Annotated in this window: 51 protein-coding genes, 1 tRNA gene and 1 pseudogene (1 of these 53 only partly in view); 27 read left to right on the forward strand and 26 right to left on the reverse strand. The window is 35.1% G+C overall.

All coding sequences use genetic code 11. The features are described from left to right. Both ACFIMU_RS05030 and ACFIMU_RS05035 read left to right on the forward strand, forming a co-directional pair. Positions 1 to 2,654: pseudogene (locus ACFIMU_RS05030) on the forward strand (DEAD/DEAH box helicase) (it extends 98 nt beyond the left edge of the window). Positions 2,655 to 3,078: 424 nt separating this feature from the next. Further along, a complete protein-coding gene (locus ACFIMU_RS05035) occupies positions 3,079 to 4,011 on the forward strand; it encodes a COG2958 family protein (RefSeq protein ID WP_375696868.1) in 933 nt (310 codons plus the stop codon). A gap of 549 nt (positions 4,012 to 4,560) precedes the next feature. Here the strand turns inward: ACFIMU_RS05035 and sodC are convergent. The 4 genes from sodC to ACFIMU_RS05055 all read right to left on the reverse strand — a co-directional run bounded on the left by sodC (position 4,561) and on the right by ACFIMU_RS05055 (position 7,860). Beyond that, positions 4,561 to 5,088, reverse strand: a complete 528-nt coding sequence (gene sodC / locus ACFIMU_RS05040) for a superoxide dismutase [Cu-Zn] SodC (protein ID WP_375606864.1) — start codon at positions 5,086 to 5,088, stop codon at positions 4,561 to 4,563. A gap of 406 nt (positions 5,089 to 5,494) precedes the next feature. Then, entirely contained in the window at positions 5,495 to 5,851 is a 357-nt protein-coding gene (locus ACFIMU_RS05045; protein ID WP_375696869.1) for a hypothetical protein, read from the reverse strand. Continuing rightward, positions 5,829 to 6,173, reverse strand: coding sequence for a hypothetical protein (locus ACFIMU_RS05050; protein WP_375606866.1), 345 nt, complete (start codon positions 6,171 to 6,173; stop codon positions 5,829 to 5,831). Before ACFIMU_RS05050 ends, ACFIMU_RS05045 begins: the two co-directional genes overlap by 23 nt. A 460-nt stretch (positions 6,174 to 6,633) precedes the next feature. After that, positions 6,634 to 7,860: a UbiH/UbiF family hydroxylase gene (locus ACFIMU_RS05055; protein WP_375610362.1), complete on the reverse strand. Its 1,227-nt coding sequence runs from the start codon at positions 7,858 to 7,860 to the stop codon at positions 6,634 to 6,636. A gap of 185 nt (positions 7,861 to 8,045) precedes the next feature. Here ACFIMU_RS05055 and pcsA point away from each other — a divergent pair, with 185 nt between their 5' ends. Genes pcsA through ACFIMU_RS05070 form a run of 3 tightly spaced genes read left to right on the forward strand, consistent with a single transcriptional unit; the run spans position 8,046 to position 10,341 of the window. After that, entirely contained in the window at positions 8,046 to 8,858 is an 813-nt protein-coding gene (pcsA, locus tag ACFIMU_RS05060; protein ID WP_375609478.1) for a phosphatidylcholine synthase, read from the forward strand. 26 nt (positions 8,859 to 8,884) lie between these two features. Next, a complete protein-coding gene (locus tag ACFIMU_RS05065) occupies positions 8,885 to 9,931 on the forward strand; it encodes an enoyl-CoA hydratase/isomerase family protein (protein ID WP_375687184.1) in 1,047 nt (348 codons plus the stop codon). After that, positions 9,928 to 10,341 carry a DUF6163 family protein gene (locus ACFIMU_RS05070; RefSeq protein ID WP_375695744.1) on the forward strand — a complete coding sequence of 138 codons (414 nt, stop codon included), beginning with the start codon at positions 9,928 to 9,930 and terminating at the stop codon, positions 10,339 to 10,341. Before ACFIMU_RS05065 ends, ACFIMU_RS05070 begins: the two co-directional genes overlap by 4 nt. 346 nt (positions 10,342 to 10,687) lie before the next feature. Here ACFIMU_RS05070 and ACFIMU_RS05075 read toward each other — a convergent pair whose 3' ends face one another. The 9 genes from ACFIMU_RS05075 to ACFIMU_RS05115 form a co-directional block, all read right to left on the reverse strand. Further along, complete coding sequence (locus ACFIMU_RS05075; RefSeq protein ID WP_375606871.1) at positions 10,688 to 11,047, reverse strand: hypothetical protein; 360 nt, start codon at positions 11,045 to 11,047, stop codon at positions 10,688 to 10,690. A 109-nt stretch (positions 11,048 to 11,156) separates the two neighbouring features. Next, positions 11,157 to 11,966 (reverse strand): MBL fold metallo-hydrolase, encoded by an 810-nt coding sequence (locus ACFIMU_RS05080; RefSeq protein WP_375609481.1) that lies wholly within the window; start codon positions 11,964 to 11,966, stop codon positions 11,157 to 11,159. Between the two features lie 10 nt (positions 11,967 to 11,976). After that, positions 11,977 to 12,750 carry a TatD family hydrolase gene (locus ACFIMU_RS05085; protein ID WP_375696870.1) on the reverse strand — a complete coding sequence of 258 codons (774 nt, stop codon included), beginning with the start codon at positions 12,748 to 12,750 and terminating at the stop codon, positions 11,977 to 11,979. After that, positions 12,740 to 14,299 carry a methionine--tRNA ligase gene (gene metG / locus ACFIMU_RS05090; RefSeq protein WP_375696871.1) on the reverse strand — a complete coding sequence of 520 codons (1,560 nt, stop codon included), beginning with the start codon at positions 14,297 to 14,299 and terminating at the stop codon, positions 12,740 to 12,742. The genes ACFIMU_RS05085 and metG overlap by 11 nt, the downstream gene beginning before the upstream one ends. Before the next feature lie 76 nt (positions 14,300 to 14,375). Further along, the gene (locus ACFIMU_RS05095; RefSeq protein WP_375686522.1) at positions 14,376 to 15,419 is read right to left on the reverse strand and encodes a DNA polymerase III subunit delta'; all 1,044 of its coding nucleotides are present in this window, start codon (positions 15,417 to 15,419) and stop codon (positions 14,376 to 14,378) included. Further along, entirely contained in the window at positions 15,416 to 16,060 is a 645-nt protein-coding gene (gene tmk, locus ACFIMU_RS05100; protein ID WP_375606876.1) for a dTMP kinase, read from the reverse strand. The genes ACFIMU_RS05095 and tmk overlap by 4 nt, the downstream gene beginning before the upstream one ends. Before the next feature lie 28 nt (positions 16,061 to 16,088). Next, positions 16,089 to 17,252, reverse strand: a complete 1,164-nt coding sequence (locus tag ACFIMU_RS05105) for a D-alanyl-D-alanine carboxypeptidase family protein (RefSeq protein WP_375609484.1) — start codon at positions 17,250 to 17,252, stop codon at positions 16,089 to 16,091. A 1,085-nt stretch (positions 17,253 to 18,337) separates the two neighbouring features. Beyond that, positions 18,338 to 19,237 carry a septal ring lytic transglycosylase RlpA family protein gene (locus ACFIMU_RS05110; protein ID WP_375606878.1) on the reverse strand — a complete coding sequence of 300 codons (900 nt, stop codon included), beginning with the start codon at positions 19,235 to 19,237 and terminating at the stop codon, positions 18,338 to 18,340. 530 nt (positions 19,238 to 19,767) lie between these two features. After that, positions 19,768 to 19,843: transfer RNA gene (locus ACFIMU_RS05115), tRNA-Lys, on the reverse strand. 1,235 nt (positions 19,844 to 21,078) lie between these two features. On the opposite strand from ACFIMU_RS05115, the gene lexA reads away from it, so the two are divergent. Together lexA and rimO are read left to right on the forward strand one after the other, a co-directional pair. Then, positions 21,079 to 21,783 carry a transcriptional repressor LexA gene (gene lexA / locus ACFIMU_RS05120; RefSeq protein WP_375609539.1) on the forward strand — a complete coding sequence of 235 codons (705 nt, stop codon included), beginning with the start codon at positions 21,079 to 21,081 and terminating at the stop codon, positions 21,781 to 21,783. 497 nt (positions 21,784 to 22,280) lie between these two features. After that, positions 22,281 to 23,594, forward strand: a complete 1,314-nt coding sequence (gene rimO, locus ACFIMU_RS05125; RefSeq protein WP_375606880.1) for a 30S ribosomal protein S12 methylthiotransferase RimO — start codon at positions 22,281 to 22,283, stop codon at positions 23,592 to 23,594. A gap of 954 nt (positions 23,595 to 24,548) precedes the next feature. Here the strand turns inward: rimO and ttcA are convergent. The 4 genes from ttcA to ACFIMU_RS05145 all read right to left on the reverse strand — a co-directional run bounded on the left by ttcA (position 24,549) and on the right by ACFIMU_RS05145 (position 28,134). Then, a complete protein-coding gene (ttcA, locus tag ACFIMU_RS05130) occupies positions 24,549 to 25,424 on the reverse strand; it encodes a tRNA 2-thiocytidine(32) synthetase TtcA (RefSeq protein ID WP_375696872.1) in 876 nt (291 codons plus the stop codon). Between the two features lie 265 nt (positions 25,425 to 25,689). After that, on the reverse strand, positions 25,690 to 26,307 hold the full coding sequence (rpsD, locus tag ACFIMU_RS05135; RefSeq protein ID WP_375606882.1) for a 30S ribosomal protein S4: 618 nt from the start codon (positions 26,305 to 26,307) through the stop codon (positions 25,690 to 25,692). A gap of 170 nt (positions 26,308 to 26,477) precedes the next feature. Beyond that, positions 26,478 to 27,305, reverse strand: a complete 828-nt coding sequence (gene murI / locus ACFIMU_RS05140; protein ID WP_375606883.1) for a glutamate racemase — start codon at positions 27,303 to 27,305, stop codon at positions 26,478 to 26,480. Continuing rightward, complete coding sequence (locus ACFIMU_RS05145) at positions 27,298 to 28,134, reverse strand: RNA methyltransferase (RefSeq protein ID WP_375606884.1); 837 nt, start codon at positions 28,132 to 28,134, stop codon at positions 27,298 to 27,300. Before ACFIMU_RS05145 ends, murI begins: the two co-directional genes overlap by 8 nt. Before the next feature lie 248 nt (positions 28,135 to 28,382). On the opposite strand from ACFIMU_RS05145, the gene sfsA reads away from it, so the two are divergent. Genes sfsA through radC form a run of 3 tightly spaced genes read left to right on the forward strand, consistent with a single transcriptional unit; the run spans position 28,383 to position 30,734 of the window. Further along, positions 28,383 to 29,099, forward strand: a complete 717-nt coding sequence (sfsA, locus tag ACFIMU_RS05150) for a DNA/RNA nuclease SfsA (RefSeq protein ID WP_375610373.1) — start codon at positions 28,383 to 28,385, stop codon at positions 29,097 to 29,099. After that, positions 29,092 to 29,922, forward strand: a complete 831-nt coding sequence (gene map, locus ACFIMU_RS05155) for a type I methionyl aminopeptidase (RefSeq protein ID WP_375606886.1) — start codon at positions 29,092 to 29,094, stop codon at positions 29,920 to 29,922. Before sfsA ends, map begins: the two co-directional genes overlap by 8 nt. Before the next feature lie 17 nt (positions 29,923 to 29,939). Then, a complete protein-coding gene (gene radC / locus ACFIMU_RS05160; protein ID WP_375606887.1) occupies positions 29,940 to 30,734 on the forward strand; it encodes a DNA repair protein RadC in 795 nt (264 codons plus the stop codon). Positions 30,735 to 30,779: 45 nt separating this feature from the next. Here radC and ACFIMU_RS05165 read toward each other — a convergent pair whose 3' ends face one another. From ACFIMU_RS05165 to ACFIMU_RS05180, 4 genes are all read right to left on the reverse strand, one after another. Next, entirely contained in the window at positions 30,780 to 30,992 is a 213-nt protein-coding gene (locus tag ACFIMU_RS05165; RefSeq protein WP_375606888.1) for a DUF3126 family protein, read from the reverse strand. Between the two features lie 608 nt (positions 30,993 to 31,600). Continuing rightward, positions 31,601 to 32,374 carry an alpha/beta fold hydrolase gene (locus ACFIMU_RS05170; RefSeq protein ID WP_375606889.1) on the reverse strand — a complete coding sequence of 258 codons (774 nt, stop codon included), beginning with the start codon at positions 32,372 to 32,374 and terminating at the stop codon, positions 31,601 to 31,603. Then, positions 32,371 to 32,883, reverse strand: coding sequence for a DUF192 domain-containing protein (locus ACFIMU_RS05175; RefSeq protein ID WP_375606890.1), 513 nt, complete (start codon positions 32,881 to 32,883; stop codon positions 32,371 to 32,373). Before ACFIMU_RS05175 ends, ACFIMU_RS05170 begins: the two co-directional genes overlap by 4 nt. A gap of 260 nt (positions 32,884 to 33,143) precedes the next feature. Continuing rightward, positions 33,144 to 33,719, reverse strand: coding sequence for a cold-shock protein (locus tag ACFIMU_RS05180; protein ID WP_375606891.1), 576 nt, complete (start codon positions 33,717 to 33,719; stop codon positions 33,144 to 33,146). 325 nt (positions 33,720 to 34,044) lie between these two features. Between ACFIMU_RS05180 and ACFIMU_RS05185 the strand changes: the two genes are divergently transcribed. The 5 genes from ACFIMU_RS05185 (at position 34,045) to ACFIMU_RS05205 (ending at position 38,902) form a co-directional block, all read left to right on the forward strand. After that, entirely contained in the window at positions 34,045 to 35,178 is a 1,134-nt protein-coding gene (locus tag ACFIMU_RS05185; RefSeq protein WP_375606892.1) for an ABC transporter substrate-binding protein, read from the forward strand. A 113-nt stretch (positions 35,179 to 35,291) separates the two neighbouring features. Next, complete coding sequence (locus tag ACFIMU_RS05190; protein WP_375606893.1) at positions 35,292 to 36,368, forward strand: branched-chain amino acid ABC transporter permease; 1,077 nt, start codon at positions 35,292 to 35,294, stop codon at positions 36,366 to 36,368. Beyond that, complete coding sequence (locus tag ACFIMU_RS05195) at positions 36,368 to 37,426, forward strand: branched-chain amino acid ABC transporter permease (protein WP_375606894.1); 1,059 nt, start codon at positions 36,368 to 36,370, stop codon at positions 37,424 to 37,426. Before ACFIMU_RS05190 ends, ACFIMU_RS05195 begins: the two co-directional genes overlap by 1 nt. Continuing rightward, positions 37,423 to 38,205 (forward strand): ABC transporter ATP-binding protein, encoded by a 783-nt coding sequence (locus ACFIMU_RS05200; protein ID WP_375606895.1) that lies wholly within the window; start codon positions 37,423 to 37,425, stop codon positions 38,203 to 38,205. The genes ACFIMU_RS05195 and ACFIMU_RS05200 overlap by 4 nt, the downstream gene beginning before the upstream one ends. Further along, entirely contained in the window at positions 38,192 to 38,902 is a 711-nt protein-coding gene (locus tag ACFIMU_RS05205) for an ABC transporter ATP-binding protein (RefSeq protein WP_375606896.1), read from the forward strand. The genes ACFIMU_RS05200 and ACFIMU_RS05205 overlap by 14 nt, the downstream gene beginning before the upstream one ends. 88 nt (positions 38,903 to 38,990) lie before the next feature. Here the strand turns inward: ACFIMU_RS05205 and gatA are convergent, their stop codons facing one another. Next, positions 38,991 to 40,478, reverse strand: coding sequence for an Asp-tRNA(Asn)/Glu-tRNA(Gln) amidotransferase subunit GatA (gatA, locus tag ACFIMU_RS05210; RefSeq protein ID WP_375696873.1), 1,488 nt, complete (start codon positions 40,476 to 40,478; stop codon positions 38,991 to 38,993). A 31-nt stretch (positions 40,479 to 40,509) separates the two neighbouring features. Then, positions 40,510 to 40,797, reverse strand: coding sequence for an Asp-tRNA(Asn)/Glu-tRNA(Gln) amidotransferase subunit GatC (gene gatC / locus ACFIMU_RS05215; protein WP_375606898.1), 288 nt, complete (start codon positions 40,795 to 40,797; stop codon positions 40,510 to 40,512). Between the two features lie 147 nt (positions 40,798 to 40,944). Between gatC and ruvX the strand changes: the two genes are divergently transcribed. Further along, positions 40,945 to 41,424, forward strand: a complete 480-nt coding sequence (gene ruvX / locus ACFIMU_RS05220; RefSeq protein WP_375606899.1) for a Holliday junction resolvase RuvX — start codon at positions 40,945 to 40,947, stop codon at positions 41,422 to 41,424. On the opposite strand, the gene ACFIMU_RS05225 is transcribed toward ruvX, so the two are convergent. After that, the gene (locus ACFIMU_RS05225; RefSeq protein WP_375606900.1) at positions 41,409 to 43,028 is read right to left on the reverse strand and encodes an acyl-CoA dehydrogenase family protein; all 1,620 of its coding nucleotides are present in this window, start codon (positions 43,026 to 43,028) and stop codon (positions 41,409 to 41,411) included. The two genes, ruvX and ACFIMU_RS05225, sit on opposite strands and share 16 nt — an antisense overlap. Before the next feature lie 125 nt (positions 43,029 to 43,153). Here ACFIMU_RS05225 and ACFIMU_RS05230 point away from each other — a divergent pair, with 125 nt between their 5' ends. Genes ACFIMU_RS05230 through dprA form a run of 4 tightly spaced genes read left to right on the forward strand, consistent with a single transcriptional unit; the run spans position 43,154 to position 47,250 of the window. Continuing rightward, a complete protein-coding gene (locus ACFIMU_RS05230; RefSeq protein ID WP_375608348.1) occupies positions 43,154 to 44,119 on the forward strand; it encodes an aspartate carbamoyltransferase catalytic subunit in 966 nt (321 codons plus the stop codon). Beyond that, positions 44,116 to 45,417 carry a dihydroorotase gene (locus ACFIMU_RS05235; protein WP_375606902.1) on the forward strand — a complete coding sequence of 434 codons (1,302 nt, stop codon included), beginning with the start codon at positions 44,116 to 44,118 and terminating at the stop codon, positions 45,415 to 45,417. Before ACFIMU_RS05230 ends, ACFIMU_RS05235 begins: the two co-directional genes overlap by 4 nt. 11 nt (positions 45,418 to 45,428) lie before the next feature. Beyond that, the gene (plsY, locus tag ACFIMU_RS05240; RefSeq protein ID WP_375614115.1) at positions 45,429 to 46,061 is read left to right on the forward strand and encodes a glycerol-3-phosphate 1-O-acyltransferase PlsY; all 633 of its coding nucleotides are present in this window, start codon (positions 45,429 to 45,431) and stop codon (positions 46,059 to 46,061) included. Beyond that, positions 46,018 to 47,250 carry a DNA-processing protein DprA gene (gene dprA, locus ACFIMU_RS05245; protein WP_375608347.1) on the forward strand — a complete coding sequence of 411 codons (1,233 nt, stop codon included), beginning with the start codon at positions 46,018 to 46,020 and terminating at the stop codon, positions 47,248 to 47,250. Before plsY ends, dprA begins: the two co-directional genes overlap by 44 nt. On the opposite strand, the gene ACFIMU_RS05250 is transcribed toward dprA, so the two are convergent. Next, complete coding sequence (locus ACFIMU_RS05250; protein WP_005773510.1) at positions 47,180 to 47,386, reverse strand: hypothetical protein; 207 nt, start codon at positions 47,384 to 47,386, stop codon at positions 47,180 to 47,182. The two genes, dprA and ACFIMU_RS05250, sit on opposite strands and share 71 nt — an antisense overlap. Positions 47,387 to 47,650: 264 nt before the next feature. Here ACFIMU_RS05250 and topA point away from each other — a divergent pair, with 264 nt between their 5' ends. The 7 genes from topA to ACFIMU_RS05285 all read left to right on the forward strand — a co-directional run bounded on the left by topA (position 47,651) and on the right by ACFIMU_RS05285 (position 56,372). Next, the gene (topA, locus tag ACFIMU_RS05255; protein WP_375695736.1) at positions 47,651 to 50,224 is read left to right on the forward strand and encodes a type I DNA topoisomerase; all 2,574 of its coding nucleotides are present in this window, start codon (positions 47,651 to 47,653) and stop codon (positions 50,222 to 50,224) included. A gap of 3 nt (positions 50,225 to 50,227) precedes the next feature. Beyond that, a complete protein-coding gene (gene rnr / locus ACFIMU_RS05260; protein ID WP_375695735.1) occupies positions 50,228 to 52,504 on the forward strand; it encodes a ribonuclease R in 2,277 nt (758 codons plus the stop codon). 358 nt (positions 52,505 to 52,862) lie between these two features. After that, positions 52,863 to 54,035 (forward strand): MFS transporter, encoded by a 1,173-nt coding sequence (locus ACFIMU_RS05265; RefSeq protein WP_375606907.1) that lies wholly within the window; start codon positions 52,863 to 52,865, stop codon positions 54,033 to 54,035. A gap of 102 nt (positions 54,036 to 54,137) precedes the next feature. Then, positions 54,138 to 54,305, forward strand: a complete 168-nt coding sequence (rpmG, locus tag ACFIMU_RS05270; RefSeq protein ID WP_004864083.1) for a 50S ribosomal protein L33 — start codon at positions 54,138 to 54,140, stop codon at positions 54,303 to 54,305. Positions 54,306 to 54,637: 332 nt separating this feature from the next. Further along, positions 54,638 to 55,201 carry a thermonuclease family protein gene (locus tag ACFIMU_RS05275; RefSeq protein ID WP_375606908.1) on the forward strand — a complete coding sequence of 188 codons (564 nt, stop codon included), beginning with the start codon at positions 54,638 to 54,640 and terminating at the stop codon, positions 55,199 to 55,201. A 28-nt stretch (positions 55,202 to 55,229) separates the two neighbouring features. Beyond that, positions 55,230 to 55,859, forward strand: a complete 630-nt coding sequence (locus ACFIMU_RS05280; protein WP_375610386.1) for a uracil-DNA glycosylase family protein — start codon at positions 55,230 to 55,232, stop codon at positions 55,857 to 55,859. Between the two features lie 21 nt (positions 55,860 to 55,880). Next, on the forward strand, positions 55,881 to 56,372 hold the full coding sequence (locus ACFIMU_RS05285; protein ID WP_375606910.1) for an Lrp/AsnC family transcriptional regulator: 492 nt from the start codon (positions 55,881 to 55,883) through the stop codon (positions 56,370 to 56,372). A gap of 28 nt (positions 56,373 to 56,400) precedes the next feature. Here the strand turns inward: ACFIMU_RS05285 and cobT are convergent, their stop codons facing one another. Continuing rightward, entirely contained in the window at positions 56,401 to 57,408 is a 1,008-nt protein-coding gene (gene cobT, locus ACFIMU_RS05290) for a nicotinate-nucleotide--dimethylbenzimidazole phosphoribosyltransferase (protein ID WP_375696874.1), read from the reverse strand. Between the last annotated feature and the right edge of the window lie 263 nt (positions 57,409 to 57,671).

Below are 57,671 nucleotides of genomic sequence, written 5' to 3' on the forward strand. Positions count from 1 at the left end.
GCTTTCTAAAAATGCTGATTTAGTTTCGAAATTAGAAATAATAAAAAGTCTCTATCCTTCTGTACAAGATTTTGAACGAAGCTTTCCCTCTTTTTGTTTTGCCTTAGCAACGGGAGTTGGAAAAACGCGACTTATGGGAGCTTTTATTAGCTATCTTTATTTTAACAGGTCGTAGCCGACATTTTTTTGTTTTAGCGCCAAACTTGACTATTTATGAAAAATTAAAACAGGATTTTAGTCCTCAAAGTCCGAAGTATGTTTTCAGTGGAATAAGTGAATTCATTGCAAATAGACCCATTATTATTACAGGTGAAGATTATGAAAGTGGTAAAGGTATTCGCGCTGATGAACACCACTATTACGGACAAAAACGTTTGTTTGAAAATCGGGATACGGCCTTTATCAATATTTTTAATATTTCTAAAATTAATACAACGGATAATAAAAAAGGCGCACTAAAATCTAGTATTCCGCGAATTAAACGCTTACAAGAAACGATTGGTGAAAGTTATTTTGATTATCTCGTAAATCTTCCTGATTTAGTTTTGTTAATGGATGAAGCGCATCGTTATCGAGCGTCTGCTGGTGCAGCAGCAATTAATGAGTTAAAACCTGTTTTAGGAATAGAACTTACAGCGACACCGAAAACAATAGGTGCAAAACCTGTAGATTTTAAAAATGTTGTTTACAGTTATTCACTTGCAGAGGCTATGAGAGATGGTTTTGTAAAAGAGCCTGCTGTTGCTACACGTAAAGACTTTCATCCTCAAAATTATACATCTGAACAATTAGAACATATTAAATTACAAGATGCAATTCATACCCATGAAAACGTGAAAGCAGATTTAATTGCCTATGCCAAAGATTATAACAAAAAATTTGTTAAGCCTTTTATTTTAGTTGTCGCTCAAGATACAAATCATGCACAGAAATTGCGTGATTTATTGGAATCAGATGATTTTTTTGCAGGAGCTTATAAGGGAAAAGTTATAGAGATTCATACAAAACAGTCAAATATAGAGGAAGATCAAAATATTCAAAAACTCATTGTGATTGAGAATCCTCATGAGCCAACAGAAATTGTTATTCACGTTAATAAATTAAAGGAGGGATGGGATGTTAGCAATCTTTATACTATCGTACCGTTGCGTGCATCGGCTTCAGAAATTTTAACAGAACAAACAATTGGGCGTGGATTGCGTTTGCCTTATGGGCATAGAACAGGCATAGAATCTATTGATCGTTTAACAATCATTGCGCATGATCGTTTTCAAGATATTATTGATCGTGCGAACGATCCGAATTCAATTATAAAAAAGCATATTGAGATTGGAACAGGGGGTGATATATCCTCTGAAAAATCGGATATAGTGGCAGTTCCAAGTCAAGCAGAAGCTTTATTTATAAAAACGATAGTAACACGTCATTCCGATATAAATGGAACATCTGATTTACACGGTATCATGTTACGTAATACAGATTCACCCACATTAACCTCTGAAGAACAAGAAATTGCTGCTATCGCATGGGATATTATTAAAGAGAATGATAATTTACCAAGTTCTCAAATGCTTTGTTCTGCACCGATACAAGAAAAAATGAATAATAAAATTATGAGTATTATACCGCTAGCACAAAAGTCTCTTGTGTCAAAAGTGGTTACAATTCTGACAAAACAATTACCAGAACTGATCATAGATATTCCTAATATTGTACTCATTCCTTCGCGTGAGGTTACTTATGGTTTTTCTGATTTTGATTTGGAGAATCTAGAAAGTTTAAATTTGCAACCTGTTAGTAAAGAACTTTTAATTCGAGAATTGCGTACCCATAAAAGCATTTTTCTCACTTCTAAAGATAAATATATTAAAGAACCTCATCTTGAAAATTACATCATTCGTGGTTTTATTGATAATGATTTTATCGATTATGATAGCCATACGCCATTATTACGAAAATTGGCTTGTCAGATGGTAGAGCATTTCCAATCTTATTTACCCAATGATATAGCTGTTGAGAACGTATTAATTCACTATCAGCATAAGATTAATACTTTTATTGTTGCGCAATTAAGAAAACATCAATGGGAAACACAAAAAGATTATGAGATTAAAGTTACACGAGGTTTTACAACTTTAACACCTATCCATTATGTTTTGCCGCAAGGAACATCTCCTATTGATTTTCGTAATATTCCTGCCATTAAAAGAGACATTAAGAAACTTATATTCAGCGGCTTTAGGAAATGTTGTTATCCTTTGCAAAAGTTTGACTCAGTAGAAGGGGAATTACGATTTGCTCAAATATTAGAAGACGATGCAAAAGTATTGAAATGGATGAAACCCGCTCGAGGTTTTTTCAAGATAGAATATGATAAAGGATCAGCCTATGAACCAGATTTTGTTGTAGAAACGAAGGATGCCAAATATCTTTGTGAACCTAAAAAAGCTTCTGAAATACAAAACGCTATTGTTTTAAAAAAGAAACAAGCTGCAGTTCAATGGTGTTGTCATGCAACGCATTATGCAGCTACTTACGGTGGTAAAAAATGGTATTATGTTCTTATTCCCCATGATGCTATTAAAGCAAATAGTAGTTTTGAAGGTTTGTGTGCAGAATTTACCATTTCAGAATCTATACTTGAGAGCACATAACTTTTTGCTTTAAAAAAACATAAGTTTTTTAACTGGTCGATGCGAGAAATAATCAAATGTTTGAATATTATTTTTAATTTTGTTCCCTGTTGCACCATTAATTTAAGAATATGAGCTAATTCTTAAATCATGAAATTATTATTTTTTTCTAACTAACTTAAAGTAAAAGGAAAAATTTATAGGGAAATTATACAATATTATGCTTTTTTATGGGGATTTTCAGCCCATTTATGATTTTTGATAAAATAGAAGCTTACTTTCTTTATATGAAACAAAACCTTGAATTTGTAGTCACAAATTCAGAAAAAATATTTTAATTTTATAGACAGCTTTTTTCAAAAAAAATAGACAGTTTGTTGTGTTCTCTTTTGAAATATCTGAATATAATGGAATATCCAGAAGATAAAAGTAGGCTACTTTACATATGACTTTGAATTTAACAAACACTGTTTTTAATTTTTTAAAGAAAAACCCGACAAAAAAATTTACAGCTCGAGAAATTGCTCAATGGATATTTGAGAATTATCCAGAAAAATGCCACCAAAAACAAAAGCGTTCAACCGCAATAATCACTCCCCTTAACAGTGATGCAGCTCTTATTCAGCAAATTGTCGCTGAAATAGGGTCTCTGCGCTCTCAATTACAAAAGCGTTATCCAGAAATTAAAACCACTGAAGGACGACCACGGCAGTATTATTTTACTAAACAAACAGATAGCGCTGAAATTGATGCGGTAGAGGACAATGAAGAAAGTAGAGATTCTTCTGTTAAAGAGCGTGATCTTTATCCATTAGTATCTAAATTTTTATGGTCAGAGCTTGCAGTTTACAGCAAGCGCATTAATGAGAAATGTTCTCGTAATAAACATGGTGCAGGCGGCAATAAATGGCTTTATCCGGATCTCGTAGGGATACAAGATTTAAGCAGGGAATGGAATCGTGAAATCAAAGACTGTGTTTTGCAATATTTTGATAAAAAGACGAAACTTTGGTCTTTTGAAGTTAAAATTCTCATTAATCGTTCAAATTTACGGAAAGCATTTTTTCAAACAGTTAGCAATTCTTCATGGGCTAATTTGAGCTATTTAGTTGCGAGTGAAATTGAAGGTATTGATACATTAAAAGAACTTCGGATGCTTTCAAGCTTGCATGGAATTGGATTTATAAGACTTGATAAAGAAAATTCTTCCGAGAGTGAGATCATAATTCCAGCGAAAGAACGTAGTGATATTGATTGGGATACTGCTAATAGATTAGTGGTAGAAAATAAAGACTTTCTTGATTATATTAAACTCATTCGTCAATTTTATCAAACTGGTGAAATGCGTCCATTGGATTGGGATCATATGGACCCATGAGGGGTATTTTAAAAAAGGTTTTATTGTTTAAAAGCTCTTTTGTTCAGAGTGACAAAAAATTACTCTAACTATTTTATTTGACTGATTATATTGATATTGTATCAATTAAAATTTTTCTCACGTACCTCATGAGTAGGGTTGAATAGGGGAAGAGTAAAAATTCTGTTTTAGGTCTGTTCTATTTTGTGCATTGAGCGTGATTCCATTAGATACTAGACTTAATAATTATAATTTATTATAAACTTGCTATTATAGAGGGTGAAATTCGACTTTTTTGCTTTGTTTACATCAAGCATGGAAAATATTACTTCCTCATATTGAAGTCTTCTTACGGAGAATTTACACTACTATTTCTTTAATGTCCATCACTGTTCGTTTTGATGATTATTAAGCTTTTTGTTATCCGAAGTAAACATTCAAAAAAACATTAATTTTATAAAATATTCACACAGTTTACTCAATTTCTTGAAATAGATTAAAAAAATAAATTTCTCTCACACCTTATGGTAAAGGGAGTGTGTACTGTCTCAGTCTGCCACAATACTCTCTTTATTTTTCAATAATACCGCACGCTAAACGTGCTCCACCTCCGCCAAGCGGTAATGGTTTATCTGATTGATTATCAGCCCCTAAATGAATGACTAAAGAGCGCCCTTTAATTTCAGAGATTGTTTTTAATCGTGGAGCAAGAACGCTCATTACGGCATTTCCTTGCTTATCAACATAAAGTGCCGGTAAATCACCAAGATGACCATTGACATTATAGGGTCCTAAGTGTTTCCCAGTATGCTCTGGATCATAATGTCCACCCGCGCTTCCACCTATTATGCCATCTTTTGTATCACATGAAGGATTTACATGTACATGAAAACCATGAATCCCTTCTGATAAAGTAGATAAATTAGGGATAAAAATCAAACCGTGTATGTTTTCTTCAATTTTAATGCTACCAATAGCCTTTTTGGAATTGTTATTTTCTAATTTATAAATATTTATTTGTTTTGATAGTGCTAAGGCAGAATTTTTATGAATTAAAAATGCCATAAAAAACAATAATGATAATAATATTTTTTTCATAAAATACCTTTATACTTATCTTTAAATAGATTATTATCTATAAATAATAATCTATACTAATTATATCTTATATAAGTGTCTTAAATTGAACTTTAAGAAAAATAATTTACATAGAAATATTAGTTCTTATAAAGAGCAAATAAATTAAAATATGTTTATATATTTCTGAACATAATTTTTATTTTTTGATCTATAAAAAATACAGCTTTATGGATGAATAATTATATCTCACTTACATTTCTTCAAGAGATGCTTTTAAAAAATCTACTTTTTGAGATATAATAAGGAATTCTAGTAAGTTAGCTATTATTTCATTTATAATATGATGATCGTTCCATCAAAAAAAAATAACATATAATTTGTTGATGATTTAATTGTTTTTCATAGAAAAAATGACGAGGAGTTTCTATTTATTATGAAATTTATAAGAGAAAGAATTATTATGATTCGTATAAATTTCCCATAAAATACAGCATATACCGACACTCCCTCCCATTCCTGATCCTATCAGTGCTCCTATTATTATTCCGGAAGAAAGTGCTACTCTTATACCCATTGCAATAATTGGACCAAATCCTGGAAGAGCAGTATAACCATAAGCTGCAAGAGTTGCCGCGATAGCTCCTGATAGGCTACCATTTAAACCGCCAATAAAAGCAAATTCTTTAATAGAATGGCGGCACTTTTTTAATTTTTTTTTCTTACGGCTGTAAAAAGAAACGTTGCTGTAAATTTTAAAATCAATCATATTCTTTTCTCTCATTTTGAATGCTAACTGTTCCTGAATAGTCAACGGATACGAAAAAATGGGACTTTTTAAATTTTACCAAAGCACGCCAGATACCATTGTCATCTAAGCGTAATCGTTTAATATTCTCAAAACCATTTTGCATAAGACAATTTTTAACTTGTGAAGCAGTAAATGAGTTCTGACCTATTTTAGTGACCTTTTGAGTAGAGCTATAGGTAAAGGCTTGACAATAAGGAAGGTGAAAAACTTCACTTATTGAAGTCGTGACTATCAACGAGACACATGCAATCATTATAAAAAAAGTACTTAATTTCAAAAAATTATTTAGTGTCATCTTATTACCATTTGTTGAAACAACACTTCATTAACCTCTGTGTTACTAACAGGTTCCAAAGATGATTTTATTTTTAATATTATAATTAACAATAAAAAGTTTTGAAAATATATTGATTAAATAAAACTGTTTTTTATTTTTCATTTTCTTTATAGTTCTAAATTTAACAGCTATGATTTAGCAAGATATATTTATTATTTAATTTGTAGTATATAATTCAGTTTTCTCTTATTTCATATCAATATACTAATATATATAATAATTATTTAATAAAAAATAGATGTATAGTTATATTAATTATACATATTATTATTACAAATAAATTAAATAAATATAATTAATTATTTTAATATAATTTGTTAATTCTTAGAAAGAACAAAAATATATTTTTACATCAGTAATAGATATGATTAAAAATGCAATTTATTATTTTTTATTTTACGTTATTATCCATTATTGCTTAGTAGAGTTGTTTAGATGATTTTGTTGGAAATATTTGCATAATTTCCTTGAATCCATAACCGGGATACATTCCTTCGCGCATAAATAAATTACGTAATGGCGGGAAACTATGTAACAAACCAAGCCCAATGCTTCGTATGATATGAACAGGCAACATATGAGAAAGTAGAGCAGAGTTCAGTGTATGAACAGCTCCACTTCGGATTAATATATCTGGTTTGCGGCATTTGTTATAATGTGCAACAATCATTTCAGTGTTAGAGTTGGATATTTTATTGGGTAAAATATCAATTAAAGTTTGGACATCACGCAATCCTAAATTCAATCCCTGTGCTCCAATAGGGGGGAAAACATGAGCGGCTTCACCGACTAAAATTGTTCGGTTAGCAGCAAAATGATGAGAAAGAAGTCCGAAAAGCGGCCATGCTTGAATTGATGTTTCTAAGCTTAGCTTTCCAAGCATTGATTGCATTTTGTTTTCGATCATTTTTGCAATTGTTTTTGGTTCTATATTCAATAATTCTTCAGCAAGGGAAGGATGAACAACCCATACAAGACTAGATCTTCGTCCTGGTAGTGGAACCTGTGTAAATGGACCGTGTTCTGTATGAAATTCAGTTGATGTATTTTGATGAGAAAACTCATGAGAAAAGTTGAGAACAAGTGCTTTTTGTGGATAATTCCACTGTTTGACACTTATCCCTGCTGCGGCACGTGTAAGAGAGTGACGCCCATCGGCTGCAACAACAAGTGGTGTTTGAATGACTCTACAATCAGCAAGAGTAATACATACATGGTTTTTTGTATGATGAACAGATTTGGCTGCAGAAACAAATCTTGTAATATTAGGCGTATGTGTAACAGCATCGACTAAAGCACTGTTTAATTTTACATTAGGTATATTATAGCCAAAAGCTTTTTCACCAATTTCAGCAGAAGAAAAATGTACCGTAGGAGCATGCACAATTCTAGAAGTTATATCTATAATTCTCATGGACGATAAAGCAGCTGCATGTTTTTGAAGATTATCCCAAATATTGAGTTTTTGAAGCATGCGTATTGCAGGCATCATAAGAGCAGTTGTTCGTAACTCATCTGTATGAGCAGGGGGCCCAACAAGAAAAACAGAAAGCCCCTCATGTGCAAGACTCAGCGCAGCTAACATTCCGACAGGACCTGCACCAATAACAGCAATATCTTTATGCTCGTTTTTTTCAAAGATCACAACTGTTTGAACCTTTCTCCATTGAGAAAATATTTTAACATTTCCAAATGATCACTCTCTTTTTATTATATGAAGCTCTTCTATTATTATAGTATGTAATAAATAATGCGATATAAAAAAGTAACCTTTTTATGATTTTTTAAAATGTTGAGTTATATCATCGGTAAAAAATGGCGTATTGATAGATGATTGAAGACTTTAAAAACGAGGATAAGAAAACCTTGAAACGTAAACTAACAAAGAAAATCAAAACAAATGCTAAATTATTACGCCATAAAAAAGTAACAATGCCACAAGCAAAGGCCTTTTCCGTTCATTTACTAACAGCTTCGGGATCATTTTTAGCGTTTCTTTCTCTTATATCAGCCTCTCAAAAAGAATGGACAGCTATGTTCTGTTGGCTTGGGCTTGCCCTTCTCGTTGATGGTATAGATGGACCAATTGCACGCAAACTTGATGTTAAATACGTTCTTCCAACATGGTCTGGAGAGCTGTTAGATAATATTATTGATTACGTGACTTATGTCTTAATTCCTGCCTTTGCACTCTATCAAAGTGGTTTTATGGGGGTAGGGTTATCATTTTCATTGAGTGCAATCATTGTTATTTCATCTGCTATTTATTATGCAGATACTAGTATGAAAACCAAAGAAAACTTTTTTAAAGGATTTCCTGTTGTTTGGAATATGATGATTTTTACGCTTTTTGTCGTCAGGCCAGGAGAGTGGATTACTTTTATCATTATTGTTTTATCGGCGATTATATCTTTTTTACCAATTTATTTTATTCATCCAGTAAGAGTCCTTCGTTTACGTAGAGTTAATTTTCCCATTTTTCTCTTATGGTGTGTTTTTGGTGTTTCTGCCTTCTTTTATCAACTAGAGGCTCCGTATTGGGTTAAAATAGGAATTTCGGTGACAGGAATTTATATATATTGTATTGGTGCAATCATGCAAATATTTCCTCAACTTGGGGGGGGGAATATAAAAAAACAATGAAATAGTTGTTTTTAAAAGGGTGTAAGATGCAAATTGACTTTGGAGCAGGTGATGATATTTCTTTTACGAAAGAAGGATGTGCTGGTATTATAAAGCTCACGCGTCCTTCAGCATTAAACGCTCTTAATCAACGAATGGTTTCAGCTTTAAGAAAAGCTCTCAGAACATGGGAAACAGATGACAATGTTTCTTGTGTCTTAATTGAAGGGGAGGGTCGTGCTTTTTGTGCTGGTGGAGATGTTGTGGAAATCCATCATATGGGGAAAAGTGCCTCTGCTTGTCAATACTTTAGGGATGAATATAGCTTAAATGCTTATATCAAACATTTTTCAAAACCCTACATTTCTTTCTTAAACGGTATTTGGATGGGGGGAGGGGTAGGTATTTCTCTCTATGGTTCGCATCGAATTGTTACAGAAAATACAGTTTTTGCTATGCCAGAAGGTGCGATTGGGTTTTTCCCAGATGTAGGTGCAAGTTTTTTCTTACCATCTCTTCCCAATCATTTTGGCATCTATCTTGCATTAACGGGCGCACGCATAAAGTGGGGAGATTGCTTAAATTTAGGATTAGCAACACATGCAGTTTCTGAAATTGAATTCGATAGGGTTAGAAAAGCTGTTATTGAGCAAGGAGATCCCACTTTAGCTTTAAACCAGCGAGCAATTACAAAAGATTATGAAACGAGTCATGAGATACGTTGTATTATTAACAGTTGTTTTAGTGCCCACAGCTTAGAAGAATGTCTTGAGTTGCTACATAAAAAAAGCAATGAAGATGTTTTATTTGCTAAAGAATGTTATGATATTTTGCAGTCACGTTCTCCGACAAGTTTAAAAGTTATTTGGAAACAAATGAAACAAAATTCATCTCAAACGTTGGAAGACTGTATGAAAATTGAAAACCGCATAGCGCATCATATGATTCATTCACATGATTTTTATGAAGGTATACGTGCTATGTTAATCGATAAGGATAAAAGACCTCAATGGCAGCCAGATAAACTTTCAAATGTGACAGATGAAATGGTAGATTCTTACTTCCAACCTGTTGAACAAGAGTTATTATTGTGAAAAATAATTCACACAAACAGATTTCAAAAATCAATTTAATCTATAACTGTTACTTACGGTTTTTGGCACTTATTTGCTTAGTTCTAGGTATTTTTTATTGGATACGCCTTGTGGGGGTCTTTCCAGGTGTTTTATGGCGTTTTGACCTTATGCCTTGGCAGTGGCAATTTGCATCAGCTATATTGGCTATTCTCTATCCTATTGCTTTAATTGGTCTTTGGATGTATTCACTATGGGGCATTATTTTATGGTGTGTTGCCGCATTGATTGAAACAATAGCAATATATTATTCCGATTTTATTTATCAGCCTTTTGTACCATTGTTTCATGGAATATTATTTTTAGCTTTTATTATCTTACAAATTATGATGATTTTTTTAAAAAGAGTAAAAAATAAAAAAACATTATGATTAAAATTTTCGAAAAAGATTTTTCAATCTTAAAAAGTCATCAAAAAGTTTTTTAAGTAATAAGTAAAAGATATTCACCTCAATTATCAAACTTCTATTCTTATATATTAAAATACGCCCTTTCTAAAAAGTTCCATAATATATATTATGCGATAACATGATACAGAAGATAAATCCTTTATCCCAAAAGAAAACCCTACTTTAAAACATCATCATATTTATATCATACAATTTACTTTTAAAATAAAATTTGGTCTTTAAAGTATATTCCTTTTTGGTCTTTAAAGTATATTCCTTAAAGACCAAAAATAGTGATAATAAAATTACATATAATAAATAAGAAAAATTACTGTACTATTTTACAACGTTTCATACGTGCAAGATCACTTAAAACAGCATTACGATTATTTAAAGCCGAAATTTCATTGCTTTCACTGGATTTAGGATCCATAAAAAACAGAGCAGGTAAAAATACAACACCTGCCGCTGCTAAAGCTACATTTTTATTTCTTGCTGTAGAACGCTCTCTAATTGTATCATTAATCTGTCGTTTATTAGCAAAAAACTCCCGTTGAATATCGGTGCAACTCATTGATCCATCATGTAATGTTGTCGTTGCAATATTTTTTTCTAAACGCCCCCCACATGCTGTTAAGGAAACTGCTAAAACGGCAATACATACACCCCGCTTAAAATTCTTATACATAAAAACCTCATTTTAAACATAAAAAAGTGACATTTATGTCAAAAATAAAACAAAATAAAGGATAATCTTCAAAAAACTTTATTTAACGTAAAATATTGTATGAATAAACTTATGCAGTTGTTTCGAAAGTAAGGCCCTGATACGCAGGTTTTACAGAGGATGGAACGTAATTTACGACTGCATTATAATCCAGCGATCTATCCATATGTGTGAGTATTGCTTGTTTTGGCTTTAAATATTTTATCCATTGTAATGCTTGATCAACAGAAAAATGACTTGGGTGAGATTTAAATTGAAGGGCTTCAATGATGAGAACATCCAAACCCATTAGTTTTGATAATGTTTTTTCAGGAAACTCACTAACATCTGTACAATAGGCAACATTTCCGATACGGAAACCTAAAGAATGAATATTTCCATGGTGTTGTAAATGCGTATTAACGCTTATTGCTCCACCCTCCCCTTGAATAATAAATTGGCTATCTTCATTGATAAGATGCTCTTTTAAAATAGGAGAATAAGATGAATCTTTTGGTGTTTGAAAACAATATCCGAAAGCATTTTTGAGATGTTCTAGTGTAAATCTGTCAGCATAGATATCTATTAAACATTTTTGTGCAAGTGCATAGCTGCGTAAATCATCAATACCGTGGATATGATCTGCATGAGAATGTGTGTAAAGAGCAGCATCAAGATGATCCACATGCGCTTCAATCATTTGTGAGCGAAAATCCGGCCCCGTATCAATGACGATTGTTGTTTTTTTCCCTGATGGTTTAATGCGTTCAACTAATAAAGAACTTCTGTAGCGTTTATTTTTAGGATTATTCGGATCACATGTTCCCCAATCACCATTAGGTCTTGGCACTCCTGGAGAAGGCCCACACCCTAATATTGTAAATCGGTATTGATCACACATAGCTTTTGCCTTATTTCATTTTGCTAAATAAACGAAAAGCATTACGGGTTGTTATTTGAGCTGTTTCTTCAATGCTTAAACCAATTGTTTCAGCCAAAACAGCTGCTGTATAGCATACAAAAGATGGTTCATTTGTTTTTCCCCGATGAGGGGTAGGTGCTAAAAATGGTGCATCTGTTTCCACCAACAAATGTTCATGGGGCACAATTTTTGCTATTTCACGGACTTCAAGAGCGTTTTTAAAAGTAAGAATACCTGAAAAAGAAATATAACCACCAAGCTCAATTCCAGCACGAGCAAGTTGCATTCCAGATGAATAACAGTGAAGGATAAAGGGAAAAGCTCCTTCTTTTATCTGTTTGCGCAATATTTTTTCCATATCGATATCGGCATTGCGTGAATGGATAACAAGAGGAATCTGTGTTTCTCTAGAAGCGATGATATGTTCTTGAAAAACTTTCTTTTGTTCTTCTGGTGTAGAGTAATCATAATGATAATCAAGCCCCCCTTCCCCAAACGCAACAATTTTAGGATGATTCGAGAGCTGTATAAGCTCTTCCGCTGTAATATTTTGTTCTTCATGCGCATGATTGGGGTGTGTTCCAACGGAACAAAAGACTTGATCATAGCTTTGCGCAATAGCTAACAGCTTATCTAACTTATGAACATGGGTTGAAATTGTTATCATACGTTTAACGTTAGCATCTAAAGCCCGTTGGATAACATTATCCAAATCTTGTGAAAAATCTTCAAAATCAAGATGACAATGTGTATCAATCAACATGATGAGTATCTTCTTTCTTCAAGATATAACGAGGAAAAATTGGTTCTGGTGGTGGAAGATCAAGTCCTTCTTGAATTTTCGCATGGCTTATATGATACAACAACCGATCATCTTCAGCAATCGCAAGGATATCAAGAAGTTTTGCTGCTGATTGAGGTATGAAAGGCAAAAGCATTATTCCTATTCGCCGCAAGATTTCTACAGTTATATAAAGAACTGTAGAAAACCGATCTCGATCATTTTTACGTAAACTCCAAGGTTGTTCGTTGGCAAAATAGCGATTGGCATCTGCTACAATTGAAAAAATAGCTGAAAGGGCTAAATGCATACTATGAGAAGACATTGCTTGATGTACAGTTTCCAGCACCTGAAGAGATTGTTCTAAAAGCTGTTTATCTTGAACTAAGAATGAAGTTGGTTTTGGGACTTGTGCATTACAATTTTTGGCAATCATAGATAAAGAGCGCTGTGCCAAATTACCAAGATCATTAGCAAGATCAGCATTAATACGGTTCACTAAACTCTCATGGCTATAACTACCATCTTGTCCAAATGGCACTTCACGGAGAAGAAAATAACGGACCTGATCAAGACCGTAATGATCAACCATTTCAAAAGGATCAACGACATTTCCAATAGATTTTGACATTTTTGCACCACGATTAAGTAAAAAACCATGTGCAAAAATATTCTTAGGCAAGTCAATTCCAGCAGACATTAAAAATGCTGGCCAATAGACTGCATGGAAACGAATAATATCCTTACCAATAATATGCGTATTTGCAGGCCAAAAATCACGTTTTGTTGAATTTTCATTGAAAAAACCAATTGCTGATAGATAATTTGTAAGTGCATCAACCCAAACATACATTACGTGCTTTGGATTATCAGGAACAGCAACGCCCCAATTAAAACTTGTGCGTGAAATAGAGATATCTTTTAAACCCGATTTGATAAAACTTATAATTTCATTTCGCCGCTCAAGTGGAGCAATAAAATCAGGATGTTTTTCATAATATTCAAGAAGAGCCTTTTCATAACGAGAAAGCCTAAAAAAATAACTTTCTTCTTCATTCCATTCAACTGGAGAGCCTAATTCCTTCTCGCGACGGATATTGTCTTGTCCAACTTCCGTATCTTTCTCTTCATAATAGGCTTCTTGGCGAACCGAATACCACCCCGTATAACGGCCGAGATAAATATCACCATTTGCTTCCATCTTTTTCCAAATTTCTTGACACGCTTGATAATGGCGTTCTTCTGTCGTACGGATAAAATCATCATTAGAACAATTTAATACTGCAAGCATTTTTTGAAATACCGCACTATTACGATCTGCAAGTTGCTGAGGTGTCATGCCTAATGCAGCTGCGGTTTGTTGCATCTTGAGACCATGCTCATCTGTACCAGAAAGAAAAAATACATTTTTCCCGTTTAACCGTTGAAAGCGGGCTAAAACATCGCTTGCAATGGCACTATAAGCATGTCCAATATGTGGAGCACCATTAGGATAAAAAATGGGAGTTGTTATGTAATATGTGTCACGCATGTCATACTCGTTGTAAAACGCTATAAATAGAAGATATTATGACATAGCGTTTGTTCATCGCATTGTCACGGAAAAACTAATTCTCATGAATGATCTTATGAACTTTAAAAAGTAAGTTAATAACAAACTGCTTTTTATCGAGATTAAACAGTTGTATTTCCTCTATTTCTTGATGAATCTCCTGCCATTTTCCCGCATATTTTTTTGAGAGAAATAAGTCTCCCTTTTCAACGAGCATAATAGCTTTTTTTTGAATTTTATTAAGAATTTCATCACAAAATTGTTGAAATTGGAATGTAGAAGAAGCAGATGAAAATGTTTGTGCAAGAGTATGTACAATCGTTGCGTTACAAACAGGTTTCTCTAGGAGAGCATCAATTGTTTTAATAATTTCAAGACCGCCATGGCAAATAAGTAAAGCGGCTTTTCGAGGGCTTCCTTTAGATTTTTTAATAATCATTTCAATTGTTTTTTCATCAGGTAAATCCTGATCGGCGAAAATATGTATAATAACTTTTTTCATTTCATCGTTATTCAACGGACGAAAAGAAATTTTTTGACACCGTGAATGGATTGTTGGAAGCAATTTTCCTGAAGAATGTGCGATAATAACAAATAACGTTTTTGTAGGTGGTTCTTCAAGTATTTTGAGAATTGCATTTGCTGCATTTCTATTCATATCATCTGCAGAATCAATAATAACAATACGCCATCCATTATCTTGCGATGTTCGACTTAAAAAATGCATAATATCACGGATATCATCAACGAGTATTCCTGTTTTAAACTTTTGCGTTTTCACATCAAATCGACGTGAAATATACAAAAGACCAGGGTGACTTCCTTGTGTAATTTGGCGCCATGGGGTAGAATAAGGATCGGGTTTCAGGAAAGAACTCTGTTGAAAACTTAAAATATTCCAAGCAAGATGAAAGGCTAATGTAGCCTTTCCAATCCCATATTCTCCTTCAAATAATAATGCATGATGCAAACGCTCTTCTTTAAGCATTTGTGTCAAAAAATGACGAACATCCTCATGACCAAAGAGAACACTGTTCTGGGATGGTGATAAAATTGTATCAATATCATCATATTGGCGTAAGGTATTTACATTACTCATGAAAGCTGCTCCAACAATACCTGATGACAAATATTTTTTATTTGATGAGCAATGGCTTCCACTGAGCCAGTGGCATCAATGACTCGAAATCTATGGGGTTCCCGTTTGGCCAATTGAAGAAAAGCCTGACGCCTTTGTTCTTGAATTTCCAACTGATCTTTTTCAAAATAATCAATTTTTTCTGTTTTTTTTCTTCGCAAATTTGCACGCTTCATACCACACATTGCTGGCATATCTAATAAAAATGTTAAATGAGGCAAAATACCATTGAGCGCAATACACTCTAAAACAGAAAGAAGAGAAGAACTGACGGTATCATTGAGGCCTTGATAAACGCGTGTAGAATCAATAAAGCGGTCACATAAAACGATTTTACCTTTTTGCAAAGAAGGTGCGATAACCTCAGTAACATGGTCGACACGTGCCGCTGTAAACAAAACAGCTTCAATCAATGGTCCATATTGTTGTATCTTCCCTGACAATAAAATATGTCGGATTGCTTCTGCTCCTGCCGTTCCTCCTGGTTCTCGTGTTGTAACAACATCATAACCTTTGTGAGAGAGATACTCAGCAAGCAAAGAAATCTGTACTGTTTTTCCTACTCCCTCCCCTCCTTCGAATGTAATAAAATAACCTGACACGTATGACCTTAACCTTATTAGCGCGTAACTATAAATATTTCCGTAACCATCCAATTGTGATTTCATAGAATGCATTTTTTACTTTTGCAAAGAAACTTCCTTCCTGAACATTCATTCCGGCAAAAACTGGTTTTTCCAGAAGAACCTTTTTATCTTCTAAAATTTGAATAACGCCAACTGATTGCCCAGAAACGATGGGGGCTTTCAATGGACCATGATATTTAATTTTTGCTTTAACATTTACTTTTTTTTCATTCGAAAGCATAAAACTTATTGGTGTTTTAACAATGAGTGGAACAAAATTTTGCTTACCACCATAAACAGGAGCACGACCAACTGTTTCTTCTCTTGTGAAAATCGTTTTGAGATCAAATGCCGTCATTCCCCATTGAAGAATGCGTTCTATTTCTTTTGTATATTTTTTTCTATCTTGCAAACCATTGATTGCTAAAAAAAGACGTTGATGATTTTTAGAAATGGTGGCAACCATTGAAAAACCTTCTTTTTTACTGTAGCCAAAACCAAATCCTTCTACACCAATTTCCTTAGAAATAAGAGGGTTTTTGTTACGTTGAAAAATATTATTCCACGTAAAATGAGGTTCACGATAAAGTGCATAATAATCTGGATATTCCTGAGTAATGTAACGTGCTAATATAATCATATCACGCACTGTTACAAATTGTCCCTCTTCGGGAAGCCCTGTTGCATTAACAAAATGACTCTGAGATAATCCAATCATTTTAGCGCGCTGATTCATCAACTTTGCGAAATGAGCTTCATCTCCTGATATGCCTTCAGCAAGAATAATAGCAGCATCATTTCCATTGACAATAATTAAACCACGCAACAGATCATAAACACTGATTTCTGTTTTTATCTTTGCAAACATAGTGGTTGTACCAGAAGGTGCTCCACCCTTGCGCCAAGCATTTTCACTGACCTTAAATTTCTGCGTACTTTTTAATAATCCTTTTTTTAATTGATGAAATACAACTTCTGCTGTCATCAATTTTACTAATGAAGCAGGGAAAAAAGGAATAGCACTTTGTTTTTCATAGAGTACTGTCTCTGTATCATCATCGAGTAATAACAATTGGGATGCGGGAGTTTGAAAATCTTGCGCTCTCCCCCATGTATCAAATGCCAATACTCCCCATAATATTAATAAGATCCTTAATACTGTATACATAGCCGCTCCTCCCATCTAAAAATCAGCATAAAGAATTTACTATATAGGAAAAAACTTTTTGATTGCTGCAAATTGAGGAATTATTTACAACTCACAAAAAGATTTTATTTTCATTTAGCTTTAGAAAAAAATAATATGACACGCTTTTTATCTTCCATGTAGGTTCAGTTTAATTTTAAAGTATGAGAGACAAAATATTTTTTCCTATTTTTATTGATAGTATTTTGATTTGTTATGATAAATTATAATCTTTTAACGTGGATTTGATTCAAAATACTGTAAGATTCTCTCATCCCCTCCTCTCATATTAAATTCAATAAAATCACTTGCTTACGCGTCATAAGCAGGGTTCGTATATGGATAAAAATTATTAAAAAAGAGAGTAAAATACTTCTTATCAACCTCTCAAGTGTTAAGAATTATCGTACAAAACATTGGGGCTTGCAAAGTCTATGACGTTGTCGGTTTATATCTTCATAAGTGTGAAGATGGTGATATCTAAAGGCGTTACAGTTATGCCATTCACAGGCGCTGTCGTAAAATAGGCTTGTAGCGTGTTGAAATATATCTCTTTTAAATAAGTCCATGAATTGGCAATGTAAGTTTATTTTGTTTGAGACGCTCTGTTTTTCGTGAGGGAACTTACTCCATTAAAGAACATGATAAACAAAAGCATGAGATAATGCATAATCTTTTCATAGGATATTACCGTAGATACTTTAGAAAGATGCAAGGCCGAATCAAAAGAAAATATTTTTTTACTTGTTAAGCTTTTTATTCTTCTCAAATCGATTGTACAGTTGTTTTAGAGATTACACAAACAGACTGACACAATAATCTACCTTCATCTAGCAAAAGCTATTACAGCAAGAAAAGTACACGCTTTATTAAGCAAGCAATATCATAAAACGACGAAAATACTAGCAATGGAGTGGAAAGGCCCGTACTGAATTTATAATAATAGCACCCAACCACGCTTTTTGAAAAGGACAACGCGCCTTAAGATGAAACCCCTACACTAAATCCGTAAGTTCTTATCTTTTTTACTAGAAAATTATATTGATAAAAAATCAACGCATTTTTTCTTAAAACAGTTGTAGCCAATTGACCTTTGTTTTTTTGTTTAGCTTATTTATAGAAGCAACTTGATCGAATGGCATCGGCTTATCAACCATGATAGGACCAATTTCCGGCAATTTAACTGCAACAGTTTTATTACGTTGTTCCTGTTCAACAGCAGCTGCTTTAGCTAATTCTTTTTTGTTCCCTATATTGCGCTGCTCTTTTAACAAAACAGTTTCTCTTTTTTTCGAAACATTCTCCGACGCTAATGAATATGACACGGCGTTTCCTGGAGTATAAGAGGCCATTAAATATGCACCATCATAATAGCCAATGGGTGCTTCAGCGATATATTCCACCTTAACATCTGCTACTCCCTTATCGACATAACCAAGTATTGTCGCAGCTTGCCTTGATAAATCAATGATTCTGTCTTTCATAAAAGGTCCACGATCATTCACTCTAACAACGATTGAAGATCCATTTCTCAAATTAGTAACACGAGCATAGCTAGGTAAAGGCATTGTAGGATGAGCAGCAGTCAAAAGATTCATGTCATAAATTTCACCATTAGCTGTTAATCGTCCATGAAAGTCTGAACCATACCATGATGCCTCACCAACACGTTTATAAGTTGGATCATTTTGAGGATAATACCACTTTCCTTTTATTTGATAAGGTTTACCAACAATCGCTCGTCCACGCTTTTTTTCTTCCGATTGATTTTTCTTATTGGAGACTTGTTGAGGTAGTACAGAAGTGTTTACGTTAATTGGTTTATTATGATAGGAATCTTTTATTGAAAAATTCATAGTTTGGCTTGCGCAACAAGATACCAGTGACTGAGAAATGACAATCATAGAAAACAATTGAAGTGTTGGTTTAATCATAAAAGTAATTTTCTTTTTTCTATTTGAAGGCATCTATTCAGTCCACTTATTTCTGTTAAGTAATACTGTAAAAACCACATCACGCTTTTTGTACGCAACGGAAGAATTTACGTTTTTTAATGATTCCCCTCGCGTATATACCACTCTTAAATTGGCTTCTTTTACCAAGAAATTAACGTATTGTTAACTTTTTTATGGTTTTCATACGAAATAAATGTACTATAGTAGATGTTAAAAAGATTAAAAGTTAAATAAATCAACATCTTATAGAAAATTCATTTCATAATATTAAAGTGTGAATAAGTGGTGATTTTAGCAACTGTTTTGCGAATCATGTAATGTATTGAGTATTAAAAAACCACCTATGGATTGAGAAAATTAGAAACTATATGTGCTGCCAACGCAGGTACAACCCTATCCGTAAGCTTAAAGCTCTTTTTTGTTGGGAAGGAGACAGCATAGCATCGCTCTATTCCAAAACAGCTGATAGAAAATGATAGACTATAGAATCAAAACAAAAAAGATTCTTAAATTTTTTATAGCCTATTGATATTACTTAAATTTGGTGAGCGCGCAGGGATTCGAACCCTGGACCTACTGATTAAAAGTCAGTTGCTCTACCAGCTGAGCTACGCGCTCCCACACAAGCTATCTAGTTTGCATACTATGTAGTTTGCAGAAAGTGAAGGGAACATACGGTTGACTTTCCATTTGGTCAACACCTTTTGGAAAAAATATTATTATTTTCTGCAGTTATCAATAATTTTCCGTTTTCGCTCCTTTACTTCATCATTGTATAAGTACTTTTTAATCTTCTTTTTGAAGTTTCAATAAAGGAAAAATTTCACTGCAAAATATTGCATAGATTCGAAGCGTTAAAATTATGAGAAATCCCCCCTTCCCCTCACATGGGTTGTTGAGCATAATGGGTAGAGAAGAAAAATACCTTTTATTATAATATTATTTTTATATTTTAGTGTTCAATTTTCAAATATGAATACAGATTTATAAGATAATATATTGATTTATAATAATTTATCATTTTTACTTGAGTGAAAATTCTCAAATACTGTAAGTTTTTCTCATTTCAAATCTTTTTTATATTGAAACAATAAAAAGCATTTGCTCGACCAATAAAAGTGAGGGAATAAAACTATATAAAAAAAGAAATGAAAATGATACTTATGCCTTCTTTCAATAACTAAAAATTATCGAAACATTAAGGGGATAGCAAAATAGTATGATAGTGTTAGCACGTTTGATATAAAAATGCGGCAATCCAATAGATTTTATATTATTCATCACAAAGTCTTGATGAAAGCAAGCACATTGAGAGATACTTTTTTAAACAAATGTACCAATGAGCGACAATAGCATTCTAGAGGGATGACTTTTATTCATGCACAATGGCTATATAATGAAAGCCAATTTATTCTATAAAATAAAGCAGACATAATAATGCAAAATGATTCTCGATACACCTTGAGTGATCAGTTCTATTATTGACAATAATATTTTCTAATTCACTTTTTATATCAGAAATTACAAGATACGTATATATATTTTAAAAGAAAAAGATACCACTGATCATAAACTTTAGTGTCGAATAATTCAGTTTATTTCAGAGCTATAAAATATTTTTATATATGATGTAATATTAATGTATTTATATAATATATAAATAATATTTTAATAATGTTATTAAATAAATAATTTTATATTTATAATACATTAAATATAAATAAACATATTAACTTCACTTATAAGATCAAAAATAAAGCAAATAATTTTGATTTAGCGAAAAAAATGTAGAATTATTATGTATACACGTATTTTTACTTTATTCCTTTTTATTATTTTGATTGGGACATTGAATGCTGACATGTAAACAATATGAGTTACTCTTGTTTATTCACAATCATATAAAAGAAACAGGAGTTTCTCCTTCTTTTGAAGAAATGAAAAATGCATTAGAACTTTCTTCAAAGTCTGGTATTCATAAGCTTATTATAGCTTTAGAACAAAGAGGTTTTATACGTCGTTTGCCCAATCGTGCGCGTGCAATGGAGGTGATTCGACTCCCTGAGAAAATAACATTCAACCTTTCTTTAGCACGTAAGATTTCTCCCAGTATGATAGAAAAAAATAAAAGAAAAATATCCAAAAACTTGAGTAATTTTGAAGTAGAAGAAAAAAAAAATACCACCATTCCCATTATGGGACGCATTTCTGCGAGCGTTCCTGCTTCTGCTATACTGCAACAAACAAGCACACTTTCTCTTCCACACGATATGGTTAATACAGGTGAGCACTATGCACTAGAAGTTAAAGATAATTCTATGGTGGAGGCTGGTATCCTTGATAAAGATACGATCATTGTGAAACGCCAAAATACAGCAATATCAGGTGAAATTATTGTCGCGTTTATTGATAAAAAAGAGGCAACATTAAAACGTTATCGACGCAAAGGAGCCTCTATTGCATTAGAAGCTGCGAATCCTCACTATGAAGTACGTACATACAAATCCGAGCGTGTAGAGATACAAGGCAAGCTTACTGGACTTATTCGTAAATATTAAATAACAATAATATTAAATAACAATCGCATTTTATATTACGCTATACATACGCCAATAAAATACAGTAAAAAAAACCGTTGGACATTTTTAATATTGTGCCACAAGAAATTGATTTTCTTCTCACTCCTCAAAAGACATCCTCCCCCAATCTGATCTGAGAATAATTCAGATTCTTGTTGAATGAATTCTTTTTTCCCTTCCCTTTTACGCGCTTCACTTACGCAAGGCTTGATAAGTAAGCTTAGAAATATTCATTACACGCTCTAAAGTACTGAATGTTTTAGGAGTTTGCTTTATATCATCGCTCTCAACGATGGTATTTTACAGTATAATAAGATAAAATCATATGCATGTATAAAATCACGTAAAATATTGTAGAAAAAAATCAAATAAATTTGTAACAGATTGTATTGCATATGTATAAAAATAAAGAACATTTTTTCTTTTTAAGCCAATAAAAGAGTCATTCAATTGTTCATAGTCATTATAGGATTATTATGGTCGCACCTCGTATTAGTTTTGTCTCTCTCGGATGCCCAAAAGCACTCGTAGATTCTGAGCGAATTATTACACGTCTTCGCTCTGAAGGGTATGAGATTTCACGTCAACATCAAGGAGCTGATGTCGTTATTGTGAATACCTGTGGTTTTCTTGACTCGGCAAGGAGAGAATCATTAGCCAATATTGATGAAGCTCTTAAAAAAAATGGAAAAGTTATTGTAACAGGGTGTCTTGGTGCTGATCCTGATGCTATTCGCCAAACATATCCTAATGTATTGGCTATTACAAAACCGCAAGCTTATGAAAGCGTTATAGAAGCTGTTCATACAGCAATTCCCCCTGTTCATGATCCTTTTCTTGATTTAGTTCCTCCCCAAGGTATTCGTTTAACTCCTCGCCATTATGCCTACTTAAAGATTTCTGAAGGATGCTCTAATCGGTGTAGTTTTTGTATCATACCTACTTTGCGTGGTGATCTCACTTCACGTCCCATCAGCGATGTTCTTCGTGAAGCTGAAAAACTCGTGCAAGCGGGTGTAAAAGAACTTTTGGTTATTTCACAAGATACGAGTGCTTATGGTGTTGATCTTAAATATCTCGAAAATTCTTGGAAAGATCGTACAATCAAAACCAAATTCTTTGATCTTTGTCGCGAATTAGGCGATATGGGTATTTGGGTACGTATGCATTACGTTTATCCTTATCCCCATGTTGATGAAGTTATCGAACTTATGGCTGCAAAAAAAATTCTTCCTTATCTGGATATACCTTTTCAGCATGCATCACCGACTGTTTTGCGTCACATGAAGCGTCCCGCACTTATGGAAAAAACAAACCGTAGAATTGAAAAATGGCGAAAAATATGTCCAGATCTTACTTTGCGATCAACATTTATAGTTGGTTTTCCTGGTGAAACGAATGAAGATTTTAATATACTTCTAGAATGGCTAGAAGAAGCAAAAATTGAACGCGCTGGGTGCTTTAAATATGAAGAAGTAAAAGGAGCTGCCGCAAATGATTTGGGATTAAAAAATATTCCTGAGGAGGTGAAAGAAAACCGCTGGCATCGTTTTATGGCAAAACAACAACAAATTTCTACACATCTTTTAAAGAAAAAAATTGGAAAAAGACTCCGAGTACTTATCGATGAAAGTCAAGGAAAAGTTGCCAAAGGACGTAGTCAGTACGATGCTCCAGAAATAGATGGTGTTGTCCATATATCATCACGACGTCCACTGCGTGTGGGTGAATTTGTCACTGTTAAAATCGAACAATCGGATGCCTATGACCTTTATGGCATAGCCGTTTAACAATTGAACGCTTTCTAGTCTCTAAATGACGAAGATTCCTATCAAAGTCGATTTATAAAAAAGTGACTTCTCACAATGAGCCGTGTTCGAAGTGTGTAATGCACTTCATGAGAAATTACAGGAAATCCCTGCCCTGAATACTCGCTATACATTCTAAAAAGTAATATCAGATTTATATATTTTCTTAGTGCTCCACCCTAAATGATAGGGTTTTATAGCACAACAGGATAAAATAAAATCCCTAAAGATTGCCCCATATTTAATTAATAAAAGAATAAACTGATAATCATGCTATTTTCCCGTTTTCAAATTTCAACAGTCATTGGTTTATGAAAGAAGTTTTTTTTCAATTGTGTTTTATACACACAAAAATACCACTTGTGATATGCAAGGAAATGTTTATGGATGTAATATAAGAGAATTTGAAATAAAATAATCTTATAGTTAAATTGCAAAACAATAAATTATCGTATTGTCTATGCAGCTGAGGAAGATATGGAAAAATTTTCTCAAGCAGTGCAATTTCCGATTATTATTTATAAAGCAATATATTGATTTATAATGATAATTCACAGTTTTGTATGTTGAATGATAGTCCAGAATATCGTAAGATTATTTCATTTTAGACCTGTTTATATTGAATCAATAAAAATCATTCGTTTGCACGTTACAAGCGGGATGAATGTGTGGACAAAAATTGTTAAAGAAAGGAGCTTTTATGAATCGTCTTAAGTGCTAAGGGCTGTCGCAACATCTACGAGCTGGTAAAATGAGTGATGGTGCCCAGCTTACTCCTTCATAAACGTAAAGATGGGAGTGCTTAATGGATTTTACAATAATATCCTTCATGGACGCCGTCGTGAAATGGTCTTGGGTGCTCTTTGAGAGATGTCTCTTTAAGGAAGCGCTTTATTTCAAAATCTTTAAACTTATTTTTAGAGCATCTAATTTTTATTAACACGCTTTAAAGTTAAAGAATTTCTTATCAAGCAAATGACTTGGACGTACATTTGTTAAAGCGCGAATCATCGTATCTTTACGTCCTGGCATTTGTCTTTCTATATTTTTCAGCATTTCTTTCATTGCATTACGTTGTAAACCATCTTGACTACCGCAAAGATTACAAGGAATAATCGGAAATTGCATTGCTTGAGAAAATTTTTCCATATCTTCCTCAGTAGCATAAACAAGAGGACGTAATACAAAAAGATCACCTTCATCATTTTTAAGTTTTCCAGGCATAGCGGCTAATCGACCACCATGAAACAAATTCATGAAAAACGTTTCCAAAACATCATCACGATGATGACCTAAAACTAATGCAGAACAGCCCTCCTCACGTGCAATGCGATAGAGATTTCCTCGTCGTAAACGAGAACAAAGGGAACAATATGTCTGCGTCTTTGCCAATTTATCTGTAACAATGGAATAAGTATCCTGATATTCAATACGATAGGGAATTTTATAAGAACTTAAAAAGTCTGGAAGAATATGTTTCGGGAATCCTGGTTGTCCTTGATCAAGATTACAAGCAAGAATTTCAATGGGTAAAAGACCACGCCATTTTAAGTCTAAAAGAAGCGCTAATAAACCATAAGAGTCTTTTCCACCCGATAAAGCGACAAGCCATTTTTTTCCCGTAGAGAGCATAGAAAAATCATCCAAAGCCTGCCGCATATGACGCAAAAGCCGTTTGCGCAATTTATTAAATTCTACGCTGGAAGGAGCAACCCGAAATATTGGATGACATTCATCTGCTTCTCTTTCCAAAAGATCATCTCTCTCTTCGTTTTCTTTTATTGCCTGATATTCAACTGAAACATCATTCATAATACCATATCCTGCACAAGTAATAGCTCGTTTTGCAAAGACAGAAACAAATATAAAGTAAACTTACATTTATGTTTTTTGAATTTATAAAATTAGATACATAAAAAAGAAATGGAACTATATAAGTTTATCGCTCTAAAACATAGCAATAAACTTAATATAGAACCATTCACAAAAAACACTTGTTAACTTCAAAGATTATAAAAAACACACTATTTTGAAGTTATAATCACAGAAAGAGGAAAACATGTTTCCTCATAAAAAATTATCGAGAATAAAATTCAACAACCAAATTAGGTTCCATTTGCACAGCATAAGGAACATCTGCAAAAGCAGGAATACGTGTAAAGGTTGCTTTCATCTGTTTATGATCAGCTTCAATATAATCAGGGACATCACGTTCTGCCAATTGTACTGCTTCTAAAACTAAAACAAGTTGTTTTGATTTTTCCCGAACCTCAATAACATCACCAGGCTTACAACGATAAGATTGAATATTTGTACGCCGCCCATTTACGTTAACATGACCGTGGTTGATAAATTGACGAGAAGCAAAAATTGTAGGTACAAATTTTGCGCGATAGACGACAGCATCCAAACGTGACTCTAACAGACCGATAAGATTTTCACCAGTATCACCCCGTCGACGAGCGGCTTCTTCATAAGTTTTATGAAATTGCTTTTCTGAAATATCTCCATAAAACCCTTTCAGCTTTTGTTTAGCGCGCAACTGCACCCCATAGTCAGAAAGTTTTCCTTTACGACGCTGTCCATGCTGACCTGGACCATAATCACGACGATTGACGGGAGATTTTGGACGACCCCAAATATTTTCTCCCATACGACGGTCAATTTTATACTTTGTTGTTTCGCGTTTACTCATCGCATTTCCTTTAAAATAAAACACGAGATCTTAAGACCCCAAGGAAACGCGCCCTCCTCTGCCTTTAAATACTAAAGACTGACAGAATACCTTAACATATCAATATGCAAAGTTATCCACGGGACACGTCAATTAATGCCATTTTCTTGAAAGAAAAAGCTGGAACAGTTTTATTGATCTCGTATCCCAAAGTCAACTCTTTTCATGAGTTTTAAGCCAAATCCTTTTAATAAACGCTCCGTTGAAGAAGTGACCTTTTTTGATGTTAGCAACACAAAATCTTGATACTTCTTTACAGGTTGCTGCTGTATTTTTTCCGACAATGGCAATAATGATCTGGTATGTTTAGCGATAGCCTTTGCTGGATCAATCCATTTAACGGACCATAAAGCTTGTTCACGAAAGAAGCTAATCAAAAAAGGATAATGTGTGCAGGCTAAAACAATAATATCAGTATATTTGCCATTTTTTTCCACAAAACATGGAAGGATTTCTTTCTTTATCTCTTTCGAATCGATAGATTTTCCCCGTAAATAATTTTCAGCAAATCCAGCAAGCTTTTCACTTCCCACAAGCTGAACATGACACTGTCCAGCAAAAGAGTTGATTAATTCATTTGTATAAGCACGTTTAACTGTTCCAGGGGTTGCTAATACGGAAATAAAACCAGATTTCGTCTGTTCAGCAGCTAATTTAATTGCAGGAACCGTTCCTACAAAAGGAACATGAGGAAAATTTTGTCGTAAATCTGCCATCATCAGTGTAGAAACAGTATTGCAAGCAATGACACATAAGGCGGGATTATAACGTGTTAAAAGATTTGTAAAAATCTTTAAAATATGGTCTTTCAAAACATTTTCTTCCCAATTGCCATAAGGGAATCCCGCATCATCAGCCACATAAATAAATTGCCTTTCAGGGATAAGAACACGCACTTCCCTTAAGACAGTTAAACCACCAATACCACTATCAAAAAAAAGAACAGGCTGTTCATCCATCAGTTTTCACACTTGTTTGTAATTTTTTACGGTCGCGCTCTTTAGGTGCTCCACTTCCCCGTGGATATTGTGGTGAAAAATAATCCAGTGAAGATATAACGCCCCGCAATAAACGAACCTCAGGTTCACTAAAGTTAGCACGCGTAAAAACAGAGCGTAAATTTGCAAGCATCACTTCTTTGCGTTCTGGGGGTCTAAAATATCCACGAATATCCAAAGCCTCTTCTAACTGAGATAAAAAACCATGAAATATTGTTTTATTTGCAGGTTCCATCTCTGCGGCACGAAATGCCGTATCGCTGACATTCTCTAGACCTGTTTTCATCCATTCGTAAGACATTAAAAGAACCGCTTGCGCAATATTGAGAGATGCAAAAGCAGGATTAACTGGAAAAGTGATGATTTCATCAACAAGGCTGATTTCATCATTTTCTAGTCCCCATCTCTCTCTTCCAAAGACAATACCTGTCTTATGTCCGATACTTTCACGCTGACGTAATACGCTTGCTGCTTCGACAGCACTTTTTACAGTTTTAAATCCACATCTTTCACGCGCTGTTGTGGCAAAAACATAGTGTAAATCTGCAATTGAATCACGCAATGTATCAAAAATCACAGCGTTGTTAATGACATGATCAGCTTTACTTGCAGCAGCTCTAGCTTTTTCATTTGGAAACATTTCTCGAGGATTGACTAATCGAAGCTTAGAAAGCCCAAAATTTGCCATTGCCCTTGCGACCATACCAATATTTTCAGGAAGCTGCGGTTCAACTAAAATAATAACGGGACCATTTGTTAAATTTTCACGATTCTTATTCGTTCCTGCCATCAATACTCCCTAATTGCACTTACTTATGCTCCATTCGTTGTTTTTTTAAAAGCAATCTTCTTCAAAGTACACCAATGCTTGTTAATAATAAATTTTAAAAGCCATTCAAAGTAGACTATGGAGTTTATACAATTTATATAAGATATCGTAACATTTTTTACATTAATTTTATCTTGTTTAGTAGGTGACAACTCCTACCCATCATAATCTCAGTTGAATTATGAAATCATAAATCCTAAAAAAGGAATATGTATTTTATTCCCAAACTTTTTCCTGCAAAGCTTATCCGTCGTTATAAACGTTTTCTTGCGGATGTTAAACAAGATGATCAACATGTTTTCACCGTGTCGGTCCCTAATACAGGATCAATGCTTGGATTAACAGCTTCCAACTCCAATATTTGGCTTTCATATCATAACAACAGCAAGCGAAAATATGCCTATCAATTAGAAATTGTTGAAACCGATAATACTTTGGTTGGCATTAATACCACTTTACCCAATAAACTTGCACTAGAAGCAATTCAAAACGAATTACTACCAGAATTAAGTGGGTATAAAACAATCTTAAAAGAACAACGCTATGGGACACAATCACGAATTGACTTTCTTTTACGTGATGACATTCTTCCTGATTGTTACCTAGAAGTTAAAAATGTTCATTTTATTCGTCAAAAAGGATTAGCAGAATTTCCTGATACAGAAACAAAACGTGGTGCACGTCACCTTGAAGAACTTATAGGGGTTGTACAACAAGGAAAACGAGCAGCTATGCTTTATATTATTCAACGAGAAGATTGCTCAGCTTTTACAATTTGTCATGATCTTGATCCACTCTATGGACGTAAGTTTGATTTAGCATTAAAATCAGGAGTAGAATGTTATGCTGTAAAGTGTCATGTAAGTGTAGAAGGCATTTTTCCGATTCAGAGAGTAAAAATAGAAAACAGAAGAAACAATGACTGAGTATATTGAATATAATGAAATACCTTTAAAATTTAATGGAAAAATCCGCATTTTTGATGATTATGCTTTTGCGAAAATGCGTGAAGTTGGTCGTATTGCTGCAGAATGCCTTGATGCGCTTACGGATATTATTAAGCCAGGCGTTACTACGCAAGAAATTGATGATTTTGTATTCATTTTTGGTGCTAAGCGAGGAGCTCTTCCTGCTGATTTAAATTATCATGGATACAGCCATTCATGCTGTACATCCATCAATCACGTTGTTTGTCATGGTATTCCCAATAAAAGACCCTTGCAAGAAGGCGATATTGTGAATGTTGATGTAACCTTTATCCTTGATGGTTGGCATGGAGATTCAAGTCGAATGTATCCTGTTGGAAAAATCAGACGTGCTGCAGAACGCCTTTTACAAATAACCTATGAAAGTCTTATGAAAGGAATTGCTGTTGTTAAGCCTGGAGCAACCACAGGTGATATTGGTGCTGCTATTCAACAGTATGCAGAATCTGAACGGTGCTCAATTGTGAGAGATTTTTGCGGACATGGTATCGGTCAGCTTTTTCATGATGCACCCAATATCCTCCATTATGGAAACCCTGGAGAAGGAGTCGAATTAAAACAAGGTATGATGTTTACAATTGAGCCTATGATTAACCTTGGTAAGCCACAAGTTAAGATTTTATCTGATGGTTGGACTGCCGTTACCCGCGACCGCTCTTTGACAGCACAATATGAACATACAATTGGTGTCACAAATGAGGGGTGTGAAATATTTACACAATCTCCTAAAAATATTTTTTATATTCCCAATTCGTATACCTAATGCACTGTAGAGATGTTATGGCTAAAAAATTAAATCAAAAGGAAGATATTCAAAGTAATCACTTTGCATTAACATCAAGTTTTCCACTCATCCCAGTATCTGAAAGAAAAAGTAAAGAGCCTGAGAAAAACACACAGCTTCATAAACATTATCAAGGACATCGTGAACGTCTTCGGAAACGCTATTTAAAGTCAAAAGGAAATGCAATTGAAGATTATGAATATCTTGAATTATTGCTTTTTCGCACAATCCCCCGCGCAAATACAAAACCCATAGCTAAAAATTTGATAGCACGTTTTGGTTCATTAGCTGATGTATTGGGAGCTGATATTCACCGACTTCAAGAAGTTCAAGGATGTGGTCCCGCAACTGCAATTGATTTAAAAATTATCTCAGATGTTGCTGGACGTCTTGCTCGTGCACAATTATTTAAACGCGATATTTTTTCATCATGGGATAAAGTGTTAGCTTATTGTAAAGCTGTTATGGCTCACGAAACCCGTGAACAATTTCGTATTTTATTTCTTGATAAGAAAAACGGCTTACTTGCTGATGAGGTGCAACAAACTGGAACTATTGATCATACCCCTGTGTATCCTCGTGAAGTTATTTCTCGAGCTTTAGAGTTATCCGCATCAGGATTGATTTTAGTCCACAATCACCCTTCTGGCGATTCCACACCATCTGACGCAGATATAACAATGACATACAGATTAAAAGACGCAGCAAATGCATTAGGCATTACTATCCACGATCACCTTATTATCGCACGAAATAACCACACGAGCTTTAAAGCATTAAAGCTTATATAAACCTTATAGGATGAAAAAAGGCTTCATTCAACAATGAATAACGAATCAATTTTCTAAATCAATATCTAATATAGCCATTGAAAAATTATAGGACAGCTCATCTTCATCTTCATCTCGATAAATAATACCTAAAAACTCATCCCCCATATAAACCTCACAAGAATCATCTTTCTTAGGCCGTGCTTTGACGTGCAATGCTGAGTTTTGGAATATATTTTTTAAATAATTATTAAGTTTTTTTATTTCATCAGCATTCACTATACTCTCCTATTTTTTGAGACAATTAAAACAATTGCGTGTCATGCAAATAAGACACACCTATGATTCTATAAAGTTAGTAAAAAAGCTTAATCTGAATATTCACTTAATATTACATATATTTACACTGCTTTTTATACATTCATAAAAAACTTCTACAAAAGGAATCCTCATTATTAAATATACCCGTATAAATTAAAAAACGGCAGAAAATTGTATATTTTTAATAATTTTACTTTATTTCTAATTTTAGCATCTGCATTTACAGATTCCTATTCGAGAGAAAAATTGATCAACCATTTATAGTTTTATTCCTTCTATAAAAAATTCAAAGAACAAAACTTTTTTATTTAAAGCTACAGTTTTTAGCAAAAAACATTATTATATCATTAAAAAATAATTCTTTTTAACGACTTTTTAAAGTAGATATTGTCTAACCTTAGAAGAATTACATCTCTAAAAAATATACAAAATAAGCTAATAAGAGTTCATTTTTCTCTCCATTTTTATAAGAATTCATTTCATAATGGGAAATTTTTAAATAAGCTTTCAGTTTATATAGAAGAATATTAGGTATTTTTGTAAATACTAAAACCTATGAAGAATGCTTATTTTATAGGATAACGAGAAAGAAAATCGATAACTCCTTTTTTATAAACTTTATCGCCTACAGCAAGCATATGATCACGACCAGGAATTGATAAAGCTTCACCACAAGGCAACAAAGCTGCTAATGGTTCTGCAGCGCCACCAATTTCATCTAATGAACCAACGGCAACAAGTGCAGGTTGTTCGATTTTGTAAATTTCAGATGCCGTTAACTCCTGTTTTGATGTGATAATACAAGCAGCCAGAGCACGTCTATCGCTTTTCGTTTGATCAGCAAATTTACGGAACATTAAACCGCGCGTATTGGTAATGGTAGAAATATCTTCCGCTAAAAGAGCTTCAGCCACAGGCTCCCAATTTCCTGCTCCCGTTACCATACCAATACCTAAACCACCAAAAATAACGCTGTTCACATATGTTGGATGCAAAAGAGCCATAAAAGCACTAATACGAGCTCCCATAGAATATCCCATAACATGGGCTTTAGATAACTCTAAATGCTGTAGTAACTTTATCGCATCACCAGCCATAGCTTGAGGTGTATAAAAAGCAGGATCATAACTTTTAACTGAATCTCCGTGACCGCGATTATCAAGAGCAATAACACGATATCCTGCTTCCGTGAGAATACGAAACCAACCTGTCGCATACCAATTCACCCGTGCAGAAGATCCAAAACCATGGATCAACAAAACAGGAGCGCCTTGCCCTTCTTCTCGATAAGCAAATCGCAAACCATCATATTCAAAAAAACGAATATCTTCAGCGGTCATTTTTTATTGCACTTTCCACAAAGTACAGGATGAATAACACGTTGCCCTTTTTGTATCTGTTTTTCAGAAACTTCACCAGCATTAATTTCAAGTGCAAAAGCTGCAGGAACTCCTGATGAAATAGTGTTTGTTGAAAATGGAGAAGTATTTTCAATAATCGATACAATAATTCCCTCAGAGTTTAAAAAAATCATATCTAAAGGTAAAGGTGTATTTGCCATCCACATAAAAAACTTCTGCTCATCTCCCGATAGATAACCTTTTTGCTGCTTAAAGAGCATTGCACGATCGCGTGGAAAATCAGTCCGATACATTAAACCAGCTGCTGCTTGAGATGGTGTAAAAGCAAGCTCTACCTTATAATAAATCGCACCTTGCTTTGTATGTATTTCTAAAGGAATTGGATGAACGGGAATCTCTATGGGCTTCTTTGCTAAAACAACATGCACGTTTAACATAAAAAGTATCGCCAATAAAATGACATGCTCTTTTTTAAAAGGCTTTAACATTCTTGTCTCCACCACAGAAAAATTTCAAACTTTGTTTCTAAAATAAAAAGTGCTAAAAAATCAAAAAAAGAGAGCTGTTTCCTTGTTTTTCTCTATTTTTTCTCAACACAATAGGAGCAATTTTTCCATTTGGTTTATCGATTCACGAGAGTCATATTTTCTTGAAATATATTTACCTCTCTAGCTTTTTATGCAATAATTACCTTTAAAAAACACAGAAAACATACTGATTTTACTAGTGAAATTCAATGCATAATAATTTAATGCGTAGAAAAAGGAATACCTATATCTGGATAAATTTCTGCTGTCATTAAACCTTTTTCCCCTTTTCCAAAACGCACAAGAACAACTTGGCCCGAACGAAGCTCTGCTAAACCAAAACGGCGCAACGTCTCCATATGAATAAAAATATCTTCTGTTCCTTGTCCACGGCTAAGAAAACCGAAACCTTTATCACGATTAAACCATTTAACAATTGCACGTTCTAGGCCACTTTCTGGAGTCACAACAACATGGGTACGGGCTGGAACTTCTGATGGGTGAACAGCTGAAGAACAATCTATGGATTTCACCTGAACGCACTTTAATCCTCGTTCAGTTTTTTCCACAGCACAAATAACTTTAGCTCCTTCCATCGCTGTTTGAAAACCATCCCGTCGCATTACTGTAACATGCAATAATATATCGGGAAAATGAGGTAAATCAGGTACAATAAATCCATACCCCTTACTACCATCAAACCACTTAATGACACCACTTATTTCAATAATCTCTCCACAAGCACCTATACTCTCCTCAGATAGGGAACAATCCTTTAATGCATCCTTACTCGTCATAATAACGTGATCCTGTAGCTTTTATAAATTGTACGATATTGATTCTCTAAGTTTAAGTAAACATTGCTCTTGTACCAACACGCAAGTCCCAAGATAAGATTTCCCCATATTGTCGTATCTTCTATGTTAACATCAGCGAATATCAACATGAATATTTATAAAACTATTTGATTGTACGCTTTATATATCTTACAAAGAATGCCCTACAAAAGAGATCATATAAAAGGTTTTTTTACATAATGATATTTTCATTAATGTGTAACTTGCATGATGAAGAAGTTCAATATAAGGTGCAAAAACGACAATTCAATTAAGGAAAATGCGCATGCAATTGAAAAAAATCCTTACGACAATCACAGCATTCATGGCATTTACAGCAAATGTGTATGCAAGTGAACCTATCAAAATTGGTGTTTATCTTCCATTAAGTGGTCAAAATGCATTTGGAGGTCAGCTTGAAATTAGAGGTATAGAATTAGCCCATAAAAAAGTTCCAGAAATTTTAGGCCGTAAAGTGGAACTTGTTATTATTGATAATAAGTCTGATAAAGTAGAAGCAGCTAATGCTGTTATGCGTTTAACAGCAAGTGAAAAAGTGAGTGGAATCATTGGGAGCTATGGCTCTTCGCTTTCGTTGGCAGGTGGTGAAATATCTGAAAAAGCAAAGACTCCAACCATTGCAACGTCCTCAACGAGTCCCCTTGTTACACAGGGTAAAAAATATTACTTTCGCGCTTGCTTTATTGATTCCTATCAAGGAGTAGGAATCGCAACTTATGTAAGCCAAACTTTACACGCAAAAAAAGCTGCTATCCTCAAAGATATTTCAAACGATTATGCTATTGGTCTTGCAAGTTATTTTACACGTGCTTTCAAAAAATTAGGTGGTGAAGTTATCTCAAATTTAAACTATAATTCCGGAGATCAGGATTTTTCAGCTGTTCTTACGCAAATTATTGCACAAAAACCTGATATTTTATTCATTCCATCTTATTTTTCTGAAGGTGCTATCATCATGAAACAAGCACGAGAATTAGGAGCGAAGTTTCAAATTATGGGTGGAGATGCTATGGATAATCCAGAAACCATTACGATTGCAGGAAAAGCGGCAGAAGGTTTCTTACATACAACACTTCCCTATAGTGAGGATATGCCAAATATGTCAGTAGCTGCGCAAGAATTCACAAAAGAATGGAGAGAAGCTTACCCTGACAAAGAGCCAAATATCAATTCTGTTTTAGGGTACACGAGTTATATGATGTTTATGAAGGCTATTGAAAATGCAGGTAGCGCTGATCGTGAAAAAATTACTATCGCACTTAGCAAATTAAAAGATTTTCCAACTCCCTTTGGTGATATGTCCATGGATGAAAATCATAATCCTAAAATTCCTATTGGTATCATTAAAATACAGGATGGAAAACGTGTTTATTTAGAAGAAGTTAAACCTGCTTTTTAATTAAGAAGTTTTACTAATGAAAATACAAGAATTGGTTGAGGATCTTTTCTCAACCAAAAACTTAAAGGTTTCTTGTTGTCTTATGTAAATTAACAAATGTGGAAGGATGAGAGATGAGCACTGAAATGTTCATCCAGTATTTTTTTAATGCACTGGCATTGGGATCTCTTTATGGACTTATCGCTATTGGTTATACTATGGTCTACGGTATACTGAGACTCATTAATTTTGCTCACGGTGATATTTTTATGCTGGGAGCATATTTTGTTTTCTTTTCCACAATTGGCTTTATGCCTGCTTGGGCAGCCCTTCTTCTTTTGTTCCTCGCTGCTCTTGTTTATTATTCGGTCTTTGTAGGGTTTAAAAGGCGTCCTCCAATTTATTGGATTGCTGTTTTTTTAATTCTTGCTTTAGGGTTTGTTTATTACTTTAAAATTTCTCCACAGGATTTCACTCCGATTTGGGTTTTAGCGCTTTGTTTTTCCATTTTTATTACAAGTGCAGTGGGTGTTACTGTTGATCAACTTGCCTATAAACCTCTACGCCATGCTCCACGTATCTCGGCATTGATCGGTGCGATCGGTGTTTCTTTTTTTATTGAAAATCTTGCTACTGTACTCTTTAGTGGTATTCCGAAAGGTGTAAAACAACCAGATTTTCTTGTAACACCATTTTTATGGCATCTAGGATCAGACGCAGATGGTATCATTAGAATTGCTCCTATGTCTCTGATTGTTCCCGTTGTGTCATTAATTCTTATTGTATTACTGTTATGGATTATCCATAAAACGAAACCGGGTCTTGCTATGCGTGCAATCTCCCATGATATTGAAACGACGCGTTTGATGGGTGTATCTGTTAATAAAGTCATTGCATTTACATTTGGAATAGGCTCAGCACTTGCCGCTATATCAGGCATTATGTGGTCTTTGCGCTATCCTCAAATTCAGCCTTATATGGGTGTTCTTCCTGGCCTCAAAGCATTTATCGCTGCTGTTATCGGAGGGATTGGTTCGATACCAGGAGCAATGTTGGGAGGATTGTTATTAGGGTTTATTGAAATTATGATTATCGCATTTTTCCCCGCGCTATCTGGATATCGAGATGCCTTCGCTTTCATTTTATTGATTCTGATTTTATTGATATTGCCCACAGGATTAATGGGTAAAAAAAGTCAGGAGAAAATCTAATGGCAAAGTCAGTGACAACTATTTTATCGTGTATAAGTGTTTTAGTTCTCATAGGTTTTTTATTTTATGCTGATAGCCATTTTAATGACTATACGCTTCGTATCATAAATCTGATTGCTATTAATGCGATACTGGCAATTTCGCTTAATTTGATTTATGGTTTTACAGGTATGTTTTCTCTTGGACATGCTGGCTTTATGGCTATTGGTGCTTATGTCTGCGCAATTTTACTGCTTTCTCCTGAACAAAAAGAGATGATGTGGATTCTTGAGCCTATCGCTGAACCATTGTATCATCTGCAATTACCTTTTTTTATTGCTGTTGTTGTAAGTGGTTTGTGTGCCGCAGTTGTAGGTTTATTGATTGCTTTGCCAATATTGCGTCTTGGTGGTGATTATCTTGGAATTGCAACATTGGGTTTTGCAGAAATTATTCGCATTGTCATTACAAATGCAACATCGCTCACAAATGGCTCTTTAGGAATCAAAGGAATACCTCAAAATGCAACATTATGGTGGAACTATGGTTGGCTAGCATTCACAGTTCTCTTTATTGTTCTCTTACTGCGAAGCAATACTGGTAATGTATTACGTGCTATTCGTGATGATGAAATAGCTGCGAAAACTATGGGAATTAACGCTTTTTTCTACCGTAGTTTTTCTTTTACTGTTGGAGCGTTTTTTGCAGGTATAGGTGGAGCATTAATGGCTGCTCTTATTTCAACCATTGATCCCAAAATGTTTAATTTTCTTCTTACTTTTAATATTTTGATGATTGTTGTTGCTGGTGGTTTGGGTTCAATTACAGGGAGTATTATTGGTAGCATTGTTATTACAGTTATGCTTGAATGGCTTCGTATTATTGAAAGTCCATTTGACTTAGGTTTTATACATATTCCAGAAACACCAGGACTTCGTATGGTTGTTTTTTCTCTTTTATTGCTGGTAATTATCTTGTTTTGGAGAAAAGGCTTGATGGGACAACGTGAATTCTCATGGAATGGAATTTATAGCTTTCTGATACGCAAAAAACTTTCTAATACTGAGGGAAATCTATGAACGACACCATCCTTTCACTCAACGAGATCGTCATGCGTTTTGGCGGATTAGTTGCTGTAAATAATATTAATATGGCAATTAAACGAGGAAGTATTACTGGATTAATTGGTCCCAATGGTGCTGGAAAAACAACAGTTTTCAATATGATTTCGGGATTTTATGCCCCTACGAGCGGTATTATTCTTTTTGATGAGCAAAAAATTTCTGGAGCACCTCCTTATATTATCTGCAGACGCCATATCGCCCGAACATTTCAAAATATTCGTCTTTTTTCAGGGTTAACGGTTTTGCAAAATGTTATGGTGGGGGCGCATGTTCGACAAAAATATCCTTGGTTTTCTTCAGCTCTATTTTTTTCAAAAGCAATGAAAGAAAAAAAAGAAATTTATAAAAACTCCATGGAGCTTCTTGAACGGCTACAACTTGATCACCTTGCCAATCAATCGGCAACAGCTTTACCTTATGGTGTGCAGCGACGTCTAGAAATTGCACGTGCGTTAGCCACAAAGCCCAAATTGCTTCTTCTTGATGAACCTGTTGCTGGCATGAATCCACAAGAAAGCGAAGATCTTAAAGAATTTATAACAAAAGTGCAAAAAGACTTTGATCTTACAATTCTTCTTATCGAGCATGATATGAAAGTGGTTATGGGACTTTGCCAACATATTTTAGTCATGGAACATGGCTGTTGCATTGCCAATGGTACACCAGATGAAATTCGTAATAACCCTAAAGTTATTGAAGCTTATCTTGGCGGAGATGTGTATGGATATTCTTAAAATAAAAAATCTTCACGTTCATTATGGTGCCATTAAAGCTGTCCAAGATCTTTCTATGTCCATAAAAAAAGGAAGTATTGTCACTTTAATTGGCGCCAATGGTGCAGGAAAAAGCAGTATTGTACGTTCTATTACAGGACTTAATCGCTCTGTGTATGGAGAAATTACCTATAATGGCAAATCAATTATTAAAAAGTCACCAGAAGAGATTTTGCGTTTAGGGATTGCTCTCAGTCCTGAAGGGCGTCGTATTATGCCTCATCTCACTGTTTTAGAGAATCTCCATCTAGGTGCTTATATCCGTCATGATAAACAGGGAATTTCTCGTGATATTGAATGGATATTTGATCTTTTTCCGCGCCTACGTGAAAGATCAAAACAGTTGGGAGGAACAATGTCAGGTGGGGAACAACAAATGGTTGCTGTAGGCCGCGCACTCATGAGCAATCCTGATATGGTCATATTAGATGAACCGTCGTTGGGATTAGCGCCCCTTCTCGTTCGGGAAATTTTTTCAATTATCCGAAAAATTAATGATATGGGAAAAACTGTTCTTCTTATTGAGCAAAATGCATTTGCTGCACTTTCCATAGCTGACTATGCTTATATTTTAGAGGTAGGGCATATTTTATTTCACGGTGAAGGTAAAGCTATGCTTTCTGATCCACGTGTTAAAGAAGCCTATCTTGGTGGATAAAGGCTACAAATTAAGGAAATAAAGTTCTCCCCTCCTCCTTTTAAAAAAGCATCTCTCTATTTAATGAGAAATGCCTTTTTGCGCTTAACTATGATATCCACCATTTTTCTGCACAGTATACTCCTGCTGCTTGTTCAATAATGTGCGCTATCTGAAAAATAACTTCCTCAGAAAAAGGTTTACCAATCAATTGCAGTCCTAACGGTAAACCATTTGATGACAGACCAGCAGGAACAGAAATTCCTGGTAAACCAGCCATATTAACTGGTACCGTAAAAATATCATTAAGATACATTGCGACAGCATCATTTTTTATTTTTTCATCAGCAATACCAAAAGCAGGTGTTGGTGTTGCTGGTGTCAAAATAGCATCAATGCCTGAAGCAAAACATTGGTCAAAATCACGCTTTACGAGTGTTCTTACTTTTTGAGCTCTTAAATAACAGGCATCATAATACCCAGATGAAAGAACATAAGTTCCAACCAGAATGCGCCGTTTGACTTCATCTCCAAAACCAATAGAACGGGTGTTTTCATACATCTCAATGATGTCTTTTCCAGGTACGCGCAAACCAAAACGCACACCATCATAACGCGCTAAATTAGAAGATGCCTCTGCAGGAGCTATAATATAGTAAGAAGGCAGAGCATATTTTGTATGGGGTAAAGAAATATTCCTAATTTCAGCTCCTGCTTCTTTTAACCAATTTATTCCTCTTTGCCAAAGTTCAATAATTTCTTGAGACATTCCATCTAGATGATATTCTTTTGGAATACCAATTTTCATTCCTTTGATTGATTGACCAAGATAACTTTCATAATCAGGAACTGGTAAATTGACGGAAGTAGAATCTTTTTCATCAAAAGAGGCCATTGATCTTAGTAAAATAGCACAATCACGAACATCTCTAGCAACAGGTCCAGCTTGATCAAGAGATGAAGCAAACGCAACAACGCCCCATCGCGAACAACGTCCATAAGTTGGCTTTATTCCTACAGTTCCAGTAAAAGCTGCGGGTTGACGTATTGAGCCACCTGTATCGGTTGCAGTTGCACCAGCACAAATTTGTGCCGCAACAGCGGCTGCGGATCCCCCCGAAGAACCACCGGGTACGAGTTTTTCATTTGAGCCTTTTTTTCTCCATGGACTAATAACGGGACCATAATATGATGTTTCGTTGGATGAGCCCATAGCAAACTCATCCATATTAAGTTTTCCTAACATCACAGCACCATCTTGCCATAAATTAGCCGTGACAGTTGATTCATAGTGCGGTTTAAAACCATCAAGGATATTTGAACAGGCTTGAGTATGAACACCATAGGTTGCAAAAAGATCTTTAATCCCCAAGGGAATTCCTTCCAAAAGCCCTTCCTGCCCTCTCGCTAAGCGACTGTCTGATTCAGCAGCCATTTTCATTGCCTGTTCTGCCGTTATTGTTACATAAGCATTCAAAATTGGATTAGCTGATTCTATTGCTTGTAAATAAGCTTCCGTTAATTCTGTTGCTTTGAGATTTTTCTTTATTAAAGCATCACGAGCTTGCGCAATTGTGAGAGTTGTTAAATCAGTCATATTGGTTCTCAAATTTCAAAAATATAAAAAGTTACTCAACAATTTTTGAGACAAGAAAAAAATTTTCTTCTGTAACAGGGGCATTGGCTACAATATCTGCTGCTTTATCGCCATCTGTAACACTATCTTCACGCATTCGTAGAGTCATCGGCATCACAGAAGTTAATGGCTCAACTCCACTGACATCAACTTCATTCAATTGCTCTACAAAACCTAAAATAGCATTGAATTTTTTTGTCACAGGTTCTATCTCATCATCGTGGAGAGCAATCCTTGCTAAATGTGCTATCCGCTTGACTGTCTCTTGATCAACAGACATACTCTTTACGCCTTTCTGCTTTTTTGTTTATTTATTGATCTTTATTCTGGCTATACAAGGCTGCACTTGTAAGTGCAAGAATATTAGATAACATGAATAAAGAATATAACTATAGATCTGAAACATTAAAAAACGTATTATACCTTTATGACTGTTATTAATATAGATGAAGTTATAACACATCTTTTGCCTAGACAAACGATAGCAGGCTTAGATTTAGGGACAAAAACGATCGGAATTGCGATTTCTGATAGGGGGTTGATTGTCTCAAATCCGCGTCCTGTATTACAGCGAAAAAAATTTACAGAAGATGCTTACACACTTATTAAAATTTTTGACCGTGAAAATGTAGGTGTTATTATCATTGGCTTACCTCTTAACATGAATGGAAGCAGTGGCTCTCGTGTTCAAGCAACCAGAGCTTTTGTGAGCAATATGAAAGCTTATACAAAAATTCCATTTGTTTTTTGGGACGAACGTTTATCAACAATTGCTGCAGAACGGTCTCTTTTAGAAATGAATGTATCGCGCGCTAAAAGAGTAAGCCGTATTGATTCGGCAGCCGCCGCTTTTATATTGCAAGGTGCTCTCAATAGAATTCAAAACTTTCATCATATGGAAGGATAGAGGACATTGAGCAAATGCCCTGCATTATATCGGGCAATGAGCATCCCGTAAGAAGATCTCCATTGTCCCCCAAGGCGGCTTTCCATATAGGCATTCGCAACATGTTCTATGTCCGTAGAACGTAATGCTGCTGCTGCTGCTGCATAAGCTACTTGTTCAACAAAAAATCTTCCTGCACCTTCATTTGCTGATGCCATATCACCTGCTGATTTAATAATTTCAATTGCTCGGGGTCCCGCTGGTCCAATATCAAGAGCAATTTTTTCCAACAATTTCTGAAACAATCCCGGTGCTTTTTCACCAATAAGGATGGCATCCTTTACCAATTGATTAGCAGAACTATTTCTCACAATTCGCGCAGGCCCATTATGCAACATTTGTGATAATGGATTATTCTCTATAAAACTTTCAATACCAAGTTGTGCAATAATTTCACCAATAATAGGCACAACCAATTGACTTACATGATAAGCAATAATAGGTGTCATAATGCGAGCAAAAGCTGCTTCAGAACGGTCATTTGCTGCATTGTCAAATGCTCTTGCTAAACGCAAAACCAATGCTTGTGAGGCAGCTATATCTAATGCAATATCTGCAAAAATACGTTCTGTCAGTGGAGGTAAAGGCTGATTGGGCATTTTTTTCCGGAAAAAATCCATACCAAATTGAAGAGCCGCTCGTAAAACACCTGCCGATATGACAGATTGATCGAAACGCATCATCGTCTCGATATCTTTAATAACTTTAAGCCCTTCTCCAGCATTTCCCAAAAGCCAGCCATAACTGCCTTGGAAGTCGACAACCCCCTCTGGTGTTAAAAGTTCTCCAGAACGCTGAATTAAATGACGAATCGATATAGATCCATTTAATGCGCCATTTTCTTGTATGCGTGGAATAAAAAAACAACTTAAATGACCATCTAAATCTGCACTAACAAGATATCCGTCAGCGGTAGGATTAATAACGTTGGTTTTTACAACATTTAAACGATATAGATCACGTTCCATACTTTCATCGAAAGAAATTTTCTTAACACTTGGAAAATTGAAAGCGTATTTTTCAATATCGTCAAATGCACAAGTTAGAGAAGCAGCCTTTTTATGATGAATAGGCTTTGATGAGGAATCATATTGGCGTGATAAAAGGACATGTTGCCATTTTTTGAAGAGCTCAATATCACTAATTAAAACAGCAATAGCTGCACTCGTTATGATAACTTCATTCAAATGTCCTGTTTCTAAACCAGCAGATAAAGCTAAACGAATCGCACGCGCTTGATAGCGTACTCCATTTTCTGAGCTCGTATTTTCCCAAAGCGAGGTAACCAAACCTGCTTGTCTAGAATATTGTTGAAGAGCTTGATAGGAAGAATGGATCTCTAATCTTTCTGTTGGTTGCCCCCATTCATCATTATAGCATAGTAAAGGCTTATAATGATTCGCTAAGCAAGAAAGTTTCCATGCTTCTCGACTCGCGGCAAAATCCCCTATTTCTTCAAAACTTGCTAACAAAAACTTAGGCAAAGTAGAAGCAATACGAAACATAAGCGTATCGCTAAGAAATGTATTTTTTCGACGAGTATTTTGCGCAGATACAGCACTCATAGGTATATTCCTACATTCAAATCATTCATATCATAGACTATTTGTCTTTTTAGAGTTAAGAAACATTTATCATATTCAAACAAATGCTTGTTTAACCTGTTTAGAGAGAGATAAAGAAGAATGCTATGATGCAAGATAATTTTTTTCCACTTTTCCCTCATCAACATCTTTTAGCTATTAAAGATCTAAGTGTACAAGATCTTAATACATTGCTTGATCGTGCAGAAGCAAATGTTATCCTTTCTAACAAAATTGATAAAATAAAATCTACTTTGCATGGACGGACTCAAATTAATCTCTTTTTTGAAGCCTCTACGCGAACACAATCTTCTTTTGAATTAGCGGGTAAAAGGCTAGGTGCACACGTGATGAGTCTTGCGATCGGCAACTCATCTGTAAAAAAAGGAGAAACATTACTTGATACAGCTATAACTCTCAATGCGATGAAGCCAGATATACTGGTTTTTCGCCATAACAGTGCAGGAGCGGCAGCTTTATTAGCACAAAAAGTTGATTGTTGTGTTATTAATGCAGGTGATGGTGCTCATGAACATCCAACCCAAGCTTTATTAGATGCTCTAACCATTAAAAGGACAAAAGGTCGTATTGAAGGATTAACTGTTGCGATTTGCGGAGATATCTTACACTCACGTGTTGCCCGTTCCAATATCCTGTGTCTCAATGCTTTGGGTGCTCGTGTTCGTGCTGTTGCTCCTTCAACACTCTTACCCGCAGAAATCGCTCATATGAGTGTTGAGGTTTTTAACACGATGAAAGAAGGTCTTAAAAATGCTGACGTTATCATGATGTTGCGCTTACAGCATGAACGGATGACAGGATCTTTTATTCCTTCTACGCGTGAATATTTCCATTATTTTGGCTTACATAAAGAAAATTTAGCCTATGCCAAAAATGATTCTATTATTCTGCACCCTGGACCAATAAACCGTGGTGTGGAGATTGCATCCGATATAGCAGATGGACCACAAAGTATGATTCATACACAAGTAGAAATGGGAATTGCAGTGCGTATGGCTGTCATGGAGGCTCTATTAGATTCACGCGCAAAGATCAGTGGAGAAAAAAAATGATAAAACCAGTTGTTTTTCAAAATGCTCGTATTATTGATCCTTCGCGCGCAATCGATGAAATTGGTACAGTTATTATTGAAAATGGACGAATTATAGCCGCTGGAAAAGAAGCTCTGAATCAAGGATTTCCTGAAGAAGCAGAAGTTATTAACGCACAAAACAAAGCAATTCTCCCTGGACTTGTTGATGCGCGCGTTTTTGTTGGAGAATTAGGGAATGAACATTGTGAAACAATTGCATCAGCAAGTCAAGCGGCCGCAGCAGGTGGTATTACTTCCTTTTTGATGATGCCAGACACGCACCCAGTCATTGATAATATTGCTCTGATTAAATTTATTACGCATACAGCACAGGAAATGTCATCGGTCAATATTTATCCTGTTGCTGCCATCACACAAGGTTTCAACGGACAAGAAATAACTGAATTTGGTTTGCTCAAGGATGCAGGGGCTGTTGCTTTTAGTGAAGGAAAAAAAACACTTCAAAATTCATCTGTTATGCGACGGGCAATGAGTTATGCACGCGATTTTGATGTTCCATTGATGCATGAAACGCAAGATAAAGATCTTACAGGGCAAGGTGTGATGAATGAAGGACTGCTTGCCAGTTGGCTTGGTCTTTCTGGCATCCCACGCGAAGCAGAAGTTATCCCACTTGAAAGAGATCTGCGATTAGCAGTATTAACGCAAACACGCTATCATGCTGCTCAAATATCGACAGCACTCTCTGCTGATGCACTTCGTTTAGGTAAAAAACGCAGTGAGAAAATTTCAGCGGGTGTATCTATTAATCATTTATCTTTCAATGAAAATGACATTGGTGAATATCGCACCTCTTTTCGCTTAATGCCCCCATTGCGTACAGAAGAAGACCGTATAGCAATGATTGAAGCAATAAAGGATGGGACTATAGATGTTGTTGTCTCTTCTCATGATCCTCAGAGTATCGACAAAAAACATTTACCATTTAATGACGCGGCAGTTGGCGCTATTGGTATGGAGACCTTATTGAGCGCAGCTTTACGCCTCTATCATGATGAGAGCTTATCTCTTCTACGGATAACGGAACTTTTGTCAACGGCGCCTGCAAAGCTCTTTGGACTCAATGCAGGAACACTCAAAAAAGGTACTCATGCAGACCTTATTGTGGTTGATCTTGAAGAACCATGGGTTGTTTCAAAAGAGAAGCTCTATTCACATTCAAAAAATACCCCTTTTGAGAATGCACGTTTTCAAGGACGCGTGCTCCAGACTTTTGTGAAAGGGAAAAACGTTTTTAAACTTGATCAACAAACTTAATGAGATTCTTAATGAATGAAGCAGAAATATTTTTTCAGTTCACTCCATGGTTTATTTTCCTCATATCTTATCTCATTGGCTCGATTCCATTTGGGCTTCTTTTTACGAAATTGTTCAAAATTGATGATATAAGAACAATCGGTTCCGGCAATATTGGAGCAACAAATGTTTTACGAACAGGAAATAAAAAGCTTGCTGCTCTAACACTTCTTTGTGATATGTTAAAAGGAACTATCGTTGTTTTCGTTACAAAATTTTTTAGTGATCCGCTAGACAATAGTATTCTTATTTCTCTAGCAGGCTTTTTTGTTTTCTTAGGACATCTTTTCCCCGTATGGCTTAAATTTAAAGGCGGCAAAGGTGTTGCTACCTATCTAGGGGTGTGCTTAGGAATCTATTGGCCTGCAGCAATTATTTTTATTATTGTATGGAGTGCGATTTTTCTTCTCATGCGTTATTCTTCATTATCTGCGCTTATTGCTGTTACGATCACACCGGTATTTGTTTTTTATTTTTCCGCTTCTTATTTCTGTTGTATGCTGATTATGATGAGCATATTTGTTTTCATAAAACATTATGCAAATATCGGTAGATTATTAATTGGGGAAGAAAATAAGATTGGTACGAAAAACGGAGATAAATAAAGGAATCCTGCTTACTGATCGTCAACGTCTAAGCTGGTTACGGTTATTGCGCAGTGAAAATATTGGAGCTGTTAGTTTTCGCAATCTCATTGATCATTATAAAACAGCAGAAAATGCTCTGGCAGCGCTGTCAGAGCTTAGTAGAAAAGGTGGTGGTTCTGTATCTATTAAAATAGCAAGCTTAGAAGATGCAGAAAAAGAAATGCAAGAAGCTGAAAGATTAGATGTCCGGTTTATCGGTATAGGAGAACCAGATTATCCAGCTTTTCTTAAGGTTACAGAAGCCCCTCCGCCGCTTATTGCTATCAAAGGTAATGTTGCAATTTTTCAAAAAACTTCTATTGGAATTATAGGTTCTCGAAATGCTTCAGCTGCGGGAAAAAAGCTTACGGCTCAATTTGCGCGTTTTCTCGGAGAAGCAGACTTTGTAACAATTTCTGGGCTTGCTCGTGGAATTGATAGTGTTGCGCATCAAGCAAGTTTAAAAACAGGAACTGTTGCAGTCATGGCTGGAGGAATTGATCATATCTATCCTCCTGAAAATAAAAAGTTGCATGAAGATATTATTGCCAACGGTGGAGCCATCATCAGCGAAATGCCCATTTCTTGGCAGCCGCGTGCTATCGATTTTCCAAGAAGAAACCGTATTATTGCAGCTTTGTCACTTGGTCTCTTGGTTGTAGAGGCAGCTCTGCGCTCAGGGTCCTTAATTACCGCACGTCAAGCAGCTGAAATGGGACGGTTAATTTTTGCCATTCCCGGTTCTCCACTTGATCCAAGATCTGTTGGTACCAACAATCTTATCAAAGACGGAGCTCTACTCACCACACATCCTTCTGACATCATAGAAACACTTACGCCATTAATTTCACCGCTTCCAAATTCCCAACTCAATTTTTTTGAGGAACCATCCTCTTTACAACTTGAAAAGGAGAATTTTAATTTAGCAGATAAAAAAAACAACAGCCTCTCTTTAGCAGATGATGATGCAGCACGCGCAGCAGTTCTCTCCGCTCTTTCAACAACGCCAATCGATTTAGACACACTCAGTATCCACTCAGGTGTTTCACTCCCAGCTCTCTACCTCTTGTTGGTAGAACTCGACCTTGCTGGAAAGCTTATTCGACACTCTGGTGGTTGTGTGTCATTGTCGAATCTTGATCTTCCCCAAGAGCCTCAGCACTATTAATAATGCTTTGCCCTTCTTTGGCAACCATATCCAAAAGCAATGCTAAAAGCGGACTGTGCGCCTGACGCGCCATCTGATTCATTTGCTTTGACATGTCTGTAATATATTGGATAACTTTTAAATGATTTATAAACATAATCCTCTATCCTTGAGCATTTCCCCTCCTACCTCTCAATAGACGTTATCTTAGTATTTCGCCGTATGTTTTTGTAATAACAGTGGAAAATAAATCGTGTAATTCTATATAGGGTGTACTCTAATAATGACAATCATAAGTTGTACAATATTCATGTTTTTTATATGGCTAATATTTTTTTATGTGCTCTTAAGCAATTGGCATTAGCTATTCGCGTGAAAGGCGTTTATAAAAAAATTTTTATTTCAATATTTGGATAAAATTATGAATATCGTTATCGTTGAATCTCCAGCAAAAGCAAAAACAATTAATAAATATCTTGGGTCTCAATACAAAGTTGTCGCATCATTTGGACATGTTCGTGATTTGCCTGCAAAAGATGGTTCTGTTTTACCGGATCAAGATTTTTCTATGAAATGGGATATAGATTCTGCTGCCGCTAAACGTTTAAATGAAATAGCAAAAGCCGTTAAAGAAGCCGATAGCCTTATATTAGCAACAGACCCTGATCGTGAAGGGGAAGCTATTTCATGGCATATTCTGGATGTTCTCCGTCAAAAAAAAGTTTTAAAAGATAAACCTATTAAAAGAGTTGTCTTCAATGCCATCACCAAAAAGTCTGTGCTTGATGCTATGAACAATCCACGTGATATTGATACATCGCTTGTAGATGCTTATCTTGCGCGTCGTGCTCTTGATTATCTCGTTGGTTTTACACTTTCACCTGTTTTATGGCGTAAACTTCCTGGTGCGCGTTCAGCAGGACGCGTTCAATCGGTTGCTTTGCGTATTATTTGTGATCGTGAATCAGAAATAGAACATTTTATCAAAGAAGATTACTGGTCCATTACAACACAGTTAAAAACCATCCGAAATGATGGTTTCCAAGCAAGATTGACAATGTTTAATCAAAGAAAAATAGGCAAGCTTGATATTCAATCTCAAGAACAAGCAGACCAAATTCGCTTTATGTTGGAGCAAGCCCAATACCATACACTCAGTGTTGAAGCAAAACCTACAAAGAGAAATCCTTTTCCTCCATTTACAACCTCCACACTACAACAAGCAGCTTCTTCAAAATTAGGATTTTCAGCTTCTCGCACTATGCAAATTGCCCAAAAGCTTTATGAAGGCATTGAAATTAACGGTGAAACGGCAGGGCTTATTACTTATATGCGTACCGATGGTGTGCAAATAGCACCTGAGGCTATTGATTCAGCAAGAAAAGTTATTCATGAAACTTTCGGAAAAGACTATATTCCTGAAAAGCCACGTTTTTATTCAACAAAGGCAAAAAATGCACAGGAAGCACACGAAGCGATCCGTCCAACAGATTTTCAACGCAATCCTAGTCAAGTCCGTAATTTTCTCGATAGCGATCAAGCAAAGCTCTATGAGCTAATATGGAAGCGTGCTATTGCCAGCCAAATGCGCTCTGCTGAAATTGAACGTACAACTGTTGAAATTGAAGCACTACAAGGAGAAAACCATGCAAATCTACGAGCAACAGGATCTGTTATTCGCTTTGATGGCTTTATTTCCGTCTACACGGATCAACGAGACGAAGAAAATAATGAAGAAAATGAATCAACACGTTTACCACAAATAAACACTGGTGAAGCACTGACAAAAGAAAAAGTTGAATCTATACAACATACCACAGAGCCCCCTTCTCGTTATTCTGAAGCTTCATTAATTAAAAAGCTTGAGGAGTTAGGAATTGGTCGTCCTTCAACTTATGCATCCACATTGGCGACATTGTGTGACCGTGGATATATTGTCATTGATAAACGAAAGCTTATTCCCGATGCTAAGGGACGTATTGTTACAGCCTTTCTTGAAAATTTTTTTAATCGCTATGTAGAATATGGTTTCACAGCAGATCTTGAAGAAAAGCTGGATCTTATCTCTGATGGCAAACTTTCTTGGAAAGACGTATTGCGAGATTTTTGGGATGGATTTAATGCATCTATTATCAATATCCAAGAACTCCGTATAACTAATGTTCTTGATGCTTTAAATGTAACATTAGCACCTCTCGCTTTTCCTGAACGCGAAGATGGAAGTGATGTACGTTCCTGTCCTCTTTGTAAAAATGGTCAATTATCATTAAAACTTGGGCGTTATGGTGCTTTTGTTGGCTGTTCCAATTATCCCGAATGTAAATACACACGCCAACTTGGTACAGATACTGGAGAAGAGAATGAAGCTATACGCAATGATGAACCTGTTATACTTGGTATTGATCCTGAAACAGGAAAAGAGATTTCTCTTCGTAATGGCCGCTTTGGTCCCTATATTCAACTTGGTGAAAGCAAAGAAGTTAAGCGTGCAGGACTACCAAAAGAATGGCAGGCAGAAAATGTAACCCTTGATAAAGCCTTGGCTTTACTATCCCTTCCCCGTGAAATTGGCATTCATCCTGAAACCGGAAAAACAATCACGGCTACGATTGGACGATATGGTCCCTATCTTAGCCATAACGGAAAATCTGCGCGCCTTCTTCATGCAGATGAAGTTTTTGATATTGGTATCAATCGCGCTGTTACAGTATTAGCAGAACAACAAGAAAACAAAACCAGGCAAAGCAGAACAACACCTGAAGCATTGGCAACATTAGGAGAGCATCCCGAAGGAGGAACCATTACCGTGCGCAACGGGCGTTATGGTCCTTATGTCAATTGGGGTAAAATTAATGCAACATTGCCAAAAGATAAAGATCCCATTAGTGTAACACTTCCAGAGGCACTAGAACTTATATCGGCTAAAGCATCGAGTAAAAAAACAACTTCAAAAAGAGCTTCTTCTAAAACAAAAGCAAAAATAAAAGAGATATAAATTTTGGCTAAAGGTGAAAAAAACATAAAATATCTCTCTTCATTCAAGGGGAAAACTTTTCCCAATAAGGAAGCAATCCTTTCCTTTATAATTAAGAATCCTAACCACTCAAGTAAACGAGAAATCGCCAAAGCTTTTAACTTAAAAGGTGATTCTCGTATTTTGCTTAGAGATATGTTACGTGAGTTGAAGGATCAAAATCTTATATCTAAACACCGCAAAAGAGCAATAAACAAAGGAAAATTACCTCCTGTTACTTTAGTAAAAATTAGCGGACGTGATAAAGATGGAAGTTTTATTGCACAACCTCTTGAATGGGAAGATTCTCCAAAGCCCAATATTGAAATACACTCTTTTCATCACATAAAAGGAAGTAATATTGGTGTTGGAGATCATATTCTTGTAAAAGTTTTTCGAAATAAAAATTCTGAAAGCTCAAGCCATCCTTATACGGGACGAATTATTCGTAAAATTGATGTATCTCCCAAAAGCGCATTTGCTATTGTACGAAAATTGGAAAATAATCAATTGCGCCTTGATCCTATAGACCGCAAAACCAATGAACTTATTGTTGAAATGTCTCCAGAAATGAAGATTGAAACGGGTGATCTCGTTGAAGTCGAAATAAAAAAAAATACTGGTTACGGATTAAAGAGCGCAAAAATAAAGAATGTTTTAGGGCACATTAAGAGTGAGAAAACACTCTCAATGATAGCGCTTCTTTCGAAAGGAATTCCTTATATTTTTCCTGAAAGTGTTCTTGAGCAAGCCAAACATATCAAAGCTGCCAATATGGATAATCGTGAAGATTGGCGACAATTACCCTTTATTACAATTGATCCACCAGATGCAAAAGACCATGATGATGCAGTTTATGCAACCAAGGATAAGGATCCAGCAAACAATGATGGTTGGATTATTATTGTAGCCATCGCAGATGTTTCTTACTATATCAAAACAGGAAGTGCTTTAGATAAAGAAGCATTGAAACGCGGAAATTCTGTTTATTTTCCCGATACTGTTGTGCCAATGCTGCCTGAACGCCTTTCTCATGATTTATGTTCTCTACGTGAAGGAAAAGAACGGCCAGCTTTAGCAGTTCGTATGATTTTTGATGCAAACGGTAATAAACGAAAACATAGTTTTCATCGTATTATGATGCGGGTAAGAGCCAAACTTTCTTATCAAGAAGTACAATTGGCAATTGAAGGTAATATAAATGAAAAAATAGCCCCTCTTTTTGAGAGCATTTTGCACCCCTTATGGGAAGCCTATGCATGCCTTAAAGCTGCGCGAAATCTTCGACAACCACTAGAATTAGAAATTGCAGAAAAAAAGATTATTCTTGATCAAAATGGATGCATAAAAGATGTTGTGAGTGAAACACAATTAGAAGCACATCGTTTGATTGAAGAGTTTATGATACAAGCAAATATTGCAGCTTCTGAAACCTTAAAAGAACATCATCAGCCCCTCATCTACCGTATTCATGAGAAACCTTCTCTTGCCAAGCAAGAAATACTTCGGAGCTTTCTTCAAAGTTTGGGGATACCACTTTCCCGCGGAAGCGAACTTACCTCAGCGCGCCTTAATAGAATTTTAGAAAAGGTCGCTCATACTCAACAACAAGAACTAGTCAATCAAGTTATTTTGCGTTCACAATCACAAGCAGAGTACAACCCTAAAAATAGTGGCCATTTTGGTTTGAACTTGCAGAACTATACACATTTTACATCACCAATCCGTCGTTATGCTGATCTCATTATTCATCGAGCACTCATTAAAGCTCTCAAATTAGGAAATGATCAATTAACAGAGACACAAGAACAAAATCTTGCAGAAATTGCTACGCAAATTTCTTTATATGAGCGCCGTGCGATGGTAGCTGAAAGAGAAACGATTGATCGGCTTGTTGCTCACTATTTAACGAATAAAATCGGTCGTATTTTTACAGGTCGCATTTCCGGAGTTACAAAAGCAGGTCTTTTTATCTCACTTGATAAACTCAATACAGATGGTTTTGTCCATATTTCTACACTTAAAAATGATTATTATCATTTTGATGAAGCACAACATGTTCTTGTAGGACAGCGTAGCCATAAAGGCTATCAACTCAGTGATGTTGTAGAAGTAAAACTTATAACGGTACAACCTTTTGCTGGCGCTTTATGCTTTGAGCTCTTAACAAAACCTCGTCCAATAAAATTTTCACCGACATCCTACCATAAAAACAAATTAAAAAAACAAAAATATACTTTTTATGGGAAAAGAAAAAATTAATTAAAAATAAAAAGTAAAAAACATTTTTATAATTTTCGTTGTATTATTTTTTATTTTAAAGTCTAAAAATCTTTATTAAAAATAATTAAACCTCTTGTTTCTCTCTTTAAAAGCATATAAATAATAATGACTTAAAGCTAAGAAAAGACCTATAATATGTAGTATTTATATTATTTTTATGTTTTATTTAGTATATAAAGGTATGTGATTTATTTTATAAATATAGTAATTTTATAAAAATCTTGCAGGTTTTTTATACTTAATAGGTGAGAAAATCTGCAAAAGAGAGCTTGAGCTTTTTTCATTTCAGCACACCTTTTTATTATTCGAATAAACAAAAGTATCTTAAGTCATTCTTATGAAAAAAAAAGCTTTTGACTCTCAAAATAATTCTTTGCGTGCCATTATTGCAGCTATTGCAACCATTGGTACCGTTGGAACAGCATTGGGAATGGGAACACAACTTGTCTCTTTTCTTATGGCAGAAAAAGGACTTTCCAACAGTACAATCGGCTATAGTGGAACTGTTGGTGGAATCGCCACAATTATTGCAGCTATTTTTACGTCTCGAATCGCCTTATGCTTAGGAATTTCTCAAACAATATTGCTTATGATGGCTATAGGATCTTTAAGTTTTTTAGGATTCTATTTTTTCGACCCCTTATGGGTTTGGTTCATTTTAAGGTTTATATTACATTTCACTATGACAGTTATGTTTATCCTGTCAGAGTTTTGGATCAACAGTTGTGCTCCCCCTAAAAAACGTAGCTTGGTTCTTTCCATTTATGCTATTGTTTTAGGATTAGGGTTTGCGGTAGGTCCAACGTTGCTAGCAAAAGTGGGAACACAAGGCTTTATTCCTTTTGCTGTTGGCTATAGCCTTATTATACTTGCTGTTATCCCAATTCTTGCGGCTTGGAAATTAAGTCCAGAATTTCAAAAAAGCCAATATACGCCATTTTTTCGTTATCTTTTTTATGTTCCAAGTGCCATGATGGCAGTGTTTGTTTACGGTGCTATTCAAATGGGCGCATTAACTCTTATAACACCCTTTACTTTATCCATTGGCTATAATGAGCATGAAGCAGCACACTTTATGGCAACGCTTGCACTTGGGAATGTTTTGCTCTTAATTCCTATCAGCATTATAAGCGACTATGCCAAAGATCGACGTTATCCACTAATAAGTTGTGCTATCCTAGGTCTTGTGGGAACTTTTATGGTACCATGGATCACTCAATATCCATGGGTTCTAATGCTTGATCTGTTCCTTCTTGGTGGTGTATCAGCTAGCCTTTATACAATTGCTCTGGCACATCTAGGAGCACGTCTTAAGGGCCAAGAACTTGCTGCTGCTAATTCTGCCTTTATTTTTTGCTATGGAATTGGTATGCTCATCGGGCCAACCTTTATTGGAAAATCCATGGATATTTTTAATCCTTTTGGTTTTTCAATAGCTATGGCTGTTTTTTTCGGTTTATATGTCATTTTGGTATTTATCCAACTGATGAGAAAATTAATCAGCTCTTGACTTTTTTGAGAACATCCGTAGTGTTGCCGGAAAATCTGATGATGTCGGAAATAAGTTTTGAAAGCAATAATATTTTTTCAGTATAAATAGGGTATTTACATTATGGCTAAAGCAGCAACCATTAAGATCAAGCTTTTATCAACTGCAGATACTGGTTTTTTCTATGTAACAAAGAAAAACAGCCGCACAATGACAGATAAAATGAGCAAGCGTAAATATGATCCAGTTGTAAAAAAGCACGTTGAATTTAAAGAAACAAAAATTAAATAAATAAAATTATTATTGAATTGATAGATTTTATACTCCAAAAGAAATGTGGGAGTATTGCTCTTCAAAGTTATTTTTTGAGGGGTGTTTTTTTATTTCCTTAAGTTTAAAAAGTTTACTTTAAACTTTGTACGTTTTGTACGGATTTGGATTAAGTTGATTTATTATTTAAGTTGCTTACATATATTCTGCATGAGTATTTGATTATTGTGATATCTAACGAAAATTTTGTCATTAAAACGAGACATTGTTTCGTCATATGAATAAAGCTTCTCGGATGAATTATAAACAATACTAAAATAGAGTTATAGTAATGTTAGCAGTTTCTTTATTTCATGAAAAAATCTTTTTCTCATTTTAATCTAAGAATCTTTAATCTAAAAGTTATCGGTTTCAGTATTTTTGTCGCTGCCAGCATTCTTATCATTATGTCAACTTACTTTAAGAAAACTCAGCAGTTGCCTCAAAAAGAAAAATTTTCTTCTCAAAACTCTGTTAAAGGAAATGCTTTAATCATTGATGGCGATACCATTATGATTTCTTCAATTAAGATTCGACTAGCTGGAATTGATGCTCCTGAACTCCACCAATTTTGTGGAAAAAAGGAAGCACGCTACCCTTGTGGGCTTGAGGCAAAGAAATATTTAGAACAATTATTAAAAAATCAAACTGTTATATGTCACTGGCAAAAAACAGATAAATATCGCCGTATTCTTGCAACATGTAAAACAAAACAAGTTAGCAATATCAACGCAACACTTGTACAGAATGGTTGGGCTGTAAATTATTATGAATACCCCAAAGAAGAGCAAGAAGCGAGAAGGAAAAAGAAAGGAATATGGGCATCAAGTTTTCAACGACCAAAAGAATGGCGCAAAGCAAATCCTCGCACAGAATAAGAAAAATATTTTTTAATTTTATTTACTAATGAAACAATGTAGCCCAATTATCAAACTTGAAAAAGAGATCTATTCCTGTCGTGTTTGCGTCCAACAACCCCATTATTTTCCTCCTCTTCCTCATGAACCAAACCCTGTCGTTTATTTATCCGATACTGCTTCGATTGCAATTGCAGGCCAAGCACCAGGATTGCGTGTTCATGAAACTTCTATCCCTTTTAATGATCGTTCGGGCGAAAGATTGCGTAATTGGCTGGGTGTTACAAAAGAAGAATTTTATAATAAATCTCTCTTCGCTATTGTTCCTATGGGATTTTGTTTTCCAGGTTATGACAAAAATAAAGCTGATTTACCACCAAGATGTGAATGTCGAGAAATATGGCATGAAAAGATATTTCAGGCAATGCCTCAAATAAAGCTTGTTCTTGCCATTGGTCGTTATGCGCAAAAGTGGCACATTACAGAATTAAAACATAAAACCGTTTCTGCAACTGTTGGTGATTGGAGAAATATTCTTTCCATTCCTCAACCTCGAGGCTATAATGTTATGCCTTTGCCTCATCCGTCATGGCGAAATACTTCTTGGTTACAGAAAAATCCATGGTTTAACGATGAGCTTATTGTATATCTGCGTCGTTTAGTGCGTAAATTTTTATAAATTAAGATATTGAGAAGAAATATGGATCGTCTTGACCGAAAAATTTTACATCTTTTGCAAGAAAATGCGACACTTTCTGTTGCTGATATTGCTAAAAAAGTGGGACTTTCGACCACTCCTTGCTGGCGTAGGATTCAAAAACTTGAAGAAGATGGCGTCATTCAACGTCGTGTTGCTGTTCTTTCTCCAGAAAAAGTAAACGCACACGTCACTGTTTTTGTGTCTATTCGCACAAATACACATAGTCATGAATGGTTTAAGCGTTTTTCACAAATTGTGCAGGAGTTCCGTGAAGTTATTGAATTTTACCGAATGAGTGGAGATATTGACTATTTATTGCGTGTTGTTGTTCCCAATATTGAAGCTTATGATCTTTTTTATAAAAAATTAATTTCTAAAATTGATATCCGTGATGTCTCATCTTCTTTCGCAATGGAACAGATTAAATATACAACGGAGCTTCCGCTGAATTATATTAAATTACATGAAAAGGTAAATGAACATAACTCTTAAGCGTTTTTTATATCCGTCTCATCATCTTTTAAGTGTTCAAACTTTCTTGTTCCAAAACCGCCATTTGTGCATGAGTTAAAACAGCAGCTTTGACAATTCCAGCTGCTATAGCTGCTCCTGTTCCTTCACCAAGACGCATTCCAAAATCTAGAAGTGGTTCTTTGCCAATTTTTTGTAAAAGTTTACGATGGACTTTTTCAGAAGAAACATGTCCAACGAGAGTATGATCAAGAGCTTTTGGATGCATTTTATAAAGGACCGCTGCCGCTGCTGTTGCCACAAAACCATCTAAAATAACGGGTATCTTTTCCATTCTTGCCGCCAAAATAGCACCAACCATAGCAGCAATTTCACGTCCTCCTAAGCGACGCATTATCTCAAAAGGATCATTTAAATGCTCCTTATGCAAGGAAACTGCTGCCTTAACCGCTGCTATTTTACGCTGATAAAAATCACCCTCCGATTCCATATCATGTCCTGTCCACTCTTCAACGTCTCCACCAAACAATGCTAAACATAAAGCTGAAGCTATTGTTGTGTTTCCAATTCCCATTTCACCAATACATAAAAGATCTGTTCCACCAGCAATGGATTCCATTCCAAATGCCATTGTAGCAGCTGCACTTCTCTCGTCCATTGCAGCATCCTTGGTAATATTCATTGTTGGATATTCCAATGCTAAATCAAAAATTTTTAATCCCAGATCATAAGCGATACAAATTTGGTTGATAGCAGCACCGCCAGATGCAAAATTTTGTACCATTTTTTGTGTCATAGATTGTGGAAATGGTGTAATATTCTCCTCTACAATACCATGGTTTCCAGAAAAAATAGCAACCAAAGGTCGCGTTACTATAGGTTTTTCTGTACCTCTCCACCCCGCGTACCAAACAGCAATATCTCCTAGTTTTCCCAATGTTCCTTGCTCTTTTGTTAAGTTTTTTTGCCGTTTTTTTGCCAAAATTATAGAAAACTCATCAGCAACAGGTAAATTTGTAAGCAAAGCACGAAAATCATCAAATGGACTAGCGATCATAATGATACCTTTTAAAATCTACAATGTTTATGAAAATCACGTCATATATACAGGATATGAATAATTTATTGTTTTTTTAACAGTGCTTTAAAAATGTTAAATACTATGAAAGCAATAATTTCTACATTCTATTTTTTACCCCAATAACAAACGTGCAAGATTCAAAATGTTATTAATATCTTATGACTACCTTTACAGTGATACCCTTAAACTATTTTTTATTTAATAGGCATAATCAGCATGCCGTTTAATATATAAATTCT

The organism is Bartonella sp. AC70YNML (assembly GCF_042196545.1).
Taxonomy (GTDB): Bacteria; Pseudomonadota; Alphaproteobacteria; order Rhizobiales; family Rhizobiaceae; genus Bartonella.

Coding starts and splice junctions, on each gene's coding strand:
- ACFIMU_RS05200 (WP_375606895.1), top strand. CDS start 37,423: ATGAACGACACCATCCTTTCACTCAACGAGATCGTCATGCGTTTTGGC.
- ruvX (WP_375606899.1), top strand. CDS start 40,945: ATGACTGTTATTAATATAGATGAAGTTATAACACATCTTTTGCCTAGA.
- murI (WP_375606883.1), bottom strand. CDS start 27,305: ATGGATGAACAGCCTGTTCTTTTTTTTGATAGTGGTATTGGTGGTTTA.
- cobT (WP_375696874.1), bottom strand. CDS start 57,408: ATGATCGCTAGTCCATTTGATGATTTTCGTGCTTTGCTTACAAATTTA.
- plsY (WP_375614115.1), top strand. CDS start 45,429: ATGAATGAAGCAGAAATATTTTTTCAGTTCACTCCATGGTTTATTTTC.
- metG (WP_375696871.1), bottom strand. CDS start 14,299: ATGCGTGACACATATTACATAACAACTCCCATTTTTTATCCTAATGGT.
- lexA (WP_375609539.1), top strand. CDS start 21,079: ATGCTGACATGTAAACAATATGAGTTACTCTTGTTTATTCACAATCAT.
- ACFIMU_RS05180 (WP_375606891.1), bottom strand. CDS start 33,719: ATGACGAGTAAGGATGCATTAAAGGATTGTTCCCTATCTGAGGAGAGT.
- ACFIMU_RS05265 (WP_375606907.1), top strand. CDS start 52,863: ATGAAAAAAAAAGCTTTTGACTCTCAAAATAATTCTTTGCGTGCCATT.
- ACFIMU_RS05105 (WP_375609484.1), bottom strand. CDS start 17,252: ATGTATACAGTATTAAGGATCTTATTAATATTATGGGGAGTATTGGCA.
- ACFIMU_RS05225 (WP_375606900.1), bottom strand. CDS start 43,028: ATGAGTGCTGTATCTGCGCAAAATACTCGTCGAAAAAATACATTTCTT.
- ACFIMU_RS05190 (WP_375606893.1), top strand. CDS start 35,292: ATGAGCACTGAAATGTTCATCCAGTATTTTTTTAATGCACTGGCATTG.
- ACFIMU_RS05110 (WP_375606878.1), bottom strand. CDS start 19,237: ATGCCTTCAAATAGAAAAAAGAAAATTACTTTTATGATTAAACCAACA.
- map (WP_375606886.1), top strand. CDS start 29,092: ATGACTGAGTATATTGAATATAATGAAATACCTTTAAAATTTAATGGA.
- ACFIMU_RS05170 (WP_375606889.1), bottom strand. CDS start 32,374: ATGACCGCTGAAGATATTCGTTTTTTTGAATATGATGGTTTGCGATTT.
- gatC (WP_375606898.1), bottom strand. CDS start 40,797: ATGTCTGTTGATCAAGAGACAGTCAAGCGGATAGCACATTTAGCAAGG.
- ttcA (WP_375696872.1), bottom strand. CDS start 25,424: ATGAATGATGTTTCAGTTGAATATCAGGCAATAAAAGAAAACGAAGAG.
- ACFIMU_RS05085 (WP_375696870.1), bottom strand. CDS start 12,750: ATGTTGATTGATACACATTGTCATCTTGATTTTGAAGATTTTTCACAA.
- ACFIMU_RS05185 (WP_375606892.1), top strand. CDS start 34,045: ATGCAATTGAAAAAAATCCTTACGACAATCACAGCATTCATGGCATTT.
- pcsA (WP_375609478.1), top strand. CDS start 8,046: ATGATTGAAGACTTTAAAAACGAGGATAAGAAAACCTTGAAACGTAAA.
- ACFIMU_RS05145 (WP_375606884.1), bottom strand. CDS start 28,134: ATGGCAGGAACGAATAAGAATCGTGAAAATTTAACAAATGGTCCCGTT.
- ACFIMU_RS05050 (WP_375606866.1), bottom strand. CDS start 6,173: ATGACACTAAATAATTTTTTGAAATTAAGTACTTTTTTTATAATGATT.
- ACFIMU_RS05230 (WP_375608348.1), top strand. CDS start 43,154: ATGATGCAAGATAATTTTTTTCCACTTTTCCCTCATCAACATCTTTTA.
- ACFIMU_RS05235 (WP_375606902.1), top strand. CDS start 44,116: ATGATAAAACCAGTTGTTTTTCAAAATGCTCGTATTATTGATCCTTCG.
- ACFIMU_RS05095 (WP_375686522.1), bottom strand. CDS start 15,419: ATGAGTAATGTAAATACCTTACGCCAATATGATGATATTGATACAATT.
- ACFIMU_RS05035 (WP_375696868.1), top strand. CDS start 3,079: ATGACTTTGAATTTAACAAACACTGTTTTTAATTTTTTAAAGAAAAAC.
- sodC (WP_375606864.1), bottom strand. CDS start 5,088: ATGAAAAAAATATTATTATCATTATTGTTTTTTATGGCATTTTTAATT.
- sfsA (WP_375610373.1), top strand. CDS start 28,383: ATGTATTTTATTCCCAAACTTTTTCCTGCAAAGCTTATCCGTCGTTAT.
- ACFIMU_RS05195 (WP_375606894.1), top strand. CDS start 36,368: ATGGCAAAGTCAGTGACAACTATTTTATCGTGTATAAGTGTTTTAGTT.
- ACFIMU_RS05250 (WP_005773510.1), bottom strand. CDS start 47,386: ATGTTTATAAATCATTTAAAAGTTATCCAATATATTACAGACATGTCA.
- ACFIMU_RS05275 (WP_375606908.1), top strand. CDS start 54,638: ATGAAAAAATCTTTTTCTCATTTTAATCTAAGAATCTTTAATCTAAAA.
- radC (WP_375606887.1), top strand. CDS start 29,940: ATGGCTAAAAAATTAAATCAAAAGGAAGATATTCAAAGTAATCACTTT.
- ACFIMU_RS05175 (WP_375606890.1), bottom strand. CDS start 32,883: ATGTTAAAGCCTTTTAAAAAAGAGCATGTCATTTTATTGGCGATACTT.
- gatA (WP_375696873.1), bottom strand. CDS start 40,478: ATGACTGATTTAACAACTCTCACAATTGCGCAAGCTCGTGATGCTTTA.
- rpmG (WP_004864083.1), top strand. CDS start 54,138: ATGGCTAAAGCAGCAACCATTAAGATCAAGCTTTTATCAACTGCAGAT.
- ACFIMU_RS05045 (WP_375696869.1), bottom strand. CDS start 5,851: ATGAGAGAAAAGAATATGATTGATTTTAAAATTTACAGCAACGTTTCT.
- topA (WP_375695736.1), top strand. CDS start 47,651: ATGAATATCGTTATCGTTGAATCTCCAGCAAAAGCAAAAACAATTAAT.
- ACFIMU_RS05205 (WP_375606896.1), top strand. CDS start 38,192: ATGGATATTCTTAAAATAAAAAATCTTCACGTTCATTATGGTGCCATT.
- ACFIMU_RS05075 (WP_375606871.1), bottom strand. CDS start 11,047: ATGTATAAGAATTTTAAGCGGGGTGTATGTATTGCCGTTTTAGCAGTT.
- ACFIMU_RS05080 (WP_375609481.1), bottom strand. CDS start 11,966: ATGTGTGATCAATACCGATTTACAATATTAGGGTGTGGGCCTTCTCCA.
- rimO (WP_375606880.1), top strand. CDS start 22,281: ATGGTCGCACCTCGTATTAGTTTTGTCTCTCTCGGATGCCCAAAAGCA.
- ACFIMU_RS05065 (WP_375687184.1), top strand. CDS start 8,885: ATGCAAATTGACTTTGGAGCAGGTGATGATATTTCTTTTACGAAAGAA.
- ACFIMU_RS05285 (WP_375606910.1), top strand. CDS start 55,881: ATGGATCGTCTTGACCGAAAAATTTTACATCTTTTGCAAGAAAATGCG.
- ACFIMU_RS05280 (WP_375610386.1), top strand. CDS start 55,230: ATGAAACAATGTAGCCCAATTATCAAACTTGAAAAAGAGATCTATTCC.
- rpsD (WP_375606882.1), bottom strand. CDS start 26,307: ATGAGTAAACGCGAAACAACAAAGTATAAAATTGACCGTCGTATGGGA.